The sequence below is a fragment of the Pseudomonas sp. USTB-Z genome (genome assembly GCF_019691255.1).
GTDB lineage: Bacteria > Pseudomonadota > Gammaproteobacteria > Pseudomonadales > Pseudomonadaceae > Aquipseudomonas > Aquipseudomonas alloputida.
Window position 1 is genome coordinate 1 of the sequence record NZ_JAECZP010000028.1, and the last position, 56,351, is coordinate 56,351.

Annotated in this window: 52 protein-coding genes and 1 pseudogene (1 of these 53 running past the window's edge); 25 read left to right on the forward strand and 28 right to left on the reverse strand. The window is 62.0% G+C overall.

The window, feature by feature from the left end:
- Positions 1–283 precede the first annotated feature (283 nt).
- The gene (locus tag I8746_RS24025; protein WP_003254607.1) at positions 284–1,159 is read left to right on the forward strand and encodes a carboxylate/amino acid/amine transporter; all 876 of its coding nucleotides are present in this window, start codon (positions 284–286) and stop codon (positions 1,157–1,159) included.
- Between the two features lie 41 nt (positions 1,160–1,200).
- Here I8746_RS24025 and I8746_RS24030 read toward each other — a convergent pair.
- From I8746_RS24030 to I8746_RS24050, 5 genes and pseudogenes are all read right to left on the reverse strand, one after another.
- Positions 1,201–1,397: pseudogene (locus tag I8746_RS24030) on the reverse strand (mechanosensitive ion channel family protein); the annotation flags it as partial.
- Between the two features lie 84 nt (positions 1,398–1,481).
- Positions 1,482–2,807, reverse strand: coding sequence for an ABC transporter ATP-binding protein (locus tag I8746_RS24035; protein ID WP_014755714.1), 1,326 nt, complete (start codon positions 2,805–2,807; stop codon positions 1,482–1,484).
- A gap of 2 nt (positions 2,808–2,809) precedes the next feature.
- Entirely contained in the window at positions 2,810–3,526 is a 717-nt protein-coding gene (locus I8746_RS24040; protein ID WP_041167296.1) for a DUF6875 domain-containing protein, read from the reverse strand.
- Positions 3,527–3,650: 124 nt separating this feature from the next.
- Entirely contained in the window at positions 3,651–3,836 is a 186-nt protein-coding gene (locus tag I8746_RS24045) for a hypothetical protein (protein ID WP_139139796.1), read from the reverse strand.
- 594 nt (positions 3,837–4,430) lie between these two features.
- On the reverse strand, positions 4,431–5,732 hold the full coding sequence (locus I8746_RS24050; RefSeq protein WP_041167298.1) for a mechanosensitive ion channel family protein: 1,302 nt from the start codon (positions 5,730–5,732) through the stop codon (positions 4,431–4,433).
- A gap of 103 nt (positions 5,733–5,835) precedes the next feature.
- On the opposite strand from I8746_RS24050, the gene I8746_RS24055 reads away from it, so the two are divergent.
- A complete protein-coding gene (locus I8746_RS24055; RefSeq protein ID WP_012051553.1) occupies positions 5,836–7,197 on the forward strand; it encodes a DEAD/DEAH box helicase in 1,362 nt (453 codons plus the stop codon).
- 71 nt (positions 7,198–7,268) lie between these two features.
- Here the strand turns inward: I8746_RS24055 and I8746_RS24060 are convergent, their stop codons facing one another.
- The gene (locus I8746_RS24060) at positions 7,269–7,541 is read right to left on the reverse strand and encodes a hypothetical protein (RefSeq protein ID WP_221101117.1); all 273 of its coding nucleotides are present in this window, start codon (positions 7,539–7,541) and stop codon (positions 7,269–7,271) included.
- A 215-nt stretch (positions 7,542–7,756) separates the two neighbouring features.
- Between I8746_RS24060 and I8746_RS24065 the strand changes: the two genes are divergently transcribed.
- The 4 genes from I8746_RS24065 (at position 7,757) to I8746_RS24080 (ending at position 9,771) form a co-directional block, all read left to right on the forward strand.
- Entirely contained in the window at positions 7,757–8,035 is a 279-nt protein-coding gene (locus I8746_RS24065) for a BrnT family toxin (protein WP_010955211.1), read from the forward strand.
- Complete coding sequence (locus I8746_RS24070; RefSeq protein WP_004576871.1) at positions 8,013–8,267, forward strand: BrnA antitoxin family protein; 255 nt, start codon at positions 8,013–8,015, stop codon at positions 8,265–8,267. Before I8746_RS24065 ends, I8746_RS24070 begins: the two co-directional genes overlap by 23 nt.
- Before the next feature lie 76 nt (positions 8,268–8,343).
- A complete protein-coding gene (locus I8746_RS24075) occupies positions 8,344–8,739 on the forward strand; it encodes a hypothetical protein (RefSeq protein ID WP_003254595.1) in 396 nt (131 codons plus the stop codon).
- A gap of 105 nt (positions 8,740–8,844) precedes the next feature.
- Positions 8,845–9,771, forward strand: a complete 927-nt coding sequence (locus I8746_RS24080) for a DMT family transporter (protein ID WP_221101118.1) — start codon at positions 8,845–8,847, stop codon at positions 9,769–9,771.
- Between the two features lie 99 nt (positions 9,772–9,870).
- Here I8746_RS24080 and I8746_RS24085 read toward each other — a convergent pair whose 3' ends face one another.
- Positions 9,871–11,043, reverse strand: coding sequence for an MFS transporter (locus I8746_RS24085; protein ID WP_221101119.1), 1,173 nt, complete (start codon positions 11,041–11,043; stop codon positions 9,871–9,873).
- Positions 11,044–11,149: 106 nt separating this feature from the next.
- Between I8746_RS24085 and ptrR the strand changes: the two genes are divergently transcribed.
- Together ptrR and I8746_RS27305 are read left to right on the forward strand one after the other, a co-directional pair.
- A complete protein-coding gene (gene ptrR, locus I8746_RS24090; RefSeq protein ID WP_003254589.1) occupies positions 11,150–12,043 on the forward strand; it encodes a putrescine utilization regulator PtrR in 894 nt (297 codons plus the stop codon).
- A 124-nt stretch (positions 12,044–12,167) separates the two neighbouring features.
- Positions 12,168–12,296, forward strand: coding sequence for a PA1414 family protein (locus I8746_RS27305; RefSeq protein ID WP_009683677.1), 129 nt, complete (start codon positions 12,168–12,170; stop codon positions 12,294–12,296).
- 126 nt (positions 12,297–12,422) lie between these two features.
- Here I8746_RS27305 and I8746_RS24095 read toward each other — a convergent pair whose 3' ends face one another.
- Complete coding sequence (locus I8746_RS24095; protein ID WP_012051556.1) at positions 12,423–13,802, reverse strand: sodium:solute symporter; 1,380 nt, start codon at positions 13,800–13,802, stop codon at positions 12,423–12,425.
- Between the two features lie 132 nt (positions 13,803–13,934).
- Positions 13,935–14,885, reverse strand: a complete 951-nt coding sequence (gene speB / locus I8746_RS24100; protein WP_003254586.1) for an agmatinase — start codon at positions 14,883–14,885, stop codon at positions 13,935–13,937.
- Positions 14,886–15,109: 224 nt separating this feature from the next.
- Here speB and I8746_RS24105 point away from each other — a divergent pair, with 224 nt between their 5' ends.
- The 3 genes from I8746_RS24105 (at position 15,110) to I8746_RS24115 (ending at position 18,370) form a co-directional block, all read left to right on the forward strand.
- Complete coding sequence (locus tag I8746_RS24105) at positions 15,110–16,003, forward strand: LysR family transcriptional regulator (protein WP_003254585.1); 894 nt, start codon at positions 15,110–15,112, stop codon at positions 16,001–16,003.
- A gap of 137 nt (positions 16,004–16,140) precedes the next feature.
- Positions 16,141–17,706: a PAS domain-containing methyl-accepting chemotaxis protein gene (locus I8746_RS24110; RefSeq protein WP_041168354.1), complete on the forward strand. Its 1,566-nt coding sequence runs from the start codon at positions 16,141–16,143 to the stop codon at positions 17,704–17,706.
- 64 nt (positions 17,707–17,770) lie between these two features.
- On the forward strand, positions 17,771–18,370 hold the full coding sequence (locus I8746_RS24115; protein WP_003254580.1) for a tRNA-uridine aminocarboxypropyltransferase: 600 nt from the start codon (positions 17,771–17,773) through the stop codon (positions 18,368–18,370).
- A 62-nt stretch (positions 18,371–18,432) separates the two neighbouring features.
- Here I8746_RS24115 and I8746_RS24120 read toward each other — a convergent pair whose 3' ends face one another.
- The 3 genes from I8746_RS24120 to I8746_RS24130 form a co-directional block, all read right to left on the reverse strand.
- Positions 18,433–19,791 (reverse strand): TolC family outer membrane protein, encoded by a 1,359-nt coding sequence (locus I8746_RS24120; RefSeq protein WP_088513406.1) that lies wholly within the window; start codon positions 19,789–19,791, stop codon positions 18,433–18,435.
- 311 nt (positions 19,792–20,102) lie between these two features.
- The gene (locus I8746_RS24125; protein ID WP_003254578.1) at positions 20,103–20,468 is read right to left on the reverse strand and encodes a YbaN family protein; all 366 of its coding nucleotides are present in this window, start codon (positions 20,466–20,468) and stop codon (positions 20,103–20,105) included.
- A 7-nt stretch (positions 20,469–20,475) separates the two neighbouring features.
- The gene (locus I8746_RS24130) at positions 20,476–21,063 is read right to left on the reverse strand and encodes a YecA family protein (RefSeq protein ID WP_010955200.1); all 588 of its coding nucleotides are present in this window, start codon (positions 21,061–21,063) and stop codon (positions 20,476–20,478) included.
- A gap of 243 nt (positions 21,064–21,306) precedes the next feature.
- Between I8746_RS24130 and recQ the strand changes: the two genes are divergently transcribed.
- Both recQ and I8746_RS24140 read left to right on the forward strand, forming a co-directional pair.
- A complete protein-coding gene (gene recQ / locus I8746_RS24135; RefSeq protein ID WP_003254576.1) occupies positions 21,307–23,454 on the forward strand; it encodes a DNA helicase RecQ in 2,148 nt (715 codons plus the stop codon).
- A gap of 151 nt (positions 23,455–23,605) precedes the next feature.
- Positions 23,606–24,043 (forward strand): MarR family transcriptional regulator, encoded by a 438-nt coding sequence (locus I8746_RS24140; protein ID WP_003254575.1) that lies wholly within the window; start codon positions 23,606–23,608, stop codon positions 24,041–24,043.
- A gap of 33 nt (positions 24,044–24,076) precedes the next feature.
- Here the strand turns inward: I8746_RS24140 and I8746_RS24145 are convergent, their stop codons facing one another.
- Entirely contained in the window at positions 24,077–26,263 is a 2,187-nt protein-coding gene (locus I8746_RS24145) for a patatin-like phospholipase family protein (protein WP_192907512.1), read from the reverse strand.
- A gap of 67 nt (positions 26,264–26,330) precedes the next feature.
- On the opposite strand from I8746_RS24145, the gene I8746_RS24150 reads away from it, so the two are divergent.
- On the forward strand, positions 26,331–26,612 hold the full coding sequence (locus tag I8746_RS24150; RefSeq protein WP_012051562.1) for a SelT/SelW/SelH family protein: 282 nt from the start codon (positions 26,331–26,333) through the stop codon (positions 26,610–26,612).
- Here I8746_RS24150 and I8746_RS24155 read toward each other — a convergent pair whose 3' ends face one another.
- Together I8746_RS24155 and I8746_RS24160 are read right to left on the reverse strand one after the other, a co-directional pair.
- Complete coding sequence (locus I8746_RS24155; protein ID WP_003254570.1) at positions 26,613–27,503, reverse strand: DMT family transporter; 891 nt, start codon at positions 27,501–27,503, stop codon at positions 26,613–26,615. It lies immediately after the preceding gene.
- A 220-nt stretch (positions 27,504–27,723) separates the two neighbouring features.
- Positions 27,724–28,491: an AraC family transcriptional regulator gene (locus tag I8746_RS24160; protein WP_003254568.1), complete on the reverse strand. Its 768-nt coding sequence runs from the start codon at positions 28,489–28,491 to the stop codon at positions 27,724–27,726.
- Positions 28,492–28,618: 127 nt separating this feature from the next.
- On the opposite strand from I8746_RS24160, the gene I8746_RS24165 reads away from it, so the two are divergent.
- Positions 28,619–29,416 (forward strand): UDP-2,3-diacylglucosamine diphosphatase, encoded by a 798-nt coding sequence (locus tag I8746_RS24165; RefSeq protein WP_003254566.1) that lies wholly within the window; start codon positions 28,619–28,621, stop codon positions 29,414–29,416.
- A 38-nt stretch (positions 29,417–29,454) separates the two neighbouring features.
- On the opposite strand, the gene I8746_RS24170 is transcribed toward I8746_RS24165, so the two are convergent.
- Entirely contained in the window at positions 29,455–29,766 is a 312-nt protein-coding gene (locus tag I8746_RS24170) for a DUF962 domain-containing protein (RefSeq protein WP_003254563.1), read from the reverse strand.
- Positions 29,767–29,919: 153 nt separating this feature from the next.
- On the opposite strand from I8746_RS24170, the gene I8746_RS24175 reads away from it, so the two are divergent.
- Complete coding sequence (locus I8746_RS24175) at positions 29,920–30,981, forward strand: AraC family transcriptional regulator (protein WP_010955193.1); 1,062 nt, start codon at positions 29,920–29,922, stop codon at positions 30,979–30,981.
- Here I8746_RS24175 and I8746_RS24180 read toward each other — a convergent pair.
- Positions 30,938–32,392 (reverse strand): TrkH family potassium uptake protein, encoded by a 1,455-nt coding sequence (locus I8746_RS24180; RefSeq protein WP_004576878.1) that lies wholly within the window; start codon positions 32,390–32,392, stop codon positions 30,938–30,940. The two genes, I8746_RS24175 and I8746_RS24180, sit on opposite strands and share 44 nt — an antisense overlap.
- A gap of 102 nt (positions 32,393–32,494) precedes the next feature.
- Between I8746_RS24180 and I8746_RS24185 the strand changes: the two genes are divergently transcribed.
- Positions 32,495–33,052: an NAD(P)H nitroreductase gene (locus tag I8746_RS24185; RefSeq protein ID WP_003254557.1), complete on the forward strand. Its 558-nt coding sequence runs from the start codon at positions 32,495–32,497 to the stop codon at positions 33,050–33,052.
- Positions 33,053–33,182: 130 nt separating this feature from the next.
- Here the strand turns inward: I8746_RS24185 and I8746_RS24190 are convergent, their stop codons facing one another.
- The 5 genes from I8746_RS24190 to I8746_RS24210 all read right to left on the reverse strand — a co-directional run bounded on the left by I8746_RS24190 (position 33,183) and on the right by I8746_RS24210 (position 37,063).
- The gene (locus I8746_RS24190; RefSeq protein ID WP_012051566.1) at positions 33,183–34,523 is read right to left on the reverse strand and encodes a HAMP domain-containing sensor histidine kinase; all 1,341 of its coding nucleotides are present in this window, start codon (positions 34,521–34,523) and stop codon (positions 33,183–33,185) included.
- Positions 34,524–34,581: 58 nt separating this feature from the next.
- Positions 34,582–34,998 carry a Spy/CpxP family protein refolding chaperone gene (locus I8746_RS24195; protein WP_003254553.1) on the reverse strand — a complete coding sequence of 139 codons (417 nt, stop codon included), beginning with the start codon at positions 34,996–34,998 and terminating at the stop codon, positions 34,582–34,584.
- A 160-nt stretch (positions 34,999–35,158) separates the two neighbouring features.
- Positions 35,159–35,836, reverse strand: coding sequence for a response regulator transcription factor (locus tag I8746_RS24200; protein WP_221101120.1), 678 nt, complete (start codon positions 35,834–35,836; stop codon positions 35,159–35,161).
- 332 nt (positions 35,837–36,168) lie between these two features.
- A complete protein-coding gene (locus tag I8746_RS24205; protein WP_003254549.1) occupies positions 36,169–36,468 on the reverse strand; it encodes a YciI family protein in 300 nt (99 codons plus the stop codon).
- A gap of 1 nt (position 36,469) precedes the next feature.
- The gene (locus tag I8746_RS24210; RefSeq protein ID WP_010955188.1) at positions 36,470–37,063 is read right to left on the reverse strand and encodes a septation protein A; all 594 of its coding nucleotides are present in this window, start codon (positions 37,061–37,063) and stop codon (positions 36,470–36,472) included.
- A 67-nt stretch (positions 37,064–37,130) separates the two neighbouring features.
- On the opposite strand from I8746_RS24210, the gene I8746_RS24215 reads away from it, so the two are divergent.
- The 6 genes from I8746_RS24215 (at position 37,131) to I8746_RS24240 (ending at position 43,628) form a co-directional block, all read left to right on the forward strand.
- Positions 37,131–37,991 (forward strand): PHP domain-containing protein, encoded by an 861-nt coding sequence (locus I8746_RS24215; RefSeq protein WP_012051568.1) that lies wholly within the window; start codon positions 37,131–37,133, stop codon positions 37,989–37,991.
- A gap of 13 nt (positions 37,992–38,004) precedes the next feature.
- Positions 38,005–38,634 carry an L-threonylcarbamoyladenylate synthase gene (locus tag I8746_RS24220; RefSeq protein WP_221101121.1) on the forward strand — a complete coding sequence of 210 codons (630 nt, stop codon included), beginning with the start codon at positions 38,005–38,007 and terminating at the stop codon, positions 38,632–38,634.
- A gap of 110 nt (positions 38,635–38,744) precedes the next feature.
- Entirely contained in the window at positions 38,745–39,485 is a 741-nt protein-coding gene (locus I8746_RS24225; RefSeq protein ID WP_162470266.1) for a ScpA family protein, read from the forward strand.
- The gene (gene scpB / locus I8746_RS24230) at positions 39,472–40,239 is read left to right on the forward strand and encodes an SMC-Scp complex subunit ScpB (protein WP_012051571.1); all 768 of its coding nucleotides are present in this window, start codon (positions 39,472–39,474) and stop codon (positions 40,237–40,239) included. The genes I8746_RS24225 and scpB overlap by 14 nt, the downstream gene beginning before the upstream one ends.
- Positions 40,240–40,504: 265 nt before the next feature.
- On the forward strand, positions 40,505–41,572 hold the full coding sequence (gene rluB / locus I8746_RS24235; protein ID WP_003254539.1) for a 23S rRNA pseudouridine(2605) synthase RluB: 1,068 nt from the start codon (positions 40,505–40,507) through the stop codon (positions 41,570–41,572).
- A 637-nt stretch (positions 41,573–42,209) separates the two neighbouring features.
- Complete coding sequence (locus I8746_RS24240; protein WP_003254538.1) at positions 42,210–43,628, forward strand: amino acid permease; 1,419 nt, start codon at positions 42,210–42,212, stop codon at positions 43,626–43,628.
- 138 nt (positions 43,629–43,766) lie between these two features.
- Here the strand turns inward: I8746_RS24240 and I8746_RS24245 are convergent, their stop codons facing one another.
- Positions 43,767–44,651: a LysR substrate-binding domain-containing protein gene (locus tag I8746_RS24245; RefSeq protein WP_003254537.1), complete on the reverse strand. Its 885-nt coding sequence runs from the start codon at positions 44,649–44,651 to the stop codon at positions 43,767–43,769.
- 152 nt (positions 44,652–44,803) lie between these two features.
- Here I8746_RS24245 and I8746_RS24250 point away from each other — a divergent pair, with 152 nt between their 5' ends.
- The gene (locus I8746_RS24250; protein ID WP_012051572.1) at positions 44,804–47,824 is read left to right on the forward strand and encodes an FAD-binding and (Fe-S)-binding domain-containing protein; all 3,021 of its coding nucleotides are present in this window, start codon (positions 44,804–44,806) and stop codon (positions 47,822–47,824) included.
- A gap of 132 nt (positions 47,825–47,956) precedes the next feature.
- Here I8746_RS24250 and I8746_RS24255 read toward each other — a convergent pair whose 3' ends face one another.
- From I8746_RS24255 to phhA, 5 genes are all read right to left on the reverse strand, one after another.
- Positions 47,957–49,159, reverse strand: a complete 1,203-nt coding sequence (locus I8746_RS24255; protein ID WP_012051573.1) for an MFS transporter — start codon at positions 49,157–49,159, stop codon at positions 47,957–47,959.
- Positions 49,160–49,249: 90 nt separating this feature from the next.
- Entirely contained in the window at positions 49,250–53,449 is a 4,200-nt protein-coding gene (locus tag I8746_RS24260; protein ID WP_221101122.1) for a deaminase domain-containing protein, read from the reverse strand.
- 157 nt (positions 53,450–53,606) lie between these two features.
- The gene (locus I8746_RS27310) at positions 53,607–53,735 is read right to left on the reverse strand and encodes a hypothetical protein (RefSeq protein WP_003254533.1); all 129 of its coding nucleotides are present in this window, start codon (positions 53,733–53,735) and stop codon (positions 53,607–53,609) included.
- Positions 53,736–53,924: 189 nt separating this feature from the next.
- Positions 53,925–54,281: a 4a-hydroxytetrahydrobiopterin dehydratase gene (locus I8746_RS24265; protein WP_003254532.1), complete on the reverse strand. Its 357-nt coding sequence runs from the start codon at positions 54,279–54,281 to the stop codon at positions 53,925–53,927.
- A gap of 39 nt (positions 54,282–54,320) precedes the next feature.
- The gene (gene phhA / locus I8746_RS24270; RefSeq protein ID WP_003254528.1) at positions 54,321–55,109 is read right to left on the reverse strand and encodes a phenylalanine 4-monooxygenase; all 789 of its coding nucleotides are present in this window, start codon (positions 55,107–55,109) and stop codon (positions 54,321–54,323) included.
- A 257-nt stretch (positions 55,110–55,366) separates the two neighbouring features.
- Between phhA and I8746_RS24275 the strand changes: the two genes are divergently transcribed.
- On the forward strand, positions 55,367–56,351 hold the 5' portion of the coding sequence (locus I8746_RS24275) for a sigma-54-dependent transcriptional regulator (RefSeq protein WP_012051576.1). Its footprint extends 575 nt past the window's final position; the window shows 985 of its 1,560 coding nt (coding positions 1–985); it begins with the start codon at positions 55,367–55,369; the stop codon falls past the right edge of the window.

Consider the following 56,351-nt stretch of genomic DNA (forward strand, 5'->3'; position numbering starts at 1 on the left):
GATACTGGATACGATCAACCGGCTTAGCCGCATAGCTTGAACCGCCGTGTACGGAACCGTACGCACGGTGGTGTGAGAGGACGGCGGGTGTGAACCCGCCTCCTACTCAATCCTGGGGTTTTTTGGTGGTCAGTGCCGGCCTATTCGCTCGCCGGAAGATATGCAGGTCCCTGTGGGAGCGGGCGTGCCCGCGAAGAGGCCGGTACAGCCCCTACATTCCTCATGGTTGAACTTCTTCGCCGCAACCCGCTAAGGTCGCCGCCTTGATTCACGAGAGGCAACCATGGGCTACCTGATAATCGTCGCGCTGATCCAGGCGTTTTCCTTCAGCCTGATCGGCGAGTACCTGGCCGGGCACGTCGACAGCTATTTCGCAGTGCTCGCCAGGGTGCTGCTGGCCGGCCTGGTGTTCCTTCCGCTGACCCGCTGGCGCCAGGTCGAGCCACGCTTCATGCGTTCCATGCTGCTGATTGGCGCGCTGCAGTACGGCATCACCTATGTCTGCCTGTACCTGAGCTTCCGCGTGCTTACCGTACCGGAGGTGCTGCTGTTCACGATCCTCACGCCGCTACACGTGACCTTGATCGAAGATGCCCTGAACCGGCGCTTCAATGCTTGGGCGCTAGTGGCCGCGCTGGTCGCCGTGGCCGGTGCTGCCGTGATCCGCTTCGACAGCATCAGCGGCGAGTTTTTCATCGGCTTCCTGCTGCTGCAACTGGCCAACTTCACCTACGCTGCCGGCCAGGTGCTGTATCGTCACCTGGTCGCTCGCCACCCCAGCGACCTGCCACACTACGCCCGCTTCGGTTACTTCTACCTCGGTGCCTTGCTGGTGGTGCTGCCGGCCTTCCTGCTGTTCGGCAATACCCAGCACTTGCCGAGCACTGACGTGCAATGGCTGGTGCTGTTGTTCCTGGGGCTGTGTCCGACGGCGCTGGGGCTGTACTGGTGGAACAAAGGTGCATGCCTGGTTTCTGGCGGTACGCTGGCGGTGATGAACAACCTGCATGTGCCGGTGGGGCTGCTGCTGAACCTGTTGATCTGGAACCAGCACGAGCCGCTGGGGCGGCTGTTCATCGGCGGGGGGATCATCCTGGCGTCGGTGTGGCTGAGCCGCCTGGGTGGGCGCGCACAGGCGCCGCTGGCCGGCAAGGCCTGACTCGCCCTTTGATCCGGGGCTGCAGGGCAGCCCCGGCAATCTCAAGCCTCGCTCATATCTTCAATGCGACGCGGCATCGGCTCCGCCGCCGTACGCCCCGCCAAACTCGCCCGCATGTCATTGCCACTGGGCTGCTGGTACAAGCTCAAGCCAAACTCCGGCAACACCGCCAGCAGGTAGCGAAGATATCCCCCTGGATCCGTTCGTAATCCGCCCACACCGTGGTGGTGAAGCAGTAGAAACATCGCTGTAAACACGCTGAAAAAAAGGGTGCTGGTTTTACACATTTGTTTTTGGATGCAATCTCCATGGGAGCTGAAGTTTAGCGTCTATGCCTGGCCTCAATAACCACAATATTCTTTGCCGCCGAATCAAGAATAGCATTGAAGCGGCTAATGTTATCTAAATCTAAGTTGGCATCCCATTCGTCTAGCATTACGATTGGCGGTGGTGCGGACAAAACTTTCTCAATTTGTAACAATCTTCGCTCACCCGTGGAAAGATTGTTTTCCAGCTTAACAAATTGCGCCTCGGGCGTCATCAGGAGAGCGTCATGTACAGCAGCTTTAATTCGTTTAAGGTAGGAGGATTTTCCTGATCCGTTATTTCCGCTAAGTAGATAGCGACCCACTGTTGTTGAGCCGTTTTTTAGTTGGTCTAACAGTTCGGAAGGCGTAATGCTCTGAGAGGAGTTGCATTCTTCAATCTTGATGTTGCTCAAGTTCATGGAGGAAAGGTTTTCATGCTTTTCAAGTTCGGAAGCGAAACGGTAAAGGTTTCTCATTTTAGTACGAACCAAGAGGAGTTGACTAAAATAAATGCTCAAGGAGTGAATGTTCCCGAATACCTGCAAGCTTCTTGGTAGCATTGCCACCAAAGCGCCTATGTTTGCGGCAGTGATGATGTTTGGAGTCTGAATGGTCGCGGCTACAATAATGGTTGCAAGAGCAATAGGCAAACATGCAATGAACTGTTCTAGTAAAACGTATCTATTTACTTCGCCAAAATACGAACGCGCTTTTTTTTCTAAAGATTCAAAGCTATCTGCTTTCATTTTTCGGCTGCCTAAGGTCGCTGAGTCCCAAGTGAGCTCAATGGACAATAGCGCATCAAGTCGCTTTCGCTGCATGTTTCCGGCAGTATGCTTGATTCTGTTCTTTAAGATGCTCACTAATGCGGCAGATATTAAAAGTGAGATCGAAATGGCTATCGTAATCTCTAAACCGGTCGTGAAATAAAACACAGCTAGCGTCATGATCACATTCAGGCATGTCGATATTAACCCAACGTAAAAACCACAAGCATGTGTAATAGTAGAAGACGCCTCCCCGCTGATCCACTGCGCTAGACTTTTTTTGTTTTTATCTGATGCGTATCGCATGTCACTAGAGGCTTCACGTAGCACAGACTTCGTGTAGTTAAGCCATATGGCGTTTGCCGCTTTAGTAACATATATTGAAGACATGGAGCTCACAATATACGCAGCAAGCGCAAATCCAAAAAAAAGAGAAATGTAGCGTAAAATCAGCGTTAAATTACCATCGGCTAGCGTAGTCCCGGCCTTGGCAATGAAGTACGTGGAAAATGCAAGTAGGGTTTGCTGTGCAACAGCAAAAAAAATAGCAAGAACAAAGCTTCTGTCTTTCATGCTCAATTAATTCCTAATGCGAGCAAGGTACATAAAGCAACCGAGGCGCTCAATATGACTAAGGCTACAGTGTTTTTCATTCTGGTTTTTGCGTAAGCGTTCCTCAAAGCTTTTGCTTGAGCGAGCTGCTTGCCTGTGAAGCCCTTGCCATCATGGGGGCTGAATTTATTTATGAATGAGTCCAAAAACCCTATCTTTTGTTTGATGTTATAGTGATCAGGATTGAGAAATAATAAGTCCTGGGACGTGAGATCTCTAAGCACCAACGTGGGGGTGGTAGTTCTAAGGGGGAAATAGCTATTGGAATGCAAGCTTGGAGCTGGGCTGTCTTTGTATAGTGCGCCTATCATCAACTCGCTTTTTATACAAATCGGCTTCGCCTCGATGTGTATGCGAAGAAGGCGGCTAGTATCTAGATCTGGTTCGAATAGAATTATAATGGCGCCCGGGGTTTTTCTTGCTCGCGCCTTATAGAATGTGATGCAATTCTCAATCAGTGAGATAATTTCTTGATCTGATCGGCGCTTTTCAATGCAAGAAAAATAAATCTCATTCGACAATAAAGCCTTTGGCATGAACGGGCACATTACCCCCTTTCTATAAGGGTGGGGCCCAGTTAAAAAGGTTTCTAAATAAGGCTTGATATTGTTATAGGCTTCAATTACGAATTCGGGTGCCTCAGCGGGAGGTGGCTGCTGGATCGTCCATAAAAATGTCATATCTTCTTCCTTGAAGCAATGAAACCCCTTTCAAGTTGGAAAGGGGTCTACTGTAGCCGATCAGTATCCTGACTCAAATTCAGTGAATTTGAGATTACAGGTAATCTAACTGCTTAGAGCTTGTTTACCAATTCCAGCCACCACTACCGCAGATATGAGCCCAACCTGGGGAGCATGGCGGATTAGCAAGGTTAAAAAGAGCAGATTTGAGTTTCTTGAGTAGGGTCTTTGGGCTTGCGTCGGCAAGCGTCATCCCCTTGTGCTCCGTTGTAAAAGCTTTAGACAAGGGATTTGAATAGTCGATTTTCATAAACACTCCATGTGAATGATAATTGAATGCATCAAGTAATGATGCGCATTCAGTATATAGGTGTTTAATCTGGGTTTTGATCTTAAATTTCGATGTTTTTTTTGATATTGAACATTTAAGGAATCAGAAAAATCGATATATAGTGGGGTGAGAGGTATTTTCTTGAAGCAAGCACGTTCATGCTGGTGCTGGCCACCACGCCGTGCGGCCTCGGTATTGCAGGGTGCATTCCTGGCAGAAAGCGTGGGGGTGCGCAAGCCAGCTCGTGGCCACTGGTGGGCTTGAAGCTGGTGGGGCAGCCGGCGCTGACTTGGGTGCTGGCATACAAGGTATTCAACCTGCCGACCGGCACCGGGCCGTTCATGCTGGCGGAGTATTCCAACCTTGAGGCGGGGTTGATTTCGCGGACGATCCTGTTGTCCCCCCTCGCTGGTGACCTTGACGGGGTTGTTGTACCTGCTGGGTTATGCGGAGTAGCTGCCGGCCCATTCGCGGGTCAACCCGCTCCCACAGGGTGGCAGCACGGCTGATGCTGTGAGGTCCCTGTAGGAGCGGGTTCACCCGCGAATGGGCTGCAAGGCAGCCCCGGCAATCTCAAGCCTCGCTCATTTCTTCCAGGCGACGAGGCAATGGCTCTTGGGCTGAACGCCCCGCCAAACCCACCCGCATGTCATTGCCACTGGGCTGCTGATACAAGCTCAAGCCAAACTCCGGCAACACCGCCAGCAGGTAGTCGAAGATGTCCCCCTGGATGCGCTCGTAATCCGCCCACACCGTGGTGGTGGTGAAGCAGTAGATCTCCAGCGGCACGCCTTCGGCGGTGGTCTGCATCTGCCGCACCATGCAGGTCATGTTCGGGTGCACGTTGGGATGGTTCTTCAGATAGGCCAGGGCAAACGCGCGGAAGGTGCCGATGTTGGTCAGCTTGCGGCGGTTGGCCGACAGGTCCGCCACCGGCCCCAGCGCCTCGTTCCAGTTTTGCAGTTCCTGGCGCTTGCCCGCCAGGTAGTCACTCAGTAGCTGCACCTGGCTCAGGCGCTGTTCTTCTTCGCGGGTGAGGAAGCGCACGCCGGCGGCGTCGATGAACAGGCTGCGCTTGATGCGCCGGCCACCGGACTGCTGCATGCCGCGGTAATTGCGGAATGACTCGCTCATCAGGCGCCAGGTGGGGATGGAAACGAGGGTCTTGTCGAAGTTCTGCACTTTCACCGTGTGCAAGGTGATGTCCACCACGTCGCCATCGGCGCCTACCTGCGGCATTTCGATCCAGTCCCCGACATGCAGCATGTCGTTGCTGGTCAGTTGCACGCTGGCGACGAATGACAGCAGGGTGTCCTTGTACACCAACAGCAATACCGCCGACATCGCACCCAGGCCGGACAGCAGCAACAGCGGCGAGCGGTCGATCAGGGTGGCGACGATGATGATCGAGGCGAAGATCCACAACATCATCTTGGCCAGTTGCACGTAGCCCTTGATCGAGCGGGTGCGGGCGTGTTCGGTGCGGGCATAGATGTCGAGCAGGGCATCCAGCAGGCATGACAGCGCCATGGTCATGAACAACAGGGTGAAGGCCAGGGCGACATTGCCAAGGAAGTGCTGAGCGGTGTCGGACAGCTCAGGCACCAGCTTCAGGCCGAACTGCAGCACCAGGGACGGGGTCGTTTGTGCCAGGCGGTGGAACACCTTGTTGTGGCGCAGGTCGTCCAGCCACTTCAGTGCAGGCTGGCGGGCCAGCAGGCGCGCGCCGTGCAGTATCAGGAAGCGCGCCAGGCGGCCGACTGCCAGGGAGATGAGCAGCAGTACTGCCAGACCGATGGCAGCGTGCAGCATGGGATGTTGGTCGAGGGTGCCCCACAGGTCGAGGGAGTCACGCCAGATTCGTTGGATATCCATGGGCTTGCATACAGTCTTGTTGCGAAACGAAGCCGTATTAGAGCGCGGATAGCGACAAAGTTGCCAAAAGAAATTCGGCTAAGGCTGCAGAAAACGTTACCCTATGCAACTGAATTTCCCGCACTTGTCTGAGGTTACCTCCGTGTTCTCCCAATTCGCCCTGCATGAACGCCTGCTTAAAGCCGTGGCCGAGCTTAAATTTGTCGAGCCAACCCCGGTGCAGGCCGCGGCCATCCCCCTGGCCCTGCAAGGGCGGGATCTGCGTGTGACTGCGCAGACCGGCAGCGGCAAGACGGCGGCCTTCGTACTGCCACTGCTCAACCGTCTGGTCGACCTCAGCGGTCCGCGTGTCGAGATTCGCGCGTTGATCCTGCTGCCGACCCGTGAGCTGGCCCAGCAAACCCTCAAGCAGGTGCAGCTGTTCTCGCAGTTCACCTACATCAAGTCGGGCCTGGTGACTGGCGGCGAAGACTTCAAGGAACAGGCCGCCATGCTGCGCAAGGTGCCCGACGTGCTGATCGGCACCCCGGGTCGCCTGCTCGAGCAGCTCAATGCCGGCAACCTCGACCTGTCCCACGTGCAGGTCCTGATCCTGGACGAAGCCGACCGCATGCTCGACATGGGCTTTGCCGAAGACATGGAGCGCCTGTGCAAAGAGTGCGAGAACCGCGAGCAGACCTTGCTGTTCTCGGCTACCACCGGTGGCGCGGCCCTGCGCGACATCATCGGCAAGGTGCTGAAAGACCCTGAGCACCTGATGCTCAACAGTGTCTCGCAACTGGCTGAAGGCACCCGCCAGCAGATCATCACCGCCGACCACGACCAGCATAAAGAGCAGATCGCGCAGTGGTTGCTGGCCAACGAAACCTTCGACAAGGCGATCATCTTCACCAACACCCGCGCCATGGCCGACCGCATCTACGGTCACCTGGTGGCCAAGGACGTGAAGGCTTTCGTGCTGCATGGCGAAAAGGACCAGAAGGACCGCAAGCTGGCCATCGAGCGCTTCAAGCAGGGCAGCTCCAAAGTGCTGGTGGCGACCGACGTGGCAGCCCGTGGCCTGGACATCGACGGCCTGGACCTGGTGATCAACTTCGACATGCCACGCAGCGGTGACGAGTACGTACACCGTGTGGGCCGTACCGGCCGTGCCGGTGGCGAAGGCCTGGCGATCTCGTTGATCACCCACAACGACTGGAACCTGATGTCGAGCATCGAGCGCTACCTCAAGCAGCAGTTCGAGCGCCGGGTCATCAAGGAAGTGAAGGGCACCTACAACGGGCCGAAGAAGGTCAAGGCCTCGGGCAAGGCGGCCGGCAGCAAGAAGAAAAAGGTCGAGAAGAAGACCGGCGACAAGAAAGCTGCCGCCAAGCGCAAGCCTACTGCCAAGCCGAAGGCCAACGCGCCTCTGGCCAGTGCAGATGGCCTGGCACCGCTGAAGAAGCGCAAGCCTGCTGCTGAATAAGACTCACGCAGGCCCTTTGCAGAAGCGACGCAAGTTCGCATCTGCGAAGGGCCTGCGCAGGCGACGAACGATCACTCCGCCTTTTTCTCTGCCTGCTTCAACTCCTTGATCCGCTGGTCGATCAGCTGACACTTGTCGGGCAAGTCCTTGCTCGCCGTCCCCAGATCCATCCCCCGAAGCTCATCATTGATCTCCTTGGCCTTTTGCGGGTTCTGCTCGGTCAACTGAGTGACCAGCCCGGCCAGCTCCTCACGTTTCTGCGTTGCTTCTTCAGGTGTGCAGGCCCAAGCGGGCAGGGCGCAGAGCAGGGCAGTGGCACAGGCTATGGGCAGTAGCGGTTTCATCCTTCCAACCTCCGGCGGTGGTGATGCCCGGTGGAGGGCTGTGGGGGCAGGGAAGTTCAGGGCTTGCGACCGATGGAAGATTTCTTTGGTGGTGGTAGTCCGTTTCTGAAACGCTCCCGTATCCCTCCAGCGCCGTTGAGCAGCACGCTACATCGCTCTAGTCTCGAAGGAAAAGAGGGGGTATTGTATGTACAGCTGTAAATACAGGTCGTCCCATGTTCTTTGAATGGGACGAAGGGAAAAACCAGAGCAATATCCGCAAGCACGGCATCGACTTTGCCGACGTTCCTGACATGTTCAACCATCCCATGCTGATCCGGCGTGATGAGGATGTGGAATGTGCTGAAGAACGTTGGGTCAGCCTGGGATGGCTAAAGGCGCTGATAGGTGTCGTCGTGTACACGGAGAGGCGGGGTGAGGTGATACGCATCATTTCTGCAAGAAAAGCCACCAAACGGGAGGCCAGGTACTATGACCAAATCATCGAGAACTGACTGGAGCCGCCTGGCCCGACAGGACGACAAGGATATCGACACATCAGATATCCCTGAACTGGACCAGGACTTTTTCCGCCAGGCCGAGCTGCGCGTTCCCGCCAAGCAGACGGTGACCATTCGACTGGACTCAGATGTCCTCGCCTGGTTCAAGGAGCAGGGCAGCGGCTACCAGACCCGCATCAATCAGTTGCTGCGCCAGTACATGCAAGCGCAACAACGCCAGCGCTAAGCGCTTCGGAACGCTTGGCAACCCTGGCAGGTCCCAATCTGTGTACCCCTTTCGTCCACAGCAGGAGCCCGTAGCCATGAGCATCGCCTACGACTGGGACCTGATCGAACGCTTGCTGCACGAAGTGCAGAACGGCGCCGGTCACAGCTTCACGCCCCGCCCTTATGCCGAGCAGCATGCTGCTGCACTGGCCGCCAAGGGTGAGCCAGTGGGTGACGTGGATCACCTGAAAACCCGTGCATGCGAGTATGAAAAGCTGCTATTTGAGCGCGGATTCATTGAATGCCGGCCTGAAGAGGACGGCGGCAATGGCGAAAACTTTGTCCTGACCGAACGCGGCTCGCGCTTGATGAGCCTGATCGACAGCAGCATCCCCGGCTTCGAGCACCCGCGCCAGGTGCTGGATGAGCAGGAGGATGCGCTGGACGAAACGACGTTCGAACAGGTATCTGCGAAGGCTCAGATTGCTTGAGGTCGTTTTAAGGCTGGCAAGTGCAGCGTTCAAAACCCGATAATCGGTAGCTTCTGAACGCTGCCGAGCCTTGCCCATGCCTACGATCACCCCAGAGGCCCGCTTATGAGCGCGGTCCGCAAGAACCCTGACGCCTTTGCCTTCCAGGTAATGCTGGGCCTTTGCCTGATCTGGGGCTGCCAGCAGGTACTGATCAAGACCGCCGCCGCAGACATTGCTCCGGTGATGCAGGCAGCACTGCGCAATGGCATTGCCGCTGTGCTGGTAGGCCTGATGCTGTGCTGGCGGGGTGGCTGGGAGCAGGTCGGCAGCACCTGGCGCGCAGGGTTGGTGGCGGGCGGGCTGTTCGGGGTGGAGTTTCTGTTCATTGCCGAAGGGCTGAAACTGACCTCGGCGGCGCACATGTCGGTGTTCCTCTATACCGCGCCGGTATTTACCGCCTTGGGCCTGCATTTTCGTCTACCCAGTGAACGCTTGCGGCTGCTGCAGTGGCTGGGCATTCTGCTGGCCTTCGGCGGCATTGCCATGGCCTTTGCCGGTGGCACTTCGTTCGAGCACATGGACAGCCGCACCTTGCTGGGAGATGCCTTTGGCGTGATCGCCGGGCTGGCCTGGGGCGCGACCACGGTGGTGGTGCGTTGTTCACGGCTATCGGAGGCGCCGGCGACCTTGACCCTGTTCTATCAGCTGGCGGTCGGTTTTGCCGGGCTGCTGCTGATCGCCCTGCTCAGCGGGCAGATCGGCGCGGTGTCGCTGACGCCGCTGGCGATGAGCAGTGTATTGTTCCAGGGGATTGTGGTGTCGTTCATCAGCTACCTCACCTGGTTCTGGTTGCTGCGCAAATACCTGGCGTCGAACCTCGCGGTGTTTTCCTTCATTACCCCATTGTTCGGGGTGACCTTTGGCGTTTTGCTGCTGGATGAGCCGCTCAGTGCGAATTTCGTGGTGGGCGCGTTGATGGTGTTGCTGGGTGTGATCCTGGTAAGTGCCGAGCCTTGGGTGAAACAACAATTGCGGCGGTTGGTAGGGTGATGTGTTGCCTCTACCGGCCCCTTCGCGGGCAAGCCGCGCCTGCAAAGCCGTTGTAGGCGCAGGCTTGCCCGCGAAGGGGCCGGTACAGACTGCATCGCCTCAGGATGCAGCCTTGGCCTGACAGGCGCTTCCCTGCTGTGCGTTACCCGGCAACTGGACCAGCACACCCGCCACCGCCAACCCGCCCGCCGCCAGCATCAATGCCGGTTGCAGCCCGCCACTGTAATGGCTGCTGAGCGCCGCCAGCAGCGGCCCACTCAACTGCCCCAAGGCAAAGCACGCGGTCAGCAGCCCGGCATTGCGCTGTGTGGCATGTGGCGCCAACTCGCGAGAGCGCTGCATGACCAGTTGCATGCAGGCCAGGAACGGCCCGCCACACAGCGCAACACCCAGCACCAGCCCGATACCCCCACCCATCAGGCAGGCCAGCACACCCAGCCCTTGCAACCACAGGGTGGTGGTCAACCAGGTCGAGGTGCGGCCACCACGGCGCACGCTCACCAGCAAAACACCCAGCGCCGCCGCCAGGCCAAACGCCGGCCAGAACAGGTCAGCCAGCCACTGCCCGCGAAACTGCTGATTGGCCATCTGTGACAGAAAGGTGGCTGGCAGGATGTAGCCCATGCCATACAAGCCATACACCAACCCCAGGCGGCCAGTGCCGACACTGCGCGTCGGGCCTTGTCGCACTGGCGGCCGAGCCGGTGCCGCTTGCAGTGCCCGTGGCAACCACGGCCGCACGGCCAGCAGCATCACCAAGGCAGCCACGGCATAGATCAGCCACAGTGCAGCCGAGCCCAACCCCTGCACATGCGCGGCCAGTGCCAGTAGCCCGGTCACGGCAATACCCAGGCCGGGTCCGGCGAAAACCAGCGCTCCCAGGCGCTGGCGGTTGTGGGCAGTGGCTACTTGCTGGCTGAGGCTGGTGATCATCACCAGCACCCAGGCGCTGGCTACGCCTGTGCCGAAGCGCAGCAGCAGGTGGCCCCAAAAGCCGTTGGCAGCCCAGGAGGCCAGGGTCAGCAGCACACACAGCCACAGCCCCCCGTGCAGGCGCAGCCGTACCTGGCCTGGCGAGCGGGCGAACATGGCGTCCACCGCACCCACGAAATAGCCCAGGTAATTAGCCGCCGCGACCAGCCCGGCGACTGTCAGGTCGAGCTGGCCTTCGGCAATGAGTTGTGGCAGTTGCGGGGTGAGGGCGAAACGACCGATGCCCATGGCCATCATCAGCGCCACGGCGCTGGCGAGCAGTTGAATGAGTGGCGACATGACAGGTCTCCTGCGCGGATATAAGTGATGGCTGGCAGGTTAGGGTGCTTTTATTTTCAATAAAATTGAATAATGATGATCAAGTTGTTCTGTTTTGGAGAATGCTGTGGAGTTCAGCCAACTGCGTATCTTTCAGGCCGTGGCCGAGGAAGGCTCGGTTACCCGCGCCGCAGAGCGCCTGCACCGGGTGCCATCAAACCTCTCCACGCGCCTGCGCCAACTCGAGGAGCAGCTGGGCGTCGAACTGTTCCTGCGCGAACGTCAGCGCCTGCAACTGTCGCCAGCAGGCAAGGTGCTGCTGGACTATGCCAACCGTATGTCCGCCTTGCGCGACGAAGCGCTGGGCGCCGTGCGTGGCGGTCAGCCGGCTGGGGACTTCGTGCTGGGGACCATGTACAGCACGGCGGCGACCCACTTGCCGGCGTTGCTGGCGCGCTATCACCAGGCTTACCCGCAGGTGAACCTGCAAGTGCGTGCAGCACCCAGCGGCGAGTTGCTTGAAGGGCTGTTGAACCACTCCCTGGATGCTGCTCTTGTGGACGGGCCACCGAGCCTTGCCGGGTTGGATGGCGTGCCGCTGTGCGATGAGCAACTGGTACTGATCACCAGCCCCGAGCACCCGGCGGTCCTCACCGCCAAGGACGTGGCGGGCAAGGCGGTGTTTACCTTCCGCCAGGGCTGCTCGTACCGCATGCGCCTGGAGGCCTGGTATGCCCATGCCCATACGCCGATGGGGCGGGTGATGGAGATCGAGTCGTACCAGAGCATGCTGGCCTGTGTGATCGCGGGTGCGGGTGTGGCGATGATGGCCCAGTCGATGCTCGACAGCCTGCCTGGACGTGATCGGGTGAGGGTGCACCCGCTGCAGGCACCTTTCGATCAGGCGGTCACCTGGCTGATGTGGCGCCAGGGTATGCGCGGGGCTAATCTGCAGGCATGGATCGACCTGCAACAAAGCGAAACGATTAACCAGTCGTCGGAATGCGCCGCCACGGCTTGATCCGAGTCAAAATCGCCCTTATCTGTAGGAACAGAGGCATGCGTAATACAGGACATAGGGCTATGATCTGTATGAAACATCGCAGGATTGATTTGCCGTGAGGCTGACCCGTCAAGGGGGCATTATGAATAAACCACTGTCAAACTGGCTCCACGACCTGGCCGTCGCCTTGGGGCTGATTCCACCACCCTTGCAGCCGGTGCCGATCCCGACTGATGAAGAGCAGCGCAAACGTCAACCGCGTCGGCGCTGATTAACGACAAAGGCCGCTTCACCCAGGTGGGTGCAGCGGCCTTTTTGTGTCTGCTGATTGTCTATTGCCTGTACTGGCCCTTTCGCGCGTGCAAGCCTGCTACAAACGAAAGGGCCGGTACAGCAGTCAGGCCAGCTTCACCGCCGCCACCGACTTGCGCGACACCAGGCTCACGCCCACAAAGCTCACCAGCCCTACTGCCAGGCTGTAGTAGATCGGGGTATTGGCCTCCAGCCCGTCCAGGAACATGAACAGCAGGGCGGTGGCAAAGCCCAGCGACATGCTGGCAATCGCGCCTGCAGTGGTCGCACGCTTCCAGAAGATCGCCCCGATCAGCGGGATCAGCATGCCGCCGACCAGCAGGTTGTAAGCCAGGGTCAGGGCGTTGATCACATCATTCACCATCAGCGCGATGCCCAGCACCACCAGGCCGGTGAGCAGGGTGAACAGGCGGCTGGTACCCAGGCTCGACTGCTTGCCGCCACGCAGCTTGGGCAGCAGGTCTTCGGTCACGGTGGTCGAGGCAGCCAGCAGACCGGCGCTGGCGGTGGACATCATGGCCGCCAGGGCCGCAGCCATCAGCAGGCCACGGATGCCATCGGGCAGGGTGGTCTTGATCATCTCGGCAAAGGCGTTGTTCGGGTTCGCCAGGTCGGGCATCAGCACATGCGCAGCCATGCCGATCGCCGCACAGGCCAGGCCATACAGCACGCAATACACACCGGCGGTGGTGCCGGCTCGCTGACAGACCTTTTCGTCACGGGCGGTGAACACTCGCTGCCAGATGTCCTGGCCGATGAGGATGCCGAAGAAGTAGATCAGGAAGTAAGTGATGATGGTGTCCCAGCCAATGGTAGTCAGCTGGAAGCTGGCCGCTGGCAGTTTGGCCACCAGGGTGTCCCAACCACCGGCCTTGTACAGGCACACTGGCAGCAGGATGAACATCAGGCCGACGGTCTTGATCACGAACTGGACGATATCGGTCAGGGTCAGCGACCACATGCCGCCGATGGTCGAGTACAGCACTACCACGCCGCCGCCGAGCATCAGCGAAGCCCAGAACGGCAGGTCCAGCAGCACCTGCAGGACGGTGGCCATGGCCAGGGTCGAGGTGACCCCGATCATCAGCGCGTAAGCCAGCATGATGACGGCGCTGGCCTGGCGTGCGGTGGGGTTGTAGCGCTGTTCCAGTACCTGGGTCACGGTGAAGATGCGCAGGCGCAGCAGCGGTTTGGCGAGGAACAGGTTGATGGCGATGATGCCCAGGCCCAGGGCTGCGCACAGCCAGAAGCCGGAAATGCCGTGGACGTAGCCCAGGCGTACGGTGCCGACCGTGGAAGCGCCACCGAGTACGGTGGTGGCCATGGTGCCCATGTACAGCACCGGGCCTAGGTTGCGCCCGGCTACCAGGTAGTCTTCATGGGTTTTCGCGCGGCGCATGCCATACCAGCCAAGCCCGAGCATGCCGGCGGTGTAGATCATTACAACAATGATGTCCAAGGCCATTGGGGGTCTCCCGATTATCTTTATTATGGCGAGATCGACCGCGCGGGCGTTTGCACGGCGCCCGGCGATCTTTTCTTGTGTTGGCGGGCCTCAGTGGCCCTCCCTCATGGCTCCTGCCGGGGTAGAGCGGTATTAGCGACGCACCACGCCAGGTAGCACGCAGAGCATCTCGAACAGCAGGTTGGCACCGAGCAGCGAGGTGTTGCCGGTGGTGTCGTAAGGCGGGGAGACTTCGACAAGGTCACAGCCGATCAGGTCCAGGCCGTGGCAGCCGCGAATGATCTCCATCGCCTGGATGGTGGTCAAGCCGCCGATCTCCGGGGTGCCGGTACCGGGTGCCCAGGCCGGGTCGATGCCATCGATGTCGAAAGACAGGTAAACCGGGCCACCGCCGACTTTTTCCCGCACTTCGGCCATCAGTGGCTCCAGTGACTTGTGCCAGCACTCTTCGGCCTGGACCACGCGGAAGCCCTGGCGACGGCTCCAGTTGAAGTCATCGGCGGTGTAGCCCTGGGCGCGCAGGCCGATCTGCACCACGCGGTCGCAGTCGAGCAGGCCTTCTTCCACGGCGCGGCGGAAGGTGGTGCCGTGGGCGATCTTCTCGCCGAACATGTGGTCGTTGACGTCGGCGTGGGCATCGATGTGTACCAGGCCGATCTTGCCGTGTTTCTTGTGCAGCGCACGCAGGATCGGCAGGGTGATGGTGTGATCGCCCCCCAGGGTCATGGGGATGACGTTGTGCTCGACGATCTCGTCATACGCTTCTTCGATGATGCGCACGGCGTCCAGCAGATTGAAGGTGTTGATTGCCACATCGCCGATATCGGCGACCGACAGCGAGTCGAACGGGGCGGCACCGGTCGCCATGTTGTACGGGCGGATCATCACCGATTCGGCGCGGATCTGCCGCGGGCCGAAGCGGGTGCCGGAGCGTAGCGAGGTACCGATATCCAGCGGTACGCCAATGAAGGCAGCATCCAGGCCTTCGGCGCTTTGCAGGTGGGGGAGGCGGAGCATGGTGGCGATGCCGCCGAAACGCGGCATTTCGTTGCCGCCCAGTGGTTGGTGGAGAGTCTTGTCCACGGTGGGCCTCATCAGTCGGTCGATTGTTGTGTTTGTTCGAACCTGTGCCGCCGCGCGCCATTCACGTGTGGTTTGCCGGCGGGCAGGGACATTTCGGCCAAGTCTGCTCAAGGGAGTACCGGGGAAGAATCGCTACCGACAAATACTTAGTTCAGGATTTTCTGAACTAAAGGCGGGTAGAGCAGTTAGACTGCGCGCACATACCCTTGTGGAACCGTTGCACCATGGCCTCGACCTTGCCCGACCTGAAACTGCTGCGCATCTTCATCAGCGTGGTGCGCCACCAGGGCTTTGCCAACGCCCAGCGCGAGCTGAACCTGTCGACCTCGGCCATCAGTACCTACATGAGCCAGCTGGAGGGCGCGTTGGGTATCGTGTTGTGCCACCGGGGTCGGGGTGGCTTCAGCCTGACCAGCAAGGGCGAGCTGTTCCATCAGGAAACCCTGCGCCTGCTGGCCGAGCTGGACGGTTTCGAGCAGTATGCCGCCGCCCTCAAGGGCGAACTGCGTGGCACCCTCAACCTTGGCGTGATCGACTCCACGGTCGGTGACCGCGCCTTGCCGCTGGCCGAAGCCATCGGTGCCTACAGCCAGGAGCACCCGGCGGTGCACCTGCACCTGTCGGTGTCCAGCCCCTACGAGCTGCAACTGGGTGTGCAGGACAACCGCCTGGACCTGGCCATCGGTGCGTTTTCTTCGCGGATGAGCGGCCTGCTCTACCAGCCGTTGTACCGCGAACAGCACTGGCTGTATTGCAGCAGCCGCCACCCGTTGTATGCCGAGCGGCGCATTCCCGAGCAGGTGGTGACCCAACAACGCATGGTCGGCCGTGGTTATTGGAGCCAGGCCGAACTGGCCCGGCATGGCTTCAAGCACAGTGCGGCGACGGTTGAAAGCATGGAGGCGCAGCTGATCCTGATCCTTTCCGGGGCTTATATCGGCTACTTGCCTGAACACTACGCCCAGGCCTGGGTCGACAAAGGTGACTTGCGTGTACTGTCGCCGTCGACCTTTGGTTACCAGGCCCCGTTCTCGCTGATCATTCGCCGCGGGCGCAGCCGCGAACCGTTGATCCAGACCTTCCGTGACCTGTTGAAAAGCCAGCTCAACGTGGGCTGAGATGCGACGCATTCATGCATTCCGTCGGGAGCGGGTTAAATTCCGGTAAACGCTGGCCGCTAACCTGATAGCGCTCTGCTACATATCAACTTGCGCTGATGATTTCCCCTTATTTCATCCTGCAAGGATCGCCCAAGATGCGCATGAATTTGCCCGTCACTGAGCACGAAAGAACCTTCCCCGGCGATCAACGCCTTATTTCCACGACTGACCTCGGCAGCCGAATCACCTACTGCAACGACGCCTTTGTGGCAATCAGCGGCTTTACCTATGACGAACTGGTCGGCCAACCGCACAACCTGGTGCGCCACCCGGACATGCCGCCTGCGGTGTTTGGCCACATGTGGGAGACCATCAAGCAGGGCAAACCCTGGATGGGCATCGTCAAGAACCGGGCGAAGAACGGCGATTACTATTGGGTAAGCGCCTATGTCACGGCGATATACGAACAAGGCCGGATCAGTGGCTACGAGTCGGTGCGCTCGGTGCCCACGCGCGAGCAGATCCGCCGTGCCGAGGCACTGTATGCGCGCTTGCGTGATGGTCGCGGCCCAGTGCCGTGGGCTGCTCGCCTGGGGCACGGCCTGGGCCATGGCTGGCCACTGATCGGCGCAGGCCTGCTGTCGGCGGCGGGTTACCTTTGGCTGCCCCCCTATGCGGCGCTCGCGGTGCTGATGGCAAGTCTGCTGCTGGCTTGGTACTGGGTCGAGCACCGGCAGAACCAGGCCATTCGCCGCACCTTGGCTGAGCATCCCAAGGCCTTTACCAGTCCGTTGGTGGCGCTGACCTACAGCGACAACCCAGGCTTGCAGGGCCAGCTCGACCTGGCCATCATCAGCGAAGAGGCCCGCCTGCAAACGGCCCTGACCCGGCTGGTGGATGCCGGTGTCGGGGTAAAGTCGCGGGCGGCGCAGTCTTCCGACCTGTCCGATGCCCAGGCGCAGATGCTCGACCGGCAGCGCAGCGAGACCGACCAGTCCGCCACGGCGATCGCGCAGATGGCGGCAACCATCCAGCAGGTCACCCACAACGTGCAGAGCACGGCACACGCGGCAGGTGATGCCGACCAACTGGCGCAGCAGGGCAGCGAGCTGGCCCTGAAGAGCCTGCAAGCCATGGGCAGCATGAGCGACGCGGTCAATGACATTGGTCAGGCGGTCAACGCCTTGGCCGAGCAGACCCAGTCGATTGGCAGCGTGGTCGACGTGATCACTTCGATTGCCGAGCAGACCAACCTGCTGGCGCTTAACGCCGCCATTGAAGCGGCGCGCGCCGGTGAGCAAGGTCGGGGGTTCGCCGTGGTGGCTGATGAGGTGCGGTCATTGGCGCAGCGTACCCGCGCGTCGACCGATGAGATCCACCATATCATTGCCTCGTTGAGGGCCGGGGCGGAGCGAGCGGTGAGCACTGCCAGCCGTGGCGAGCAGATTTCCCGGGACAGTGTGCACAGTGTCGAGGCGGTGCAGGCGGCGCTGAGCGGGATTGCCGTGGCGGTCAGCCGCATCACCGGCATGAGCCAGCAGATGGCCACGGCATCGGAGCAACAGAGCCATGTGGCTGAAGACATCAACCAGCAGATCGTGAGGATTGCCCAACTGTGCGACCAGAGTGCCGGGCAAGCCAGGCAGGGCGCGGAAATCAGCCAGGACCTCGAGCGCATGGCGGAGTACCTGCATAGCCTGGCGGAAAGGTTCAACCGTTGAAATCGCGGGGCCCGCAAAGCGGGCCCCGGTTATGTGGCAAACTGTCCCCGCCAAGGAGACCGCCATGCCCAGACCCCGCTGCGAGCGCTGCCAGCGCCCGCTCGACCATTGCCTATGCCCACTGATCCCCGCGCTCGACAGCCGCACCCGTGTGATCCTGCTGCAGCACCCCAGTGAAACTGCCCATGCCCTGAACACGGCGCGCCTGGCTGCCCTTGGCCTGAACAATGCCGAGTTGCGGATTGGAGAGGTGTTCGATGACCTGCATGACCTGCTCGCCACCCCCGGATACCACCCGGTGCTGCTGTTCCCGGGTGATGACGCCCAGGTGCTCACAGCTTATGGCGAGGCGGGCGACAAACCTTTGCTGCTGATCGTACCCGATGGTACCTGGCGCAAGGCGCGCAAGCTGCTGTACCTGAACCCGTTGCTGGGGGGGCTGCCACGGGTGACGCTGGGGCAGGTGGCCGCTTCACGCTATCGGTTGCGCAAAGCGCCGGAGGCGGGTGCATTGTCGACGATCGAGGCGGTGGTCGGGGCATTGAACACGCTGGAGCAACCGGCCTGCTTCGATGCACTGCTGGCGCCGTTCGAGGCATTGATCGAGGGGCAGATCAGGGCCATGGGCGTAGAGACTTTTCAGCGTAATCATGGCCGCGAATGAGGGTTGGGGGCTGCTTTGCAGCCCATTCGCAGCACAAAGCAGCCCCGCTACCTAAAACCCGCTCAACGCATCTCAGGCAGACGCGCCTCGGTGCGGACTTCGGTGGTCGCCAGCGCCTCTGGTGGCAACGAAATATGCTGTTTGCTCAGCAATTCACCCATGGTCGCCAGTACGCGGTAGCGCGAGAACTCTTCGGTATAACGCACCTCGGTGTAGCGACGGTCTGCGTTGTACAGCTCGTTCTCACTGTCGAGGACGTCCAGCAGGGTGCGCTGGCCCAGGCCGAACTGGTCCTGGTACGCCGCGCGCACACGTTTGGTGGTCTCGGCGTATTCACGCGCGGTTGGCAACTGCTTGCTGGCGTTGTTCATGGCGTTCCACGCCAGGCTCAGGTTTTCGGTCAACTCACGCAGGGCGTTGTTGCGAATGTCCAGTGCCTGGTTGATCTTGTGCGCGTCGGACTGCAGGCGAGCCTTGTCGCTGCCACCGCGGAACAGGTTGTAGTTCATCTCCACGCCAGCTTGCCAGTCGTTGTTGTTGTGGCCTTTCTCGCCGCCGGTGTTGTTGTTGGCACCGGTTGCCAGAATGGCGTCGAAGCGTGGGTAGAAGGTCGACTTGCCCACTTCGTACTGCTTCTCGGCGGCGTTGACGTCAGCCTGGGCAGACTTGATGTACGGGTTGTTCTGACGCATGCCATCGCGGGCTTCGTCGAGGGTGCCAGGCACCTCGCCCTTGATGCTTTGCGGGCTTTCCAGCTCGTCCGGGGCACGGCCGATCACGCTGAAGAAGTTGGCCTCGGCATCGGCCAGGTCGACTTCGGCGGTGTCCAGGTTGTTTTCCGCCAGGGCGCGACGTGCGCGGGACTGGTCGAGGTCGGCGGTGCTGCCGACGCCGCGCTCGTTGCGCAGGCCAATCTGGTCGTTGACGCGCAGGTGAGCTTGCAGGTTGTTCTTGGCCAGGGTCACCAGTTCACGGCGTTTGAGCACTTCCAGGTAGACCTCGACTGCACGCAGGGCGACATCCTGGGCAACGGCCTGGGTGTAATAGGCGCGCGAGGTAGAGACCGCCTCGGTGCGGCCTACTTCATTCGCGGTGTTGAAGCCGTCGAAGATCATCTGCCGCAGGCGCAGTTCGGACTGGGTGTAGTTGAGGGTTTCCTTGTTGTGGTTACCCTCGGCACGGGTCGTGGCATTGTCCGAGCGCTGGCGGCCATAACCGGCAACCAGGTCCACGGAAGGGTAGTAGCCACCACGCGCGAACTTCACGTCTTCATCGGCCGACAGCTTGCTGTTACGGTTGGAGCTGACTTGTGGGTGGTAGTCCACGGCGCTTTGGACAGCCTCGGTAATCGACATCGCCTGTACGTTGGCACTCGCCAGGGCCAACAGTAAAGCACTGGTGATGGGGTTCAAAACGCGCATGGTACATCTCCCTGATCCTGGAATTGATCCTGCTGTTCGCCAAAAAAATGACGATAAACGTATCGCGTATAGTGTTGCAGGTTTTTAACAACACAGCTAAGTACATTCAACGCGATAGATAAGAAGATTTATTCATATCAAATTGCCATATAAGATCGTTGTTGTCTAATAAGTGTGTATTCAAGGGCACGGAACGAAGGCGGGAAATGCCTCGAAAACCCATGGATACAAGGTCTACACGCGGTTCCAGAACTAATTCGGATAAAGAAGGTGTTGATTAGGCGAAAGCGATATTTGGCGACAAAATATTGTCACTTTGGCTTGTGCAGGGTTTTCAGCCTGAGCAGGTACAGGGTAACCAGTACGGCACTGGTCAGCATGAAGGTACGTGCCCAGAACAGCGGGACTAGGTAGCACGACAGGCCAATGCTGGCCCACATCAGGCCGATGGCGTAGACCTTGCCCTTGAGGGGGATGCCTTCACCACTGAGGTAGTCACGGATCCATGGCCCCAGCTTGGGATGATGGACCAGCCAGTGATGGAAGCGCGGCGAGCTGCGGGCAAAGCAGGCCGCCGCCAAAAGCAGGAATGGGGTGGTGGGCAATACCGGCAGGAATATCCCCAGCACCCCCAGCGCGACGCTGAGCCAGCCAGTGGCCAGCAGCAGGTAGCGCACAGGTAGCTCAGTGGTGGCGTGGCTTGAGCAGCGCCGGTTTTTCGTCAGGGGCGTGCAGCAGCAGGAACAGTGCGCTCAGTGCCTCGGGGATCTGCACGATCATGTCATCCTGCAGGTTGGCGTTGCTGGCGATATCGGCGAACTCTGGCTGTTCGTCAAACAACCCCGAACCCACCATGATCGGCAGCAGCATTTCGCTGACTTCTTCCTCGGCGTTTTCGAACCACGCCTCTTCCCGCAGGAACACGCCTTCCATGAAACCGATGCACCAGCCGCGCAGGTCGGAATCGTCCGGCTCATCGGTCAGGTCGAGGTCGCAGGGCAGGTCGAATTCTTCGTCGCTGGCCAGCTGGCGGGCAATGTGCGCCTTGAGCGCCACCAGAGTGGCCTCGATCTCGGTGCGCTGGGCTTCGCTGGCGTAGTGCGGCTCCTCGGCGAACAGGGCGTCGATCCATTCGCGCTCGGGCACGTCCTCGGCGTTGATCGAAAGAGCGGTGAGGTAGCCGTGTGCGGCGACATAGTCCAGCGCTTCTTCGTGCAGCTCGTCGGCGTCGAGGAAGGCTTGCAGGCGGGTCAGTTGCTCGGCGAAGGACATTACAGGGCTACCTTGGGGAATAAACGATAACGAATTCTAGCACCTTGCAGCGGCAGCGGGGCAAAGGGAACGTCTATCGCCGCGGTGCATGTGCAGCACGGTGCTGCGGTATACTTCACGATTTTTCATCCAGGGGCAGGTTTTAACGGCTGCCTGGCAAAAACCGCTTACGCATTTGGCGTGTGCGGGGCGGGTTTTTCGTCCAGCCTTTATCCAGGATGGTACGGCGATTTGGAGTTGCACATGCTCGAACAGGCTCAGCGCGTTCTCAAGGACATCTTCGGCTACGACAGTTTCCGTGGGCGCCAGGCAGCGATCATCGAATGCGTGGCCAATGGCGGCGATGCCTTGGTACTGATGCCCACCGGTGGCGGCAAATCGCTGTGTTTCCAGGTGCCGGGGCTGCTGCGCCCGGGCCTGACGGTGGTGGTATCGCCACTGATCGCGCTGATGGACGACCAGGTCGCCACCCTTGACGAGCTGGGTGTGTCTGCGGCCGCCCTGAACTCTACCCTGACGGCGGAGCAGCAGCGTGAACTGGCCGGGCGCCTGCGCCGTGGTGAAGTCAAGATGCTGTACCTGGCGCCGGAGCGCCTGGTGCAGCCGCGCATGCTCGACTTCCTGCGCGATCTGGACATCTCGCTGTTCGCCATTGACGAGGCCCACTGCGTTTCGCAATGGGGTCACGATTTCCGCCCCGAGTACCTGCAGCTGGGTCAGCTGGCCGAACTGTTTCCGCATGTGCCGCGCATTGCGCTTACCGCTACGGCCGACATGCGAACCCGCGAGGAGATCGTTCAGCGCCTGCACCTGCAGGGCGCCGAGCGCTTCCTGTCGAGTTTCGACCGGCCCAACATCTTCTACCGCATCGTGCCCAAGGAGGCACCGCGCAAGCAGTTGATGGCCTTTCTCGGCGAGCGTCGTGGCAACGCTGGCATCGTCTACTGTCTGTCGCGCAAGAAGGTCGACGAAACCGCCGCCTTCCTCTGCAGTCAGGGGTTCCCTGCGCTGCCGTATCACGCCGGCCTGGCCGCCGAGACACGTGCGGCCAACCAGCACCGCTTTCTCAACGAGGAAGGGCTGATCATGGTCGCTACCATTGCTTTCGGCATGGGTATCGACAAGCCCAACGTGCGCTTCGTTGCTCACCTCGACCTGCCCAAATCGCTTGAGGCCTACTACCAGGAAACCGGCCGGGCCGGCCGTGACGGCCTGCCCTCCGATGCCTGGATGGCCTACGGGCTGCAGGACATGGTGATGCTCAAACAGATGCTGCAGAACTCTGAAGGCGACGAGCGCCACAAGCGCATCGAGCAGCACAAGCTGGACGCCATGCTGGCGCTGTGCGAAGAAACGCGCTGCCGCCGCCAGTCGCTGCTGGCCTACTTCGACGAAACCCTCGAACAACCGTGCGGGCACTGCGACAACTGTGTCGACAACATCCAGACCTGGGACGCCACCGAGCCGGCCCGCCAGGCGCTGTCGGCGGTGTTCCGCACCGGCCAGCGCTATGGTGTTGGCCACCTGGTCGATGTGCTGTTGGGCAAGGACACCGAGAAGGTGCGCAATTTCGGCCACGAGAAGCTGTCGGTATTCGGCGTTGGCAAAGGCTTGGCCGAGGTCGAGTGGCGTTCACTGTTCCGTCAGCTGGTGGCGCGCGGCCTGGTCGATATCGACCTGGAAGGCTACGGCGGTCTGCGCCTGTCCGACAGCTGCCGGCCGCTGCTGCGCGGCGAGGTGACCTTGCAATTGCGCCGTGATCTCAAACCGCAGACCACGGCCAAAACCTCGTCGTCCAGCGGCGGCAGCCCGGCCAGCCAGCTGGTGCGTGCCGAAGAGCGCGATCTGTGGGAAGCGCTGCGTACCCTGCGCCGCAAGCTGGCCGAAGAACACAGTGTGCCACCCTACGTCATCTTCCCCGACTCGACACTGCTGGAGATGCTGCGCAGCCAGCCGGTCAGCCTCAGCGACATGGCCCAGGTCAGCGGTGTGGGGGCGCGCAAGCTGGAGCGCTACGGCCAGGCGTTCCTCGAAGTGCTGAACAGCAGCGGTGGCACCGACGAGGCACCGAAAGTGGTGCTCGACCTGCGCCACGAACTGGTCAGCCTGGCCCGTGCCGGCATGACCCCGGCGCAGATCGCCGGGCAGCTCAACTGCAGCGAGAAGAATGTGTATAGCCTGCTGGCCGAGGCGCTGGGCCGCCAGGAGCTGAGTCTGGACCAGGCCATCGACTTGCCGGAAGACCTGATGATGGAGGTGCAGGACGCCTTTCTTGATGGCGAGGGTGAGCTGCCACCGGTGTCGGCCATTGCCCCGCAGTTCGGGGCGCGGGTGCCGGAGGGCGTACTTTATTGCGTGCGCGCAGCGCTGGCGGCGGAATTCGAATTGTAAACGCATGCAGGATCGAAGGCAAAAGCGCAATCTGCTGACCTTTGTCATGCTTTTTGACGATTATCGAACGCGTAACCATGGCCGAGCCTTGCCTCGTGGGGCAGGGCATGGTTAGCTGCCTAATAATTAGATCTACTCCAATGAGTTCCTTATGCCCCTGAACGACAACCAACACCGCTTTGGCATGCAACTGGCCCAGATGTCCCGAGGTTGGCGTGCCGAGCTGGACCGCCGCCTGGCCGGGCTCAACCTGTCCCAGGCGCGCTGGCTGGTGTTGCTGCACCTGGCGCGCTTCGAAGACGCCCCGACCCAGCGTGAGCTGGCCCAGAGCGTAGGTGTCGAGGGCCCGACCCTGGCGCGTCTGCTCGACAGCCTGGAAGCGCAAGGGCTGGTGCGCCGGCAGGCGGTGCTGGAGGATCGGCGGGCGAAGAAGATCGTGCTGTGCCCGCCGGCCAAGCCGTTGATCGATCAGATCGAGACCATCGCCAACCAACTGCGGGTAGAGCTGTTTACCGGCGTGGACGAGGCGGACTTGCAGGTCTGCATGCGCGTGCATGCCAAGATCCTGGCCAACCTCGAAAAGTCCTGAGCTCCCCCCATCGTTGCAGGTGCAATGCAAGCCTCAGAAGGTGTGCCCAAGGTTCAGGTACACCGCTTGTTCATGCGCACTGTTGGCGCCGTAGCTGAAGTTCAGCGGCCCTAGAGGCGTCTCCAGCCCCAGGAAGATGCTCGCCGCATTGATGTACCCACTGTCGAATTCGTTGTCATTGTTCCACGCCCGCCCACGCTCCAGCGAGCCGCCGATGTACAGCGGGAAGTCCAGCGGCACATAGGCCCGTGGCGTCAGCCGGCGGTAATAGACTATGCGCAGCAGGCTCACGTTCTGCCCCGATACCGAGTCCTGGCGGAAGCCTGACAGCTCTCGCGCCCCGCCCATCACAAAGCTCGACGTCACCACTTCGGTGTCGTCCAGCGTGCGCCCGTAGCGCCCACCCAGTACGAACGTGTTCGGCCCGCTGCTGATGGCCTTGTCCAGGGTGAACAGCCACTGCCGGTAATCCTGGTCGGAGTCCAGCGACTTGTCGTATTTGCGCAAGGTGAGGCCGATATCCTCGCCATGGTGCGGGAAGTACACGTTATCGAGGGTGTCGAACGAGTACTTCAGCTCGTAGAAACCTTCGTTGAAACTGACTTTGGGCAGGTCCTGGTCGCCGATGCGCACCTCAGCTTCGCCCCAGGCCTTGCCCACGCCCAGGCGCACTTCACCGCTGTTGCCGATCTGCCGGCCTACGTTCAGGCCAAAGCCATAGCGCTCCAGGCGATACTCGGCGACCGGGTCGTTGTCCAGGGTGGCTTCGATGTTCTGCGAGCCCAGGTCCAGGTACGGCGCGATGAAGTAGCGTGAGCCCACATCCAGGGGTTGGTAAAACTCGCTGTACAGCGCTTGCTGGTCACCGATCTGGCCGCGGGTCAGCCATTCGGCGCCAAGGCTGTTGATGCCGTTGACCCGGTAGCTGGCGCCCAGGTTGAAAGCGCTGTCGCCGCGCAGGTCATCGGACAGGTTCAGGCCCAGGCGCAGGTAGTCCGTGCCGCCGCGTCGGCCCCGGGCGTTGATCACCAGGGTATTGTCGTTGCCCTTGTGCACCACGCGGTACTGCACCCTGTCGAAGTAGTCCAGGCCATACAGCGTACCCATGTCGGTCTGCAGGCGGCCCAGTTCCAGCGGTGCGTCGATTGGCTGGCGGATGTACGAGCGGATTACATCATCGCTGACCTTGGAGTCGTTTTCGATCCGGATTGCTGTAATTACCGGCGTGCGCTGGCGCGGCGAGCGGGCCACGGCCAGGCTGGCGTCGCCCTCGAGCTGGCGCAGGGTGGCCAGGCGTGGGTCAAGCAGGCGAGTGGCGCGGTAACCGGCGTCGATCATGTCGCGGGCACGGCCGAAGTCAGTCACGCCGAAGGCGGTCAGCGATGGCTGGATGAGGATGTCGTCGCGGTGCAGACTGGCCAGTTGTTCTTCGGAGTTGCGCCGGGTCATCAAAGTGATCGACTGATTCAGCACGTCGACCACCGTCAGTAATTGCTTGCGATCGCGCAGCGGGGTGCCGATGTCGACCACGATGGCCAGGTCCACGCCCATTTCGCGGGCCACATCCACCGGAATGTTGTCGACCATGCCGCCGTCCACCAGCAGGCGGCCGTCCAGTTCGACTGGGGCGAACACGGCGGGGATCGACATGCTGGCGCGGATTACCTGGGGCAGGTGACCCCGGCGGAACACGACTTTTTCGCCACTGGCGATGTCGGTGGCCACGGCGCGGAAGGGGATGGGCAGCTTGTCGAAGTCGCGGGTGTCGGCGGTATGCGCCAGTTTGCTTTCCAGTAGCAGTGACAAGTTCTGGCCCTGAATCACACCCAGCGGCAGGCCCATGCTGCCGTCGTCGCGAAAGCTGAGCTTCTGCTTGACCAGGAAGTCACGGTCATCCTGCTTGCGCCGGAACGGCACATCCTTGCGCGGCGGGGCATCGGAGAGCGCCTGTTGCCAGTCAAGGGTGGTCGCGAGTTTTTCCAGCTCTTCGACACTGTAGCCCGAGGCGTACAGGCCGCCGACCACCGCGCCCATGCTGGTGCCGGCGATGGCGTCGATGCGCACACCCTGTTCCTCCAGTGCTTTGAGCACGCCGATGTGGGCCAGGCCGCGGGCAGCACCGCCAGACAACACCAGGCCGACCTTGGGCCTGGCGGGTTCCGCAGCGATTGCCGTAAGCGAGGTGAGTGCGAGCAGAAAACAGAACAGCAGACGGCGCATCGTGACTCTCAAACCGTGGGCTAAAGACCGCTAGTATAAGCGGCCCCTTACCTGGAGATGTTTCACCATGGCTGACAACAAGCCGGAAATCGTCATCACCTATTGCACCCAGTGCCAGTGGCTGCTGCGTGCGGCCTGGCTGGCTCAGGAACTGCTCAGCACCTTTGCCGACGACCTTGGCCGGGTTGCTCTGGAGCCGGGCACCGGGGGTGTCTTCCGCATCACCTGCAATGACGTGCAGATCTGGGAGCGCAAGGCCGACGGCGGTTTCCCCGAGGCGAAGGCACTGAAGCAGCGGGTGCGCGACCTGGTCGACCCGCAGCGTGACCTTGGTCACAACGACCGCTGATCAGGCGCCCTCGGTCAGTGGCCGCTGCCTGGGCGGCTGCTCGGCAGCCAGGCGGCTGGACAGCACGATGGCGAAGATGATCAGCGCGCCGCCCAGCAGCATGCGCACGGTAGGTGTTTCGGCGAACACTGCCCAGGCCACGGCAATGCCGTAGACCGGCTCCATGCCGAACACGACCGCAGCGGTGCGCGCCTTGATCACTGCCAGGCTGGCGACGAACAGGCTGTGCGCCACCCCCGTGCAGAAAATGCCGAGCAGGGCGATCCACAGCCAGTCCAGGGTCGCAACGTCGGCCAGGCCGGGCGCCGCGAACGGTAGCAGGCACAGGCCCACCACCAGGTTTTGCCACAGTGCGGCCTGCACTGCAGGCAAACGTCCGGAGCCGGCCCGGTTGGTCAGTGACAGCAGCGAGAACAGCAGGCCCGAGAGCAGTGCCCAGAGCAGGCCGCCGGTGGCTTCGCTGGCCAGGTCGAATGCCGGTGTAACCAGTATCAGGCCGATGCTGACCAGCACGACCAAGACGGCTTCGTTACGGTGGATACGCTCGCGGAACAGCAGGCTTTCGAGGATCACCGTAAAGGCCGGGAAGCTGGCGAAGCCGAGGGTGGCGATGGCTACGCCGCCCACTTTGACGGCGATGAAGAAGCTGACCCAGTGGCCGGCCAGCAGCACACCACCGAGCAGCAGGCGGCGCGTATCCTGGCGGCTCACGCGTTGCCAGCCCGGGCCGGCCAGGCTGGCGAACAGGGCCAGGGCGAGTACGGCGAAGGCGGCGCGACCGAAGACAATGATCGCCGGGCTGGCGCTGGCGGCCAGTTTGCCGAAGACGCCGGTAAGGCCGAAGAACAGCGCGCCAATGTGCAGTGCGCCGAGGGCGGTGCGGTGGTTCATGATGGGTCCTTGATGAAGATCTCTAGAGGCAGTGCCGGCCCTTTCGCGGGTAAACCCGCTCCTACAGGTTGTGCCGGCCCTTTTGCGGGTAAACCCGCTCCTACAGGTTTTGCACAACCTTCAGGCGGGGGCATCTTGTAGGAGCGGGTTTACCCGCGAAAGGGCCGGTAAAGGCAAAGTCTAAAGCCTCAGGCGAACACGTTCTGTCGCAAGACTGCTGTCAGTTATCGCCAGACTCTCGCCGCAAAGCCAAAGGTGTACACCCGAACGCCCGTAGCATCGCCGCTGAAAAGGCACTTTGCGAGCTATACCCCACCTGCGCCGCAATTTCGCCCATCGGCAGCACGGTCTGCACGATTAGCCGCCGCGCCTTGAGCAAACGCCGCTGGCGAATGTAGTCCATCGGAGTCATCCCGCACTCAGTGGTAAAGCGCGCATGCAGCCGGGCACTGGACAGCCCGGCGATGCGCGCCAGGTCAGCTACCTGCAGCGGGTAAGCCGCATGTTGCTCGATATGCGCATCGAAGGCGCTGTAGGGCAGGCGCTGGCTGGCGTGCACGCTGGCTGCCGCCGTGGCGTTGAGGCTGGCCAGCAGCAGTGCCGCGCCTTGACGGGCAATCAGTGGGTCGTGCACGGGGCTGGTCGCCAGCCAGTCCACCAGTTGCTGCTGGCGCTCATCCAGGCTCACGGCGGCGGGGCGGTCGAGCAGGCGGCGGCTGGCATCGGCATGCTCGCCCAGGTGCTCGCGCAGCCAAGGCTCCCCTGGCACATCAAGCACCAGGCAATCACTGCCGGCATCGCTGGCGCACGTGTGATGAGCACCCGCCGGGACCACGATCAGCCCCTGGCGATCGATGCCGGCGCCATGCCCCTGGACCTCGAACTCCAGGCGGCCGCGCAGGCCGAACACCAGTTGCGGGTGTTCGTGGCTATGGGCGATCAGGCTGTCGCGGTAATGGCGCAGCGAGAGGATCGGGCCGGCGGTCATGGGGGCTTCCTCGCAGGGCAGGCGCCCATTGTGCCTCAATCCCTGCACGCCATCACTCGTCACTGTTTTGCCATGGCGCTGTCATGTACGCCTGCCAGTCTCCAGCAAACTGCGCCGGAGCCTGCCCATGAGCCATGCCGAACTGTCCCGCCCCTCGCGCAAGCAACGCGTGCGTACCCTGTGGATCTCCGACGTGCACCTGGGTACCCGCGACTGCCAGGCCGAACACCTGTCGCAATTCCTCAAGGGCTACCAGGCTGACCGCGTCTACCTGGTGGGCGATATCATCGATGGCTGGAAACTGCGCGGCGGGATCTATTGGCCGCAAGCTCACACCAACGTGATCCGCCGGCTGCTGACCATGAGCAAGCGCGGTACCGAGGTGATCTACGTCACCGGCAACCATGACGAATTCCTGCGCCGCTACTCAAAGTTGATTCTGGGCAACATTCAGCTGGTAGACGAGGCCGAGCACCTGACAGCCGATGGCCGCCGACTGCTGGTGGTCCATGGCGATCAGTTCGATGTGATTACCCGTTACCACCGCTGGCTGGCGTTTCTGGGGGATCGCGCCTACGAATTCACCTTGGTGCTCAACCGCTGGCTCAACCACTGGCGTGCGCGCTATGGCTATGGTTACTGGTCGCTGTCGGCGTACCTCAAGCACAAGGTGAAAGGCGCGGTGAACTTCATCAGCGACTTCGAGAATGCCATTGCCCATGAATGCACCCGTCGTGGGTTTCATGGAGTGGTGTGCGGGCATATCCATCATGCCGAGATCCGCAAGGTGGGTGAGGTGGACTACCTCAATTGCGGGGACTGGGTGGAGTCGTGCACGGCCCTGATCGAGCATTGGGATGGCAGCGTCGAACTGTATCGGCTGGCCGAAGCGCAGGCCGTGGCGGCGTTGCGCGAGCCGGCTTAGGGGCCGAGGGCAGAGTGCCGCCAAGCGGCCTCGGACGCTTACAGCCTGAGCTTGCCCAGCAGGATATCCCGGAACATCACGAAATCCCCGGCCAGGCTGTACAGCGGATAGGTAAAGGTCGCTGGCCGATTCTTCTCGAAAAAAAAGTGCCCAACCCAGGCAAAGCCATAGCCGAACACCGGCACGGCCAGCAGCAGCAACCATTTGCCACTGCCAATGGTGTAGGCCAGCAGCGCTATCACCAGGCTGGTGCCGACGAAGTGCAGGCGGCGGCAGGTGGGGTTGCTGTGCTCCCCCAGATAGTACGGATAGAACTCGGCAAAACTGCGAAACTGCGCTGTGCTGTTCATGGCAGTGCTCCGGGATTAATACTTCTGGACAAGATACACGGCGTGGAGCCTGATTCGAGTCTAGAGTGACTGACGGGGCCTACCAGTGACAATAGGCGCCAAATGAGTATCCTTGGGGTTCACCGCAGGAGCGGTTGGTAAAAGAAGCCTGTCATGAGCGAAAGAACAACGTCAGCCAGTTGGGCATCAGGGATCGTGAAGGCACTTGAACTGGAAGGGCTGGATTGCAGAGCCATGTTCAAGCAATTGGGGTTGGACTTTGCCGCCCTCGACGACCCCGATGCACGTTTTCCGCAAGACTCCATGACCCGCCTCTGGCAGCTGGCGGTGGAGCTGTCGGGCAATGAGGCCATCGGCCTGAACATGGCACGGGTGGTCCGCCCGGCGTCGTTCCATGTGGTGGGCTATGCGTTGATGTCCAGCCGCACCCTGGCCGAGGGCTTCGAGCGCCTGGTGCGCTACCAGCGCATCATCGCCGAAAGCTCCGACCTCAGTTTCGTCCTCGGTCCCGAGGGTTATTCGCTGATTCTGACCGTGCACGGTGACCACCTGCCGCCAACCCGGCACAGCGCCGAAGCGTCGCTGGCCTGTGCGTTGGCGCTGTGCAAATGGCTCAGTGGCCGGCCGGTCCAGCCGCGGCGGGTACTGGTGCAGGGGCCGCAGCCGAAGAATGTCGAGCCTTACAAGGTGGCGTTCCATTCGCCGCTGGTGTTCGGCGCCCCACATGATGCACTGGTGTTCGAGCGGGCCGACATGGAGGCGCCGCTGCCGACCGCGAACGAGGCCATGGCGGTGCTGCACGACCGGTTTGCCGGCGAGTACCTGGCACGCTTCTCCGAAAGCCGGGTTAGCCACCGCGTACGCCAGGTGTTGTGCCGCATCCTGCCGCAGGGTGAGCCCAAGCGCGAAACCCTGGCCCAGGCCCTGCACCTGTCGCAGCGCACCTTGCAACGGCGGCTGCAGGAGGAAGGCACCAGCTTCCAGACCTTGCTTGACGACACCCGCCGCGAACTGGCCGAACAATACCTGGCCCAGCCGGGCATGACCTTGCTGGAAACCGCCTACCTGCTGGGCTTTGCCGACCCCAGCAACTTCTATCGGGCGTTCCGCCGCTGGTTCGATGCCACGCCCAGCGAGTACCGCGCCCGCCTGGGCGCGGAAGGCGAAGTGCTCAGTGACGCCAGAACGCCGGCATGCACAACACCAACACCGTGATGATTTCCAGGCGACCCAACAGCATGCCGGCCGCCAGAATCCATTTGGCCGCGTCAGGCAGCGTGGCGTAGTTGCCCGACGGGCCGATCACTTCACCCAGGCCTGGGCCTACACCCGAAACCGTGCCGGCGGCACCGGTCAGCGCAGTCATCCAGTCCACGCCCAGCAGCGACAGCAGCAGCGCCAAGACACAAATGGTGATGGCGAAGAAGAACGAGAACGTCAGGATCGAACGCACGATGTCTTCATCGAGGCGATGACCGTTGTATTTTTGCTTGATCACCGCGCGCGGGTGAATCAGCTGGTTGAGGCTGGCCTTCAGCAGGATGTAGGCCACCTGGAAGCGGAAAATCTTGATACCGCCGGCGGTCGAGCCAGAGCAGCCGCCAACGAAGCCCAGGTAGAAGAACAGCATCAGCGAGAAGTTGCCCCACAGGCTGTAGTCCCCCAGGGCGAAACCGGTGGTGGTGACCACAGAGGTCACATTCAGCGCCACGTGGCGCAGGGCGTCGAGCCAGTGCAGGTTGGTGCTGTACCAGTACCAGGTGCCCAGTACCAGCCAGGTGACCACCAGCATGCCCAGCAAGCCTTGTACCTGCTGGTCACGAATCAGCGCCTTGCGGTTGCCGCGCAGGGTGGCTACGTAAAGGGTGAACGGCAGGCTGCCCATGATCATCACCACCACCGCCACCCAGTGCACGGCCGGGATATCCCATTTTGCCAACGACTGGTCGGAGGTGGAGAACCCACCCGTAGAGATGGCCGACATGGCGTGGTTGATCGCATCGAACGGGCTCATGCCTGCCCACCAGAAGGCCAACGCACCAAGGATGGAGAAACCGACGTAAACCGCCACGATCGACTTGGCGACCATGTGCGAGCGCGGCATGACTTTTTCCGAGCGGTCGGACGATTCGGTCTGGAACAGGCGCATGCCGCCGATGCGCAGCAGCGGCAGGATCGCCACCGCCATGGCGATGAAGCCGATACCGCCGAGCCAGTGCAGCATCGAGCGCCACATGAGGATGCCCGGTGACATGTTATCGAGCCCGCTGAGTACGGTAGCGCCAGTGGCGGTGATGCCTGACATGCTTTCGAAGAAGGCGTCGGTGTAGCTGATGTGCTGGGTCAGCAGGAACGGTAGCGCGGCGAATACGCACACCACCAGCCAGCTGCTGACGGTCAGCAGGTACATGTCGCGTGGGCGTAGGTGTACATGCTCCGGGCGCCCCTGCACCACCAGGGCCAGGCCGGCGATGAAGGTGATCAGGCTCGACCAGAGAAACGACGGCATGTCACCGGTGCGCTCGAAGATCACCAGGGTCGCCATGGGCACGGCCATGCCGACGGCCAGGGTAATCAGGAAGATGCCGATGATGAAACCAATGATCCTTAAGGTCGGCAACGCCATGTGATCTGCTCAGACTCGAAACGGAAGGGCGCCATTCTACCTATGGGTCTGGTGATGTAAACGCTAGAATGGCCGCACATTCAACTGCCAGGAGGGTAGCCGATGGAGGCTCTCGACGCATTGCTCAACCGTGTTTCCGTGCCACGCCTGACCGACCCGGCGCCCAATGCCGCCCAGCGCGAGGCGCTGTTCCAGGCTGCCCTGCGCGCCCCGGATCACGGCCAGCTGCGGCCGTGGCGTTTTCTTACCATCGAAGGCCAGGGCCGCGAGAAGCTGGGTGAGCTGTTCGCCGAAGCCGTGCAGCACAAGGGCGATGCCAGCCAGGCTGCACTGGACAAGGCCCGTGCGATGCCGCTGCGGGCGCCGTTGCTGATCGTGGTGGTGGCCAGGTTGCAGGACCATTTCAAGGTGCCCAAGTCCGAGCAGCGCCTGGCGGCGGGCTGTGCGGCGCACGGTATTCTGATTGCTGCGCACGCGCAGGGGATCGGCGCGGTGTGGCGTACCGGTGACATGGCCTTCGATGCCCATGTGCACAAGGGGTTGGGGTTGGCCGAGAACGAGGAGCTGATCGGCTACCTGTACGTCGGCACGCCGCTGACCGAGCCGCGGACAGCGCCGGTGCTGGAAACGGCTGATTTCGTCAGTGGCTGGGGTGAGTAACCTGGCCTCGGGCTGATTCAGGTATCAAGGCTTCCGGCCTCTTCGCGGGTGAAGCCGCCCCTACAACGGCATCCACATCCCCTGTAGGAGCGGGTTTACCCGCGAAGAGGCCAGGTACCTTTACACCCCATCAACTGCCTGTCGCTTCAGCCAGGGGCAACTCCAGCCTGGCCACAAACCCACCCTGTGGATGATTCTCCAGCACCAGGCTACCGCCATGGCGCTCCGCGGCCTTGCGCGCAATCGCCAGCCCCAGGCCATGCCCCGGTGCTTCCTGCCCTGGCGCGCGGAAGAACGGCTCACCCAGTTGCGCCAGGTGCTCCGCTGCCGCCCCAGGCCCATGGTCACGCACGCTGATTACGATGCGGTCCTGCTCGCGTGCGGCGCTGACCTCGACCGGCTGGCCCGCCGGGTTGAAGCGCAGGGCATTGCGCAGCAGGTTGTCCACGGCACGCTCGATCAGCGTTGGCCAACCCTGCAAGCTCAACCCCGGCTGCGCCTCCAGGCGCACGTCCTGCTCCGGTGCGCTCAGCAGGGCGTCCTTGCGTACGCTGCCGAGCAAGGCATTGATGTCGACGGGTTCGGCATGAGCCTGTTCGGCATCCACTCGGGCCAGGGCGAGGATTTCGCTGATCAGGTCTTCCAGGCGGTCGCACTCGCGGGTCAGGCGTGGCCACAGCGCTTGCCGCTGCTCAGGCTCGGCGCGTTCGGCCAGGGCCAGGGCAATACGCAGCCTGGCCAGCGGCGAGCGCAGTTCGTGGGACACATCGCGTAGCAGCTGGCGCTGGCTGCCAATGGTGCTTTGCAGGCGCGCGCCCATCTTGTTGAAGTCCTTGGCCAGCACGCCAAACTCGTCGCGCCGCGCTGCCAGCCGTGCCAGGCTGTTCTGCTGATAGGTGGTCTGGCCCAGATCGTGTACGGCGCTGCGCAGGCGGCTTAACGGGCGGGTGATGGACAGCGTCACCAGCAGGCTGAACAGGGTCAGCACGACCAAGGCAATGCCCAGGGCGCTGAGTGGCCACAGCAGGCTTTCACGGTGCCAGGCATCCAGCGCCGGGTGGGGGATGCGGTAGATCAGCAAGTAGGTTTCGCCGGTGTCGGGGCTGGTGTATTCCTCGGTCAGCCGGCGCCATGGCAAGCGCCGCTGGTCATTGTGCTGGCGCGCTTCGAAGGCTGCCGCACGGCGTGGAAAGGTACCGGGCACCACGGCCTCACCGCTATCGTCGAGCACCTGCACGTCGATCTTGTAGCGGTCCTTGCGTCGTTCCAGAAAGTGCTGGGCCGCCTCCAGGCCTTCCTGCTCATAGTGCTTGGCCCACTTGCTGGCCAGGGTATTCAGGCCCGGGTGGCGGCTGAGGATCCAGGCGTCCTGGTTGAGCATGTGCCCCAGCAGGATCGACAGGCCTGCGACCAGGGTGATGGCCAGCCAGAAACTGGCCAGGATGCGCCAGAACAGTGAACGCAAGTGCACCTCCTAAACGGGAAAAGCCCGGCCCGCAGTGATGCGGGCCGGGCACGGGGCGGACAGCTTACTGGGCCTTGGCGCCTTTTTCAGCTTTCCAGGCCTGGAACTCCTGCCACTCGGCTTTCTTGGCGGCGCGTTCTTTTTGCAGTTCGTCAAACTTCTTCTGCTGGTCAGCCGTGAGCAACTTGCGCACTGCGCTGTCGGTCTTGTCGCGGTTGGCTTGCAGTTCATCCTTCATGGCTTTCTGGTCGGCGGCCGGCAGCTTGGACAGGTAGCGCTCGGTAATGTCGCGGCGCTGCTGCATTTGCTCGCCCATCAGCTTGCCGATCTGCTGGCGCTGATCGCGGCTCAGGTCCAGTTGGTGGAAAGGCGCATCACCGCGATGATGCGGGCCGTCGTGGCGCGGGCCGCCGTCAGGCATGGCCATGGCTACGGTCGGCAAAGCGGCAGCGAACATCAGGGCGATAAGGGTCTTGCGCATGGTGTCTCTCCTTTCATAGGCCGGTGATTACCGGATGAGCACAGTCTAGGGAGATCACCGTCAAGCGCAGTCAGGGGATGGTAAAGGCAAAGTAAAGATGATTGGCCCGTGCAGGCCCCGCCTTGTGCCGCCAATGGGGCGCGCAGCGGCCCCGGCGTTTTTACAGGCAGTAGTAATAGCCACGGCTACGCAACGCCACAATGCGTGGCCGGCCATCGGCGTGGGGGCCGATCTTCTTGCGCAGGTTGCTGACATGCATGTCCAGGCTGCGGTCGTACAGGGTCAGCTTGCGGCCCAGGCCGATCTGCGCCAGTTCCTGTTTGTCCAGCGGCTCGCCGGGCTGGCGCAGCAGCGCTTCAAGAATACGGCTTTCGGACAGGGTCAGGGTCATTTCGCGGCCATCGATGCTGGCCACGCCCCGCGCAGGGCTGTAGACCAGGTCACCCAGCTCCATCTGGCTGGTTGTGGCGGTGGGGTGGCTGCGGCGCAGCACCGCGCGCAGGCGGGCAGTGAGCTCGCGCGGGTCGCAGGGTTTGGCCAGGTAGTCGTCGGCACCCAGTTCAAGGCCGAGAATGCGGTCCAGCGGCTCGCCGCGGGCTGACAGCATCAGCACCGGTAGCTCGGCATGCTCGCTGCGCAGCTGCTTGAGAAGCTCCAGGCCACTGCCGTCGAGCAACATCACATCCAGTACCACGGCAGCAGGGGCATGCTCGGCCAGGGCCAGGCGTGCGCTCTGCCCATCGTGGCAGGCACGCACGGAAAACCCTTCCTGGGTCAGCCAGCTGCCGAGCAGCTCGCACAGTTCCTGGTCATCATCAATCAGTAACAGCTCGCTCATGACTCACTCAATTCAACCATTGACGGCGGTTATTCGGCCCGCCAGTGGCAAAGATACCGCAGACTGATGGCCTGAGTATAACTGCTGGTGCCGCGTGGCCCTCTTCGCGGGTAAACCCGCTCCTACAGCGGGCTGTGTCCAACCGCCGACGTGTGTCCACCACCAAATCTGTGTAGGAGCGGGTTTACCCGCGAATACGGTAGCGGCGGCAACGGTGAACGGCGGGTGGAGATTGGCCGGCAGGCCCGGCCTCTTCGCGGGTGAACCCGCTCCTACGGGCGATGGCACAGATCCGAAGGTTTGTGTAGCGAAGAAGGCCGTGCCGTCTCAGGTCAAGGCAGCACTTGCTTGAACGGCTTGACCACAACCTTGTCGTACACGCCGGCTGCGATGTACGGGTCGGCATCGGCCCAGGTCTGCGCCGCCGCCAGCGATTCGAATTCGGCAACGATCAGGCTACCGCTGAAACCCGCTTCGCCCGGGTCGTTGCTGTCGATGGCCGGGTGTGGGCCCGCCAGCACCACGCGGCCTTCGGCCTTGAGCTGCTGCAGGCGTTCGATGTGCGCCGGGCGGGCAGCCAGGCGCTTTTCCAGGGAGTTTGCGACGTCGCTGGCGATAATGGCGTAGAGCATGTCAATCCTTGGGTTTGGAGGTAGAAGGGTCATCGTGCAGGTGGCGCGACAGGTACACGCCTTGCGCCACCAGGAAGATCACGGTCATGCCCAGGCTGCCGAACACCTTGAAGTCCACCCAGAAGTCCTGGAAGGTGAAGGCGACGAACAGGTTGGCCGCGCCGCAGAACAGGAAGAAAGCGATCCAGGCCAGGTTCAGGCGCGTCCAGATGGCATCAGGCAGGGTCAGGGCGTGGCCCATGATGCGCTTGATCAGCACCCGATCGCCGATGAAGTGGCTGCCGGCAAAACCCAGGGCGAACAGCCAGTTCACGACAGGAGCCTTCCACTTGAGGAAGGTTTCGCTGTGAAAGGTCAGGGTCAGGCCACCGAACACCAGGCAGGCGATCAGCGTCAGCCACTGGCCCTTTTCAAGCTTGCGCTGGCGCAGGAACAGTGCGCCGTACACGACCAGCGAGCTGATGATCAGCATGGCCGTGGCGCTGTAGATGCCGCCAAATTCGAAGTGATGGCCGGCGACTTCCATGGGGCGCGGGTCAAGCTTGTAGACGATGAAGAACAGCAGCAGCGGGATGAAATCGATGAATTGTTTCACAATGGCAGCCAGAATCGGGATGTGACGGCATAATAACAAACATCGATTCCAGCGAAAGCGCTCCTCCATGAATGTTGATCTGCACTGTCACAGCACGGCCTCCGACGGCGCCCTGTCGCCTTCGGTACTGGTTGCCCGGGCCCATGAACACGGGGTGCAAGCGCTGGCACTGACCGACCATGACACCCTCGAAGGCCTGCCCGAAGCGCGCCAGGCCTGCGTTGACCTGGGTATGCGCTGGGTCAGCGGTGTGGAGCTGTCTTGCACGTGGGGCGGCGCGACCATTCACGTGCTGGGCTATGATTTCCCGCTCGACGCACCGCCATTGCTGGCGGCGATTCAAGCGTTGCACCGCGGCCGCTGGCTGCGTGCCGAAGAAATCGACAAACGGCTAGCGGCCAAGGGCATGCCCGGCGCGCTTGAAGGCGCGCGCGCCGTGCAGCACGAGCTGGGTGACAGCGGCAACGCCCCGGCGCGCCCGCATTTTGCCGAGTATCTGGTGCGTGCCGGGCACGTCAAGGACCGTGGTGAAGCGTTTCGCAAGTGGCTGGGCGCCGGCAAGCTGGGCGACGTCAAGCAGCACTGGCCGACGCTCGACGAAACCGTTGCCACGCTGAGGCAGTCCAACGCCTGGGTGAGCCTGGCGCATCCCATGCACTACGACCTGACCCGCAGCAAGCGCAGGCGGCTGATTGCCGACTATATTCAGGCAGGAGGGCAGGCGCTTGAAGTGGTCAACGGGATGATGCCTGCCGAGCAAGTGGGCACTATGTCCATTCTTGCCCGTGAGTTCGGCCTGCTGGCAAGCGCTGGCAGTGACTTCCACGGCCCCGGCACCTGGGGCGAGATCGGTGCCTATCGGCCTTTGCCCGAGGATCTGCCACCTTTGTGGCGTCGATTCAGCCATGAACAGCCTTTGGCGCTATGAACAGGACGATTACGTGAGCCAATTTTTCCAGATTCATCCGGAGAACCCACAAGCGCGCCTGATAAAACAGGCCGTCGAGATCATCCGCAAGGGGGGCGTGGTGGTGTATCCGACGGACTCGGCCTATGCGCTGGGTTGCCAGATAGGCGACAAGTCGGCAATCGAGCGGGTGCGGCGCCTGCGCGGGCTGGACAAGACGCACAACTTCACCCTGATGTGCTGCGACATGTCGCAACTGGGGTTGTATGCCAAGGTCGACACCGGCACCTTCCGCATGCTGAAGGCGCATGTACCGGGGCCTTACACCTTCATTCTCAACGGCACGCGTGAAGTGCCGCGTCTGCTGTTGCACGATAAGCGTCGCACCATCGGGCTGCGTGTACCGGACCACGCCATCACCCTGGCCTTGCTGGCCGAGTTGGGCGAGCCACTGATGAGCGTCAGCCTGATCCTGCCGGGCGACAGCGAGCCGATGACCGACCCTTACGAGATCCGTGAACGGCTGGAGCACCAAGTTGACCTGGTGATCGATGGCGGGTTCGGCGACCTCAAGGCGTCGACCATCATCGACCTGTCCGGCGACGAGCCGGAACTGATCCGCGAAGGTTGTGGCGACCCCACGCCGTTCCTGGTCAACGCGTGAGCCAGCTGGAAGCGCCTGAGGCGCCGGCCGAACGGGTCGAGGCGCCTCGGCAACTGCAGTTGGCGCTGGTCTATGGCGAAGCCCTGACCGAGCTGCCGCTGGACCTGTACATCCCGCCGGACGCCCTTGAAGTCATCCTCGAAGCGTTCGAGGGCCCGCTGGACCTGTTGCTGTACCTGATCCGCAAGCAGAATATCGACATCCTCGACATTCCTGTGGCCGAGATCACCCGGCAGTACATGGGCTATGTGGAGCTGATGAAAAGCGTGCGCCTTGAACTGGCTGCCGAATACCTGGTGATGGCTGCCATGCTTGCCGAGATCAAGTCACGCATGCTGCTGCCGCGTTCCGCCGACGTCGAGGAGGAGGAGGGTGACCCTCGCGCCGAGCTGATCCGCCGCCTGCAGGAGTACGAGCGCTTCAAGGCCGCCGCCGAGGGCATCGACGAATTGCCACGGGTCGGGCGCGAGGTGGTGGTGCCGCGCCTGGAAGCGCCGCAGGCCAAGGTGCGCAAGCTGTTGCCTCAGGTCAGCCTGGAAGAGCTGCTGATGTCCATGGCCGAGGTGATGCGCCGCAACGACCTGTTCGAAAGCCATCAGATCACCCGTGAGACCTTGTCCACCCGTGAGCGCATGAGCCAGGTGCTGGAGCGTCTCAAGGGCGGTGCCTTTGTGCCGTTCATCGCGTTGTTTGCTGCCGAGGAGGGCAAGCTGGGTGTGGTGGTGACCTTCATGGCCATTCTCGAACTGGTGAAGGAATCGCTGATCGAACTTGTGCAGAATGAACCTTTCGCCGCCATTCACGTGCGGCTTCGCCCGGCGCCAGTTGAAGAACCCGATGAACCTGAATGAACCCCGCGACCTGGCGTCGCTGATCGAAGCCTTCTTGCTCGCTTCGGGCAAGCCGCAATCCCTTGAGCGCCTGTACGAGCTGTTCGAGGAAGCCGAGCGCCCCGAGCCCAAGGTGTTCAGGCAGGCCTTGGAGGTGCTGGGCAAGTCGTGCGATGGGCGTGCGTTCGAGCTCAAGGAGGTGGCCAGCGGCTATCGCCTGCAGATTCGCGAGGATTATGCCCCGTGGGTCGGGCGCCTCTGGGAAGAGCGCCCGCAGCGCTATTCGCGAGCGCTGCTTGAGACACTGGCCCTGATTGCCTACCGCCAGCCGATCACCCGTGGTGAAATCGAGGACGTGCGGGGCGTTGCGGTGAACAGCAATATCATCAAGACCATGATGGAGCGCGAGTGGATTCGCGTGGTCGGCTACCGCGAAGTGCCCGGGCGGCCGGCGATGTTCGCCACCACCAAGGCGTTTCTCGATCATTTCAACCTCAAGAGCCTTGAGGACCTGCCGGCCTTGGCCGAGCTGCGCGAAATGGAACCAGCGCCGCAACTTGACCCGGATGATGCGCCGGTGCCTGCGCACCTGCAGGCGTTGGCGGATGCCAGCCTTGGGGAAGAGGAGGTTGGTGAGCCGAGAGAGGAGACCAGTTTCCGTAGCCTGTTGGTGGAGCTGGATGCCATGGAAGACGGTTTGAAAACCGATTTTGATGATTTGCGGGGAGATGAGCCTGAGCCTTCGGTGGAGGAAGAGAACAAGGCGCAGCCCTGATTGATCTGCTGCCTGTGCTGGCCGCTTCGCGGGCAAGCCCGCTCCCATAGGGAGATCACAGGTCCCGAAGGTTGCGCGTACCTGTAGGAGCGGGCGTGCCCGCGAAGCGGCCAGCACAAAGCCCATTGGGCAGAAAATCATGCCCAGCCCCACAAAACCCTCTACCCTCCAGTGCGTTCCCCTGATGAACCGCGTATGATGCGCGGCCTTTTGGCGCGTTCGTCGCCAGAAACCTGTTTTCATTCCTACACCGGGAGGTGCCCAGATGAGTGAGCAAGACCTGAAAGAAACCGAAATCACCCCGCCATCCGGCGAAAAGCTGCAGAAAGTGCTGGCGCGCATTGGCGTGGGCTCGCGGCGTGATGTCGAGGCCTGGATCAGCCAGGGGCGCATCAAGGTCAACGGCGTCGAGGCCACCCTTGGCCAGCGCGTAGACCTGCACGACGCCATCGCCGTGGACGGCAAGCTGATCAAGCGCGAGGAGGCCGCCGAGGCCACCCGCCGGGTGATCATGTACAACAAGCCCGACGGCGAAATCTGCACCCGTGACGACCCGGAAGGGCGCCCGACCGTGTTCGACCGTTTGCCACGGCCAAAAGAAGGCCGCTGGATCAACATCGGCCGCCTCGACATCAACACCACTGGCTTGCTGCTGTTCACCACCGACGGTGAGCTGGCCAACCGCCTGATGCACCCGTCCTACGAGATGGACCGTGAGTACGCGGTACGTGTGCGTGGTGAAGTCGACGACGAGATGATCGAGCGCCTGAAAGCCGGCGTAATGCTGGAGGACGGCCCGGCCAAGTTCACCGATATCCAGAAGGCACCGGGTGGCGAAGGCTTCAACCACTGGTACCACTGCGTGGTGATGGAAGGTCGTAACCGTGAGGTGCGTCGCCTGTGGGAATCCCAGGGCATGGTGGTCAGCCGCCTGAAGCGTGTGCGTTTCGGCCCGGTGTTCCTCAATTCGGACCTGCCGATGGGCCGCTGGCGCGAAATGACCCAGGGCGAAATCGACATCCTCGCCGCCGAAGTGGGCTTGCAGCCGGTCGCGCTGCCAGCCATGAAGCTCAAGGCCAAGGACAAGATGGAGCGCCTGCAGCGCAAGTCGACCCGCCCGCTGGGCCGTGGCGAGCGCGTGCGCAACCTGCGCCCGGCCCACGAAGGTGCCGCTACTGGCGAACGCCCTGCGCGTCAGCCGCGTGAAGAAGCGCCGCGTAAACCCACCCGTGGCAGCACGGTGGCTGAGCGCCCGAGCGAGATGCGCAAGCGTCCGGGCAAACCTGATGGCGACAAGCCGGCAGGCCGTGGTCGCGGCAAGCCGCGTGGCTGATAAGCCAGTGTGGTCATCAAGGAACCAGCCTTCGGGCTGGTTTTTTATGCCTGCGGGAATGTGGACCAAGCCCAAGATATTGAACAAAAAGAATTTTTCGGACGACTGGCAAGTTCTTGAACCGCCTTGTAAAGAAATCTGTACGAATGTGGCCGTTTTCAGTCCGCATTTCAGATCAAGCCCGATCGTGTAAACAAACCTTGCCGGCGCCCCTGTGCCAAAGCCGTCGCCATGGCGCCAGCCACCCTTGCCCAAACCCCCGTCCCCACGGTGTTATAGCCGCCATTGCCTTGTGCAGGAGCCCGTCCAAAGAGCCGGGCTGACAAAACAACAAATGGAGGCGCCATGTACGCCGATCACTTCGCCTTTGAAGGCCTGAACCACAGGAACGCTGCGTTTTTTCCCGAGGAAACGATGCAACGCGTTGACGCCTGCGCGTTTGCAGGGGTATACAGTGCGCCGCGTTTTACCTGTGACCCTCTTGCGTACCGCGCACTCTTGATCACGCCTGGTTGACCTGCTCCGGCGGCACCTGAGGTCAAGAAACCCAAGGTAACCACCTTGCCCATTCCGCTGCGCCACGAGCGCGGTGGGTCCGATTCCGTCACAGATAAAAACAATGCAGGTGACTTCGTTCATGAGTGGACAAAACATGCATTCAGGCGAGCTAAAGCGGGGCCTGAAGAACCGCCATATCCAGTTGATCGCCCTCGGCGGTGCGATTGGTACCGGCCTGTTCCTCGGCTCGGCTGGCGTGATGAAATCCGCCGGCCCGTCGATGATTCTTGGCTACGCCATCTGCGGCTTCATCGCCTTCATGATCATGCGCCAGCTGGGTGAAATGATCGTCGAAGAGCCGGTGGCCGGCTCGTTCAGCCATTTCGCCCACACCTACTGGGGCGGTTTCGCCGGCTTCCTGTCGGGCTGGAACTGCTGGGTGCTGTATATCCTGGTGGGTATGTCGGAGCTTTCGGCGGTCGGCAAGTATGTTCACTACTGGTGGCCGGAGATCCCCACCTGGGTCACGGCGGCAGCATTTTTCGTGCTGATCAACGCCATCAACCTGATGAACGTGAAGTTCTTCGGTGAAGCCGAATTCTGGTTCGCCATCATCAAAGTGGTCGCCATCGTCAGCATGATCGGCCTGGGTGCTTACCTGCTGACCAGCGGCAGCGGCGGCCCTGAAGCCACCGTGGCCAACCTGTGGTCACATGGCGGTTTCTTCCCCAACGGCGTCAGCGGGCTGGTAATGGCCTTGGCTTTCATCATGTTTTCCTTTGGTGGCCTGGAAATGCTCGGCTTCACCGCCGCCGAGGCCGACAAGCCAAAGACCGTGATCCCCAAAGCGATCAACCAGGTCATCTACCGCATCCTGATCTTCTATGTCGGTGCCCTGGTGGTGCTGCTGTCGCTGACCCCGTGGGACAACCTGGTCGCCAGCATCGACGCCTCGGGAGGCAGCTACGGCAGCAGCCCGTTCGTGCAAGTGTTCTCGCTGCTGGGCAGTGACGTGGCTGCCAACCTGCTGAACTTCGTGGTGCTGACTGCGGCGCTGTCGGTGTACAACAGTGGCACCTACTGCAACGCCCGCATGCTGTTGGGTATGGCCGAGCAGGGCGATGCCCCGGCGTCGCTGGCCAAGGTCGACAAGCGGGGCGTGCCAGTGCGTTCGATCCTGGTGTCGGCTGCCGTGACCTTCGTCGCCGTGCTGCTGAACTACCTGATGCCGCAAAACGCGCTGGAGCTGCTGATGTCGCTGGTCGTGGCCACTCTGGTGATCAACTGGGCGATGATCAGCTACTCGCACCTGAAGTTCCGTCAGCACCTCGACCGTACCGGCCAGAAGCCGCTGTTCAAGGCGCTGTGGTACCCGTACGGCAACTATGTGGTGCTGGCTTTCGTGGTGCTGATTCTGGGCATCATGCTGATGATCCCGGGCATCCAGGTGTCGGTGTATGCGATCCCGGTGTGGCTGCTTGCGATGTTGGCGGTGTACATGGTCAAGTCGCGTCGCCAGGTGAATGCGGGCGGTGCTGTTGAGACTGTGGCCAAGTAAGGCGCCATAAGCGGTATGCGAAAACCCGGAGTCAGGTGGCTGGCTTCGGGTTTTTTGTTGCCTGTGCGGGCCTCTTCGCGGGTAAACCCGCTCCTACAGGTACAGCGTTGCCCTCAGGTCAGGTGATCCCGCCAACAATCAGATCTGCTCCAGCAACCACCCCCTGAATGCCCGCAGCGACGGCAGCGCCTCATTCCTCGGCGGGTAGATCAGGTAATAACTACGCTGGCTGGCAAACGCCACACCAGGGCTGTACAGCTCGCCCTTGGCCAGTTCCTCCTCCACCAATATGCGCGGCACCAGCCCGATCCCGATCCCGGCACGTACCGCCTGGATCAGGTGCGAGGTCAGCTCGAAACTCGGCCCCAGCCGCATCGCCCGATGCGGCAAGCCATGATGGGAAAACCACTCGCCCCACGCATGCGGGTTGTTGGCCACATTCAGCAGCACCTCTTCACTGATCCGCGCCGGGCTCCAGCCTTGGCTGCCGACGCCGGCCTCCGGCGGCAAGATCACCACCAGCTCCTCGGCATGCAGGCGATGGCAGACAAGCCCCGGCAAGTCGTGGCTGGCCACGCCGATGGCGGCATCGATTTCGCTGGTGTCGAAGTTGATGGTTTCAATGCGTGAATGAATGTGCACCAGCATGCCTGGGTGAGCGCTGTAGAACGCATGCAGCCTCGGCAACAGCCATTTCGAGCCGAAGGTTGGCAGGGTAGCCAGGCGCAAGGTGCCTACCCCCGACTGATAGGCCAGTGCCTGCAAGGTGGCGCTGCGGATGCGCCCCAGTGCCTCGCTGAGCTCGCGCTGGTACAGGCGGCCGACATCGGTCAGCTGCACCTGGCGCCCCTCGCGGCGGAACAGGGTCAGGCCCAACTGCTGCTCCAAGGCTTGCACCTGGCGGCTGACCGCGCTTTGGGTCAGCGACAGTTCGGCGGCGGCGCGGGTGTAGCTTTCATGCCGGGCGGCGGCCTCGAAAGCCAGCAGCAGTGACATGGATGGGGTCAGGTGGCGGTAATTCATTCATAAAAGTCATTGATAGCGGCAGGATTATCCGTTTGCCCCTGACGCGAAACTACAGGAACATTGGCCTATACGTCATCCCTGCATGCCTCAACCCATGCCGGGGCGACAAGGATCCCGTGATTTAGCCAATATCAAGAGGCCATCCTTCGATGATCGCCCAGCTGTCCACCGTTGCGCCGAGCGCCAATTACCCCGAATTCCTCGAAGCCCTGCGCAACAGCGGCTTCCGTGGCCAGATCAGTGCCGACTACGCAACCCGCACGGTACTGGCCACCGACAACTCGATCTACCAGCGCTTGCCGCAGGCGGCGGTGTTCCCGCTGGATGCCGACGATGTGGCGCGGGTCGCCACGCTAATGGGTGAACCGCGCTTCCAGCAGGTCAAGCTGACCCCCCGCGGTGGTGGCACCGGCACCAACGGCCAGTCGCTGACCGACGGTATCGTCGTCGACCTGTCGCGGCACATGAACAACATTCTTGAAATCAACGTGCAAGAGCGCTGGGTGCGGGTACAGGCCGGCACGGTCAAGGACCAGCTCAATGCTGCGCTCAAGCCGCACGGGCTGTTCTTCGCTCCTGAGCTGTCCACCTCCAACCGCGCCACGGTCGGCGGCATGATCAACACGGATGCCAGTGGCCAGGGCAGTTGCACCTACGGCAAAACCCGCGACCACGTGCTGGAGCTGCACAGTGTGCTGCTCGGTGGCGAACGCCTGCACAGCCTGCCGATCGACGATGCTGCGCTGGAGCAGGCCTGCGCCGCGCCGGGCCGGGTCGGCGAGGTGTACCGCATGGCCCGGGAAATTCAGGAAACCCAGGCCGAACTGATTGAAACCACCTTTCCCAAGCTCAACCGTTGCCTGACCGGCTACGACCTGGCGCACCTGCGCGACGAGCAGGGTCGCTTCAACCTCAACAGCGTGCTGTGCGGCGCCGAGGGCTCGCTGGGCTATGTGGTCGAAGCCAAGCTCAACGTGCTGCCGATTCCCAAATATGCGGTGCTGGTCAATGTGCGTTACACCAGCTTCATGGATGCGCTGCGTGATGCCAACGCGCTGATGGCGCACAAGCCGCTGTCGATCGAGACGGTCGACTCCAAGGTGCTGATGCTGGCGATGAAAGACATCGTCTGGCACAGCGTGGCCGAGTATTTCCCGGCGGACCCCGAGCGCCCCACGCTGGGCATCAACCTGGTGGAGTTCTGCGGCGACGAGCCGGCCGAGGTCAACGCCAAGGTGCAGGCATTCATCCAGCACCTGCAAAGCGACACCAGCGTCGAGCGCCTGGGCCACACCTTGGCCGAAGGTGCCGAGGCAGTCACCCGCGTCTATACCATGCGCAAGCGTTCGGTGGGCCTGCTGGGCAACGTCGAAGGCGAAGTGCGCCCGCAGCCGTTCGTGGAGGACACCGCGGTACCGCCAGAGCAGTTGGCCGACTACATCGCCGACTTCCGCGCACTGCTCGACGGCTACGGCCTGGCCTACGGCATGTTTGGCCACGTCGATGCCGGCGTGCTGCATGTGCGCCCGGCACTGGACATGAAGGACCCGGCGCAGGCCGCGCTGGTCAAGCCGATTTCCGACGCTGTTGCCGCGCTGACCAAGCGTTATGGCGGCCTGCTGTGGGGTGAGCACGGCAAGGGCCTGCGCTCGGAATACGTGCCTGAGTACTTCGGCGAGCTGTACCCGGCGTTGCAGCGCCTGAAGGGCGCCTTTGACCCGCACAACCAGCTCAACCCGGGCAAGATCTGCACGCCACTGGGCAGCGCCGAGGGCCTTACCCCGGTCGATGGCGTGACCCTGCGCGGCGACCTTGACCGTACCATTGACGAGCGCGTATGGCAGGACTTCCCCAGCGCCGTGCACTGCAACGGCAATGGCGCCTGTTACAACTATGACCCCAACGACGCCATGTGCCCGTCGTGGAAGGCTACCCGCGAACGCCAGCATTCGCCCAAGGGCCGCGCCTCGCTGATGCGCGAGTGGCTGCGCCTGCAGGGCGAGGCGAACATCGATGTGCTGGCTGCGGCGCGCAACAAGGTGTCGTGGCTCAAGGGCCTGCCGGCGCGTCTGCGCAACAACCGCGCGCGCCACCAGGGCCAGGAGGACTTCTCCCATGAAGTGTACGACGCCATGGCCGGCTGCCTGGCGTGCAAGTCGTGCGCCGGGCAGTGCCCGATCAAGGTCAATGTGCCGGACTTCCGCTCGCGCTTCCTCGAGCTGTACCACGGTCGCTACCAGCGCCCGCTGCGTGACTACCTGATCGGCTCGCTCGAGTTCACCATCCCCTACCTGGCGCACGCACCGGGGCTGTACAACGCGGTGATGGGTTCGAAGTGGGTGAGCCAACTGCTGGCCGACAAGGTGGGCATGGTCGACAGCCCGCTGATCAGCCGCTTCAACTTCCAGGCTACCCTGACCCGTTGCCGCGTTGGCATGGCCACGGTGCCGGCCCTGCGCGAGCTGACCCCGGCCCAGCGCGAGCGCAGCATCGTGCTGGTGCAGGACGCCTTCACCCGCTACTTCGAAACACCGCTGCTGTCGGCCTTCATCGACCTTGCCCACCGCCTGGGTCACCGGGTATTCCTGGCGCCGTACAGCGCCAACGGCAAGCCGTTGCACGTACAGGGTTTCCTTGGCGCGTTTGCCAAGGCAGCGATCCGCAACGCCACGCAGCTCAAGGCCCTGGCCGATTGCGGTGTGCCGCTGGTGGGGCTGGACCCGGCGATGACGCTGGTGTATCGCCAGGAGTACCAGAAGGTGCCAGGCCTGGAGGGTTGCCCGCAGGTGCTGCTGCCGCAGGAGTGGTTGATGGATGTGCTGCCCGAGCAGGCGCCTACCGCACCGGGCAGCTTCCGCCTGATGGCGCACTGCACCGAGAAGACCAACGTGCCGGCCAGCACCCGGCAGTGGGAGCAGGTGTTCGCCCGTCTGGGGCTGAAGCTGGTGACCGAGGCCACGGGTTGCTGCGGTATGTCCGGTACCTATGGGCACGAAGCCCGCAACCAGGAAACCTCGCGGGCCATATTCGAGCAGAGCTGGGCGACCAAGCTGGACAAGGAAGGGGAGCCGCTGGCGACCGGTTACTCGTGCCGTAGCCAGGTCAAGCGCATGACCGAGCGGAAGATGCGCCACCCGCTTGAGGTGGTGTTGCAGTACGCTCAGCGCTAAGTTTGAGGCCTTTTGGGGCTGCTTTGCAGCCCTTCGCGGGTGAACCCGCTCCTACGGGGGGATCGTGCACGCCAGGCTGGCGCGTCAACCCTGCAGGGGCGGGGTGGGCCGCGAAGAGGCCGGCACCGGCTTTCAGGCTGCTGTTGTACGGTCCCTGTCCCGACGCCCCTGGCGGTACAAATAGAGGCTCAATACCAACCCACACGCTGCCGCAGCCGCCGCGAACAGAAACATCGAAGCGAAGCCGAACCCCGCCGCCACCGCACCGACCAATGGCCCGGTCACCCCCAGTGACAAGTCGATGAACAGCGAATACGCTCCCACCGCTGCCCCACGGTTAGCTGCCGACACCTGGTTCACCGCCTCCACGCCCAATGCCGGAAACACCAGCGAGAAACCAAACCCGCTCAATGCAGCCCCCGCCAAGGCCAGTTCGGCGTTGGGTGCCAGCCACAGCATCAACAGCCCGAGCGTTTCCACCGACAGGCAGGCGATCGCCACCCTGAAGCCACCGATGCGATTGATCAGGTTGCCAAAGAGCAGCCGTGCGCTGATGAAACTGGCGCCGAACAGGCTCAGGGTCAGCGCCGCATTGGCCCAGCCACGGCTTGCGTAGTAAAGGGTGATGAAGGTGGCGATGGTGCCAAAGCCGATCGAGCCCAGGGCAAGCCCCGAGCCATGGGGGAATACCTTGCCCAGCACCCGCAGGAACGGCAGGCGTACACCGCTGACGATGGGGGCGGCTTGCTTGGGCCACGCCAGTAGCAAACCGAGTATGCACAGCAGGATGATGCTCACACCCATGCTCCACAGCCCGAGGCCTTTGACCATCAGCACGCCCAGTGGGGCGCCGATGGCCAGCGCACCATAGCTGGCGATGCCGTTCCAGGAGATGACCTTGGCCGTGTTTGCGGCACCCACCCGGCCAATGCCCCAGCCGATCGCACCCGAGCCTACCAGGCTTTCGGCGCTGCCCAGCACCAGGCGACCGACCAGCAGGCAAGCCAGGCTCAACCAAGGTAGGTGAGTGAGGAAGGCACAGGCCAGCATGAATACCCCGCTGAGCCCGCAGCCAGCCAGTCCGTACATGACCGCCTTCTTGCTGCCGTGGTTGTCGATGATGCGGCTGGAGCCAGGGCGGCTGAGCAGCGTCGCGAGGTACTGCACGCTGATCACCAGGCCGGCGACCACGGCACTGAAACCCAGGTCGTTGTGCACATAGCCGGGCAGCACGGCCAGGGGGATGCCGATGTTCAGGTAGCCGATGAAGGTGAACAGGACGATGGAGACGACTTGCCCAGTGACGGCATGGGACGTGGGGCTGCGTGCTGGCATTGGGGATCCGTTGCTGCGGTAAGGATGGCAGTGTGTGCCGCCATCTTAACCACAGCAAGGGTGTTTGCGGGCGAAGCTGTCAGGCTGTAGTCAGTTGGTGTAATCGAGCATCCAGGTCACACTGAACTCGGCTTGCGGGTAATCCAGCCGCAAGCGCGGCAGGACGAAGCCGCCACAGGAGCGACAGGCGTCGAGCATTGTGAAGACATCGATACGCTCGACCTCGGTGTGGCGGTGAAGCAGTCTGCGGTTCAGCGCGCTGGCGATGTGTCGTTCGGCATCCAGATGTCGCTTATGGACGCGCGTCCACAGGAAATCTGCGCGCCGCAGGGTTGGCAGCTCGGTAAACCGCGGGTCTGGCGGGAAAAACTGGTTAACCTGACGTGCATCGACGTAGTCCACTGCCGGTGTGAGGCGGGGCGTCGGGATGATATGCAATGCGCGTCTGCCAGGGCTGCCTGACAGGGCGAAGAACACCACGCGGCTATGGTCCTTCAGCGTGACGCTGGCAAAGGCCAGGTTGACTGGGTAGAGGTGCTGACGCAAGGCGGCCATTGCGTTGTCGTCGAGCGACTGCGCCCCTGCTGCCGGTGTGTAGGGGGTAGTGGCGCCGCGCGCAGGTAGCAGATCGTCCAATACGCCAAGGATGTGTTGGCGGTCTGCGGCGCTGGTGCCGTGGAATTGCCTCCAGATCGGGATTATCTCCCGGTTCAATGCTGTGATGCCGCGACTGGCGGGGCCCGCCAAAGCGTCCTGGGCTGTGCTCTGCGTGAGGATGTTGCGCGCGTATTCCGGGAGCAGGCGCGACTCCATGGCTTCGATGAACTGCAGGAATCGCGAGGGGTGGCGGAGCTGCCATGTTCGCCCTTGTTCGATCCAGTCGCGCAGCAATCTGACCACGTTATCGACATCGCGCTGCAGGTTGGGGCGCTCGGCGACGATGCGGTAGGTTTCGCTGATTTCCAGGTACCGCTCGATGGCCTCGTGGTCGGTGATTCTCTCGAACTTGCGACGCAGCCCTCTGGGCGGATGTGGCAGCGAAGCTGGCAGTGCCGGGGCATCCAGCAGCCTTGTCTGCCACGCCCAGGGCTGATGGGGGGCGCCATAAAAAATCCCCAGATCGGCCTCGACGATCAACCACTGCTCACCGCGCCAGTCGATCAATGCGCCGCGCAGGGTACGGCGGTCGGGGATGGTCCGCGCCAGCCCGCCCAGGCGCACGGGAGGGCAGTGGTCGGTAATTTGCCTGACTTGCTCGATCGGCATGTCCGCAGGCAAGCCAAAGCGTAGTTCAGGCGATGGATCGACCACGATGCGCCTGTGGTACACGGGAGGCGAGATGACGCCAAGGCGTAACTGGGTTTCTTCGACGGGCAAGGGCTTCAATCGCTTGGGGTGATTAGGGGCGTGTACGACGACCTTGCCCTCGCGCACCATGACCTGCGCCCAGATGTCGAAGCGTGTGTGCTGGGGGCGGTAACGAATCGGTACCGGCTCGATCCGCACGGTTTGGAAGGCGTGACTGACGTGTTGTCCGAATACGGGTGTGCCGGCGTCATTGGGCAAGGGCGAGAAGCTCAGGGCCATTCGCGCTTCGCCGCCGGTGTAAGGCGGCGGCACCTCGGTGGGTGGCTGGCCGAGTAGCGGCTCATGGGCAACCCGACGTACGAGCCCCGAGGTGTTCGGTATTTGAAGGCGATAGGCGGCGCCATGAATGATTGCATCGACCGTGGCATTGTCGCGGGGGATCAGTGTGGCTGTTTCGGGTAGCTCGCGTGGCACCGGACCATGGCTGCCAGGTATCTGGTCAAGTAGCAGGGCATCGGGCGTCTGGCCCGGCAGTACCCTTCGCTGCGTCATGAGTTCCCGGGATTCGGGGGCGACCGTCGTCAGTTCGGGCGCGCTGCGCCAGCGCTTGGGCGGGGTAAGGCGCTCGCTGAAGTCGGGCGTGACGGGGATGCTGCTCCAGCGTCGGGCGGCGCGCGCGGCGTTCAGGCGTGCGGTGTTGGCGCTTTGGCCCAGCACGCCGGGAAGCTTGGCCAATGGTTTGAAGGCCCGTCCACCAAGCGTGACTGCCGCGCCTTTCAGCGCGGCGATGTCCAGGACACAAGCCAGTGCATCGCTGCCATCCTCTGGGTTCAGGCAACTCAAGCCCGGTATCAGGTTGGAAAACAACCGTTGCAAGTAGCGCCCAGTGCTCACGGACTGGCGCCTGGCCAGGAATTGTTCATGCGGGGTAGCGCCTTTGCCCAGTGCATGCAAAGCATCCCGATTGCCCAGGGCGATATCGCTGGCGTAATGCCTGGCCAGTGAATCGAGGCGATCTTGCGTGGGGGCCATGAGCACTTGTCGCAAGGCGGGAAAGTCGGCAGCGATCCACGGCAGTTGTGATTGGTTGTATTCGCTGTAGAGCAGCGTCAATTGCTCGGCCAGGCGCGTCGGCGCTGTGTGGGTAACGAAGTGGGCTTGCCAGTGCAGCCGTTCGGGGAACAGCTCGTAAAGCCAATCGCCCTCTGTGTCCGGGGCATGTACGACGAAACCCTGGGTGGCCGTCTGCATGTGCCAGTCCGCTCTGGGGCTGGAGCCGTACTCAGGTCGGTTATCGGGGCCCACGTAGATCGGCCAGGTAACGGCATAGGCGGTCCAGGGGCCATCACGCAGGCGGTCCTTGATATCTTCCGGCAGGTGGCTCAAGCAGCGGTGCAGGATAGCTTGATAGACGTTGATGGCACGCTGTTCCCAAGCGCCGAAGGCCACTTCATACCAGGCGGTCACGTCCGGCAAGCGGGGATTGCCTCGGTAGCCTGCGCCATGGTCAAGGTACATCAGCAGGTGCACCTGGCCATCCGCATTGCGCGACTCGGGCGCTATCCGGCTCTGGAGCAACTGACGACGGGCCTCCTCGAAGCGGTCCGGGAGATCGTTGAGGCTTTCAACGTCCCTGACCGCCAGGTAGCGATGCAACGCCAATTGCCATTGCTGGTGCGACCAGGGCGGGGGGAGTTCGAATGATCCGCGCAAGGGGGCCCACACCGCCAGCGTCTGGCGCAGTGCTTCTTCGGGAACAGGGTCATCCTCGTGCAGGGCCTGGCGCATGACCTGTTCTGCGTTGTCGAAGGTCATCGGTTGCTGGCGGGCGCTGAGTATCAGGGCTCCCTGGCGGATGCTGGCCCAGCGCAGGTCGGGCTCGAAGCTGAAATCGGCCGGGTAGCCACTGAGCAGTAGTTCGGGCGCGAAGCGGCGCATCAGCAGTTCACCGGACAGTTGCGCAATCGCCGGGGTGCAGGCGAGACGGATTTGCACACTGTTGATCAGGTCAAGGCGGATTTCCTCGACGGGGAGCGTGGCATTGTCCGGGCTGAACAGCTCGAAAGCCATGATCTGCCCCGGCTGGCGGTCATCGGGTGGGTACAACACGTCGATCAAGGTTTGTTCGGCCAAGGCCAAGTGATCGGAGCTGGCATCCCATTCTGCCGAGGCGGCCAGTTCGCCGGCCCATCGGGTGAACATGGACGAATGCAGCACGGCGTCGAGCGCTTGAGCGGCTGGCGCATTCAATGCCGGGCCTGGGAGAAACGCCTTTCCATTTTGATCAGGGGTTATGCCTGCCTCCCGTTCGCGGGCAGTGGGCGGGCGGTAACGCCTGCCTTGTGCATAGACTGTCGCACCGAGGGCGTTGAACAGGTGGACGGCAAGGTGAACACCGGCTGGAGGCTTCAGCAGGTGTCTGGCCAGTGTGGGGAGATCCAGGTAGTTGTCCAGCACCAGTGGACGGGAGGCCGATCGTGGGGGCTGGGGGGGAGTTGGCAAACTGGGGTACAGCAGCAAGGCGGCCGCTACGAAGCAGTCACGCTGGGTCAGGCACACCCGCCGAGCCCAGAGTGCCTGGGCAAGGCTGCAACTGGCATAGGGCCATGGATTGGGCAGGCCTTCGTTCAACCCGGCGATCAGTGAGGCATCGGTTGCCGTGATCACGATATGGGCCAGTTTTGTCTGCAAGGTCGCCACCAGGTTCGCCTCTACTTGGCTGCCGGCGGGGCGTCGCAGGGTGCGGTTGAAGTGCTCACGCGCCGGTTCACGGGCGAAAGCTTCGGTCAGCTGCTGGTGCAGGTCATGATCGCTCAGGTCGACGGGGAACAGGTCTGTGAAGCCCAGTGCCTGGTTGAAATGTTCGCGCAGCGATGTGGCCAGGTCCATTGGACCGGACAGGTCGCTGTGCAGGCGCACGCTTTCGGCGTCCAGGGTGTCTATCCGGGCGAGTAGGTCGGCGGCGTCAGTGATGGATGACATGGCTCTGCCTCTTTGCGGTTGGAGGCACGAGTCTGTGTAGGGAAGGGGCGGGGCAGGTGGTAGTGGGTTGTTACAACGTTGATTTTAGACGGTGTGAAAACGTGATGACGGGGGTAGCCCGCAGGTCAGCCGTTTTCACACAGTCGGGGATGCGCAGTTATTCCTGGTCAGCGCTGGATTGATCGTCACCATCCTGCTCGGCGGCAGCTGCCGGTTCGGCGTGAACGGTCACGGATGGCTCTTCTGGGTTCAGGCTTGGGAAGGGAAGATTCGGGATTTCATGCATCTCGTCGTTCCTCGCAAGTGTGAGTGAAAAGTCTGCGCCAGGCGCGTTTGTGGCTTCAAAAAGCTGGGGCAGGATACACAAGTCTGGATGACAGTTTGGTTTTTTTCCCGGTCGTTTGTCGGTTTTGCGGGCGAACAGCGCACAGATGCCCCATGAAAAAAGGGGCCTCTGGCCCCTTCGTTCTGGTGATTACTTCCGGCCTTCAGCCGTTTCCGCCACCTTGTCAGTGCGTGCGCACATGATGAAGTCGTTGCGGTGCAGGCCTTTGATCGAGTGGCTCCACCAGGTCACGGTGACCTTGCCCCATTCAGTCAGCAGCCCTGGGTGGTGGCCTTCGGCCTCGGCGATTTCGCCCACGGCATTGGTGAATGCCAGGGCGTGCTTGAAGTTCTTGAACAGGAACACGCGCTCCAGCTCCATGTGGCCGTCACGTACTTCGATGTTCCAGTCCGGGATTTCGCGGATCAGCTCAGCCAGCTCTTCGTCGGTGACTTTCGGTGCGTCGGCGCGGCAGGCTTCGCAATGGGCTTGGTTCAAGGCATTCATGAGGTGTTTTCCGGTTCGAGTTGTTATCGGCAAGGTCGCTCAGGCAGCGACCTTGGGTGGAAATTTCGGTGCGTGCAGACCCAGCTGCATGGCTTTATGGACCATGCCCATGATGTCCTCGTGGGCCAGGTCGAACAGGCGCTTCATGTTCGGCAGCACGAAATACACCGGTTGCAGAATGTCGATGCGGTAGGGCGTACGCATGGCCTCGATCGGGTCGAAGGCTTGGTGCTCAGGCTCGTCAGACAGACTGTAGACGGTCTCTTTCGGCGACGAGAGGATGCCGCCACCATAGATTTTGCGGCCTTGCGCGGTTTCCATCAGGCCAAACTCGATGGTCATCCAGTACAAGCGCGCCAAGTACACACGTTGTTCCTTGGTCGCGGCGAGGCCGAGCTTGCCGTAGGTGTGGGTGAACTCGGCGAACCAGGGATTGGTCAGCAGCGGGCAGTGGCCGAAGATCTCGTGGAAAATATCCGGCTCTTGCAGGTAGTCCAGCTCTTCCGGGGTGCGGATGAAGGTGGCGACCGGAAAGCGCTTGCTGGCCAGCAATTCGAAGAAGGTCTGGAAGGGGATCAGCGCCGGTACCCGGGCAACCTGCCAGCCGGTGGTGGCACCCAGCACCTTGTTGATCTCGCCCAATTGCGGAATGCGGTCATGCGGCAATTTCAGCTGGTCGATGCCGTCCAGGTATTCCTGGCACGCACGGCCTTCGATCACTTTCAGCTGGCGGGTGATCAGGGTGTTCCACACCGCATGCTCTTGCTGCGGGTAATCGATAAAACCATGCGCATCGGGCTCGCGTGCCACGTATTGCGTCTGTTTCATGAGGCTCTCCTGGTGAGGGCTTTTCTTGTTATGTGCAGGACATGCCTAAAGGAATATCCCTTCGCCAGCGGTTTTGCACGGGGGTGGGCCTCGGCCGCGAAGGGTGCTGACGTGGGTTTTCGTAACGATAATTTTACAAAACGCGGCAAGTGTCGGAAAATTCGAGGCATCTGGTTGATAGAGACCCGGTTTTTGTCAGCTTATCTTTACGACTTTTCCGCGCGGTGTTGAAAAACATCAGCGCTTCGAGAGCCCTCATGCGTATCAAAGTCCATTGCCAGAACCGCATTGGCATCCTGCGCGACATCCTCAACCTGCTGGTTGAGTACGGCATCAACGTGCTGCGCGGTGAGGTGGGCGGTGACCATGGCAACGCCATCTACCTGCACTGCCCGAACCTGATCAACCTGCAATTTCAGGCCCTGCGGCCGAAGTTCGAGGCGATTGCCGGGGTGTTCGGCGTAAAGCGTGTGGGCCTGATGCCCAGCGAACGCCGGCACATGGAGCTGAATGCGTTGCTGGGGGCGCTGGATTTCCCGGTGCTGTCGATCGACATGGGCGGCAGCATCGTTGCGGCCAACCGTGCCGCCGCTCAGTTGCTTGGCGTGCGGGTTGATGAGGTGCCGGGCATGCCGCTGGCGCGCTACGTAGAAGACTTCGATCTACCGGAGCTGGTGCGGGCCAACAAGTCGCGCATCAACGGCTTGCGCATCAAAGTCAAAGGCGATGTGTTCCTGGCCGATATCGCACCGCTGCAGTCCGAGCACGATGACAGCGAGGCACTGGCCGGCGCGGTGCTTACCCTGCACCGCGCCGACCGAATCGGCGAGCGTATCTACAATGTGCGCAAGCAAGAGCTGCGTGGCTTCGACAGTATCTTCCAGAGCTCGCGGGTGATGGCTGCCGTGGTGCGTGAAGCGCGGCGCATGGCGCCGCTGGATGCACCGTTGCTGATCGAGGGCGAAACCGGTACCGGCAAGGAGTTGCTGGCGCGCGCCTGCCACCTGGCCAGCCCGCGTGGACAGTCGCCGCTGATGGCGCTCAACTGCGCCGGGTTGCCCGAGTCGATGGCCGAGACCGAGCTGTTCGGTTACGGCCCTGGGGCATTCGAAGGGGCACGGGCCGAAGGCAAGCTGGGGCTGCTGGAGTTGACTGCAGGCGGCACGCTGTTCCTTGACGGGGTAGGGGAGATGAGCCCGCGCCTGCAGGTAAAGCTGCTGCGCTTTCTGCAGGACGGCTGCT

Bases quoted from the DNA above. Each gene is read 5' to 3' on its own strand.
- I8746_RS24180 (WP_004576878.1), bottom strand. From the start codon at position 32,392: ATGGCGTTGCCGACCTTAAGGATCATTGGTTTCATCATCGGCATCTTC.
- I8746_RS24080 (WP_221101118.1), top strand. From the start codon at position 8,845: ATGAGCGCGGTCCGCAAGAACCCTGACGCCTTTGCCTTCCAGGTAATG.
- phhA (WP_003254528.1), bottom strand. From the start codon at position 55,109: ATGAAACAGACGCAATACGTGGCACGCGAGCCCGATGCGCATGGTTTT.
- I8746_RS24050 (WP_041167298.1), bottom strand. From the start codon at position 5,732: ATGGATATCCAACGAATCTGGCGTGACTCCCTCGACCTGTGGGGCACC.
- I8746_RS24060 (WP_221101117.1), bottom strand. From the start codon at position 7,541: ATGAAACCGCTACTGCCCATAGCCTGTGCCACTGCCCTGCTCTGCGCC.
- I8746_RS24240 (WP_003254538.1), top strand. From the start codon at position 42,210: ATGAGTGGACAAAACATGCATTCAGGCGAGCTAAAGCGGGGCCTGAAG.
- I8746_RS27305 (WP_009683677.1), top strand. From the start codon at position 12,168: ATGAATAAACCACTGTCAAACTGGCTCCACGACCTGGCCGTCGCCTTG.
- I8746_RS24175 (WP_010955193.1), top strand. From the start codon at position 29,920: ATGAGCGAAAGAACAACGTCAGCCAGTTGGGCATCAGGGATCGTGAAG.
- I8746_RS24120 (WP_088513406.1), bottom strand. From the start codon at position 19,791: ATGCGCGTTTTGAACCCCATCACCAGTGCTTTACTGTTGGCCCTGGCG.
- I8746_RS24110 (WP_041168354.1), top strand. From the start codon at position 16,141: ATGCGCATGAATTTGCCCGTCACTGAGCACGAAAGAACCTTCCCCGGC.
- I8746_RS24250 (WP_012051572.1), top strand. From the start codon at position 44,804: ATGATCGCCCAGCTGTCCACCGTTGCGCCGAGCGCCAATTACCCCGAA.
- I8746_RS24075 (WP_003254595.1), top strand. From the start codon at position 8,344: ATGAGCATCGCCTACGACTGGGACCTGATCGAACGCTTGCTGCACGAA.
- I8746_RS24140 (WP_003254575.1), top strand. From the start codon at position 23,606: ATGCCCCTGAACGACAACCAACACCGCTTTGGCATGCAACTGGCCCAG.
- I8746_RS24150 (WP_012051562.1), top strand. From the start codon at position 26,331: ATGGCTGACAACAAGCCGGAAATCGTCATCACCTATTGCACCCAGTGC.
- I8746_RS24065 (WP_010955211.1), top strand. From the start codon at position 7,757: ATGTTCTTTGAATGGGACGAAGGGAAAAACCAGAGCAATATCCGCAAG.
- I8746_RS24260 (WP_221101122.1), bottom strand. From the start codon at position 53,449: ATGTCATCCATCACTGACGCCGCCGACCTACTCGCCCGGATAGACACC.
- scpB (WP_012051571.1), top strand. From the start codon at position 39,472: ATGAACCTGAATGAACCCCGCGACCTGGCGTCGCTGATCGAAGCCTTC.
- I8746_RS24170 (WP_003254563.1), bottom strand. From the start codon at position 29,766: ATGAACAGCACAGCGCAGTTTCGCAGTTTTGCCGAGTTCTATCCGTAC.
- I8746_RS24215 (WP_012051568.1), top strand. From the start codon at position 37,131: ATGAATGTTGATCTGCACTGTCACAGCACGGCCTCCGACGGCGCCCTG.
- I8746_RS24105 (WP_003254585.1), top strand. From the start codon at position 15,110: ATGGCCTCGACCTTGCCCGACCTGAAACTGCTGCGCATCTTCATCAGC.
- I8746_RS24200 (WP_221101120.1), bottom strand. From the start codon at position 35,836: ATGAGCGAGCTGTTACTGATTGATGATGACCAGGAACTGTGCGAGCTG.
- I8746_RS24205 (WP_003254549.1), bottom strand. From the start codon at position 36,468: ATGCTCTACGCCATTATCGCCAGCGACGTCGCAAACTCCCTGGAAAAG.
- recQ (WP_003254576.1), top strand. From the start codon at position 21,307: ATGCTCGAACAGGCTCAGCGCGTTCTCAAGGACATCTTCGGCTACGAC.
- I8746_RS24145 (WP_192907512.1), bottom strand. From the start codon at position 26,263: ATGCGCCGTCTGCTGTTCTGTTTTCTGCTCGCACTCACCTCGCTTACG.
- I8746_RS24045 (WP_139139796.1), bottom strand. From the start codon at position 3,836: ATGAAAATCGACTATTCAAATCCCTTGTCTAAAGCTTTTACAACGGAG.
- I8746_RS24165 (WP_003254566.1), top strand. From the start codon at position 28,619: ATGAGCCATGCCGAACTGTCCCGCCCCTCGCGCAAGCAACGCGTGCGT.
- I8746_RS24070 (WP_004576871.1), top strand. From the start codon at position 8,013: ATGACCAAATCATCGAGAACTGACTGGAGCCGCCTGGCCCGACAGGAC.
- I8746_RS24195 (WP_003254553.1), bottom strand. From the start codon at position 34,998: ATGCGCAAGACCCTTATCGCCCTGATGTTCGCTGCCGCTTTGCCGACC.
- I8746_RS24255 (WP_012051573.1), bottom strand. From the start codon at position 49,159: ATGCCAGCACGCAGCCCCACGTCCCATGCCGTCACTGGGCAAGTCGTC.
- I8746_RS24155 (WP_003254570.1), bottom strand. From the start codon at position 27,503: ATGAACCACCGCACCGCCCTCGGCGCACTGCACATTGGCGCGCTGTTC.
- rluB (WP_003254539.1), top strand. From the start codon at position 40,505: ATGAGTGAGCAAGACCTGAAAGAAACCGAAATCACCCCGCCATCCGGC.
- I8746_RS24040 (WP_041167296.1), bottom strand. From the start codon at position 3,526: ATGACATTTTTATGGACGATCCAGCAGCCACCTCCCGCTGAGGCACCC.
- I8746_RS24265 (WP_003254532.1), bottom strand. From the start codon at position 54,281: ATGAATGCCTTGAACCAAGCCCATTGCGAAGCCTGCCGCGCCGACGCA.
- I8746_RS24185 (WP_003254557.1), top strand. From the start codon at position 32,495: ATGGAGGCTCTCGACGCATTGCTCAACCGTGTTTCCGTGCCACGCCTG.
- I8746_RS24115 (WP_003254580.1), top strand. From the start codon at position 17,771: ATGCCCAGACCCCGCTGCGAGCGCTGCCAGCGCCCGCTCGACCATTGC.
- I8746_RS24095 (WP_012051556.1), bottom strand. From the start codon at position 13,802: ATGGCCTTGGACATCATTGTTGTAATGATCTACACCGCCGGCATGCTC.
- I8746_RS24245 (WP_003254537.1), bottom strand. From the start codon at position 44,651: ATGAATTACCGCCACCTGACCCCATCCATGTCACTGCTGCTGGCTTTC.
- I8746_RS24085 (WP_221101119.1), bottom strand. From the start codon at position 11,043: ATGTCGCCACTCATTCAACTGCTCGCCAGCGCCGTGGCGCTGATGATG.
- I8746_RS24130 (WP_010955200.1), bottom strand. From the start codon at position 21,063: ATGTCCTTCGCCGAGCAACTGACCCGCCTGCAAGCCTTCCTCGACGCC.
- I8746_RS24160 (WP_003254568.1), bottom strand. From the start codon at position 28,491: ATGACCGCCGGCCCGATCCTCTCGCTGCGCCATTACCGCGACAGCCTG.
- I8746_RS27310 (WP_003254533.1), bottom strand. From the start codon at position 53,735: ATGCATGAAATCCCGAATCTTCCCTTCCCAAGCCTGAACCCAGAAGAG.
- I8746_RS24035 (WP_014755714.1), bottom strand. From the start codon at position 2,807: ATGAAAGACAGAAGCTTTGTTCTTGCTATTTTTTTTGCTGTTGCACAG.
- I8746_RS24025 (WP_003254607.1), top strand. From the start codon at position 284: ATGGGCTACCTGATAATCGTCGCGCTGATCCAGGCGTTTTCCTTCAGC.
- I8746_RS24055 (WP_012051553.1), top strand. From the start codon at position 5,836: ATGCAACTGAATTTCCCGCACTTGTCTGAGGTTACCTCCGTGTTCTCC.